This window comes from Rhodoferax sp. (assembly GCF_044236835.1).
GTDB lineage: Bacteria > Pseudomonadota > Gammaproteobacteria > Burkholderiales > Burkholderiaceae_C > Allorhodoferax.
On record NZ_JBIIGC010000014.1, the window covers coordinates 1 to 57,461 of the forward strand.

A 57,461-nucleotide genomic window follows, 5' to 3' on the forward strand; every position below is an offset into this window, starting at 1 on the left:
GCCATCCCGGACAGTTGGGATACGATTGCCACCGTCACTCAGGACACCAGCGCAGGGTGTCCGCCATCGCTTGGAATGCCGTCCGCGATGAACGTGGAATCACTGTCCGCCATCAATGGAATGCGCAGGCATGGGCGCCGGCTCGCCGTACACCATGGCCGACGAGCTGAACACCAACTTGCGTACGCCCGCGTGCGCCATGGCCTGTAGCAGCACCAAGCTACCGTGGACGTTGTTGTCGAAGTAACGCAGCGGCTGCGCCATGCTTTCGCCCACCGCCTTGAGCCCCGCAAAGTGCAGCACTGCGTCGAGGTTGCGCTCTGCAAACACGCGGTCCAGCAGTGCACGGTCGCGAATGTCGCCCTCTACAAAAACAGGCTCTCGCCCCGCCAACGTTGCCACCCGTTGCAAGGACACAGCGTCGCTGTTGCACAGGTTGTCCAGCACCACAACGTCCACCCCCGATTGCAGCAAGGCCAGAGTGGTGTGAATCCCAATGAAGCCGGTCCCTCCAGTGACCAGCACCCTTTTCATCAGGCGGCCCGCTCCCGCAGTGTCTTCAAGTACGCACCTGCGCTACTTGAGCCCTCCTCTGGCGCCCAAGCGGCGAGGTCTTTGGGTTGGGCGGGGTCGAACGGTCCAGCCTTCACTTCCAGCAACACACTGCCCGGTCGCAGGGCAAGCACGGTGTGCCAGGTGCTGGCTGGTACTTCTATGCCGGCGGCGAAGGCGGGGCCGTACTTTTCGGAGGCAAATCGCTGCACATGGGTCACTGCGCCCGCGTCATCAAAAGTCAGCAAGGCCATCTCGCCACGCACCGCCAGCAAAAACTCATCGCGGGGGTCGGTGGCATGCCGGTGCGGGCGGATGTAGCTGTCGGGCTCGATCGCGTTGAAAAGGCGCTGGCAGGGCTCCTGGTAGCTTTGGTGGATGCTGAGGTGTTGGCGACGCCGGGGGCTGACTTGGGCCTGCTCGGTCAGAGCGTTTAACGACAGGGCGGTAAAGATCTTCATGTAATGGTCCTGCAGTTCAAGTACCCAGAGCGGCAACGATCTGGCGCACCGATTGGCTGACCGCGAAGTCGCGTGCAAACAGCTCGCGGCAACGTGCCGACACATCCGCCTGCGGTTCATTGGCGGACATCAAGGCCGTCGCGTGTTGCACCAACTCTGCTAACTGGTTGCTTTCGCACACCTGCCCCACCCGCTCTTCGCGAATGGTGCGAGCAAGGTCATTGCCTGGGTTGACGTTGGCCAGTACAGGCAAGCCACATTGCATATAGGTCAAAAACTTGCCGGGAATGTTGTGGGACTTGTGCCGGTGGTCCAGCGCCACGATGCCAGCAAAGCATTGGGCGTACAGGTCGGGAATCTCATCGGGGTCAATCTCGTCGAAAAACAGGACGTTGTCTAACGACCGGTCAACCGCCAGCTGCTTGAGGCGGGACACATCGCTACCGCGCCCCACCAGCAAAAAACCCACGTCGGCCCGGCTGCGCATCTCTTGCGCCAAGTTCAACACCATGTCCATGCCCTGCGCCACGCCCATGTTGCCGGCGTACACCAACACCTTGCGTCCGCCCAGCGCCGTTTGGCTGATCCGGATGGGGCAGCGCACCAAGGCAGGCACCGCCAGCCAGTTTTGCAACACCTCCAAGCGGCGACCGGGCTTGCGCTGCCAGTGCGCAAAGTACCCGGTGTTGCCCGGCGTTTGCACGCCTATGACATCGGCCACCGCGTACTGGTAGCGCGCAATCGCGGAAAAAAATCTATACGGAAGCCCGCGGCCCATCAACCCCATGTCCAACGCCCAGTCGGGAAAAATGTCCCGCAAAATCAGGTAGCCCTTGCAACCACTGGCGTCCTTGAGAGCCCGCGCCAGTGGCCCGTGGAAGATGGACGGCGCGTACCACACCACCCCGTCCCAGCGCGTAGCGGCCAAGGGGCTCTTTCGGAGCTGCCGCAACATGGCAAAAGGCATGGCGCACTCGGCCAGAGTTCGGCGCACATAACCGATGTCTTTGGTGCGGGGAGACTTCAGTCGCAACACTTGCACACCGTCAAGCTCATCCAACACCCAAGGAACGCGCTGGTTTGGCTCGGGCAGCAGCACCGTCACGCTGTGGCCCTGCTTTGCAAACTCCCGCGACAAATCGCGCAACTGCACCGCACCCGAGGTGCGAAGGGGCGGGAAGGTGTCGGCAATCAGCGCGATTCGCATCGGCTCAATACTTCTTCCAAACCACCCGGTTCACATAGTCGGTGTAGCTGTGGATGATGCGCACTACCTTGTCACTGACGTTGGGCATGCTGTAGTCGGCGACCGGACGCAAAAGTCTGGAATCACCACGCGCTTGGCTCTCAAGTATCTTCAAACCTTGCAGAACACGTTCAACATTCAAGCCGACCATCATCACCGATGCTTCCTCAAACGCCTCATGTCGCTCTTGTGTCTCGCGCAAATTAAGTGCTGGGAAGTTCAGTATGGAAGACTCTTCACTAATGGTGCCGCTGTCAGATAAAACAGCTTTCGCCGAGCACTGCAAACTGACATAGTCAGTAAAGCCCATAGGCTTCATGAGCTTGACATTCGCATGGAAACCCACACCCATAGCTTGAACACGCTTTTGGGTTCGTGGATGGGTTGAAACAACGACTGGGAGTTGAAATTGCTCTGCCAAAGAATTCAACAACATAACCAAAAGCGGAAAGTTAACATCTGAATCGATGTTTTCCTCACGATGGGAACTGACCAAAAAAAATTTTTCCGGTTCTAGTCCCAGCGCGTGTAAGGCACCAGAGTTCGCTATGCCATCCCGGTAATACGCAAGAACCTCAGCCATTGGGCTACCGGTCTTGATTATCAAGTCCGCGGGTAAACCCTCGCGAAGAAGTGCTTCGCGCGCTATGTCGCTGTAAGTCAAATTTACATCAGCAGTATGGTCAACTATGCGACGATTCGTTTCCTCGGGGACGCGCATGTCAAAGCAACGGTTACCTGCCTCCATATGAAAGATGGGTATCTTGCGCCGCTTAGCTGGAATCACAGAAAGACAACTATTGGTGTCTCCAAGCACTAGCAACGCATCAGGCTTTTCAGATACAAGAATCGAGTCAATCTTTCCTATAACGTTACCAATTGTTTCCGCAGCGCTTGGGCCTGCAGCATTTAGAAAGTGGTCCGGCTTTCTAATTGACAAATCATCGAAAAAAATCTGATTAAGTTCGTAGTCGTAATTTTGACCGGTATGCACAATCACGTGCTGACAAAACTGATCCAACTTTGCCATCACACGCGACAGTCGAATGATTTCCGGGCGCGTGCCCACGACTGTCATAACCTTTAGTTTCTTCATGATATAGAACCCAGAGTAATCAACAGATCTATTCTTCTGGCTCAACGTGTTCACCAGCAACCTGCGCCTGAACAAACCTTAGCTTCATTAACAAAGCACGCATCCCCTCGACGTCAAGGCGAGTAGTGTTATGGGAGTTATAGTCGACAGCTTCTGATATCTTCAATTCGCCGTACTCTACATATTTTCCGTAGTTCAAATCACGCAAATCAGGTGGTACACAAAAATAGTTACCCAGATCCTTCGCAGCAACCATTTCTTCGCGACTTAAAAGGGCTTCATACAACTTCTCCCCATGCCGAGTTCCAATTACATTGATCGGGTGACCAGGCACAGCCAGTAAATCACACAACGCCGAGGCCAACGTGAAAATCGTTGCAGCTGGGGCCTTCTGCACAAAAATATCGCCTGCATTGCCATGCTCAAACGCATACAACACCAGGTCCACCGCATCATCTAATGTCATCATGAATCGAGTCATGTTTGGGTCAGTAATTGTGATGGCTTGACCAGACCGAATTTGCTTGGTGAACAAGGGAATCACAGAACCGCGCGACGCCATCACATTCCCATACCTGGTCGCACATATAACAGTCTCAGCGGCAGAACGAGACTTTGCAACGATCACTTTTTCCATCATCGCCTTGCTTATTCCCATCGCGTTGATGGGGTAGACGGCCTTGTCAGTACTTAGACAGACCACGCGGCGTACTCCACAGTTGATGGCCGCCTCAAGCACATTTTCCGTTCCGATGACGTTGGTTTTCACAGCCTCCATGGGATGAAACTCGCATGAGGGTACTTGCTTCAAGGCGGCCGCATGGAAAATAAAGTCGACACCTCGCACCGCATTGATGACAGATTGATAATCTCTTACATCACCAATGTAAAACTTAAGCTTGGAATGATTAAACTTCTTCCGCATATCATCCTGCTTCTTCTCATCGCGACTTAGGATGCGAATCTCAGATAAATCCGAATCTAGGAAACGTCTTAAAACGGCGTTTCCAAAAGATCCAGTCCCGCCGGTGATTAGCAGTTTTTTGGTAGAAAACATATCTTTAAAAATTTTACTGACTATTTGAAGGCATGCATACGCTTAACCAACACTTCCCAGGTTTCAGGCTGAAATCCAGTAGCAGCCCTGAAACGCTGCGAGTCAAGTGATCGATCAATAATCAAACTCTCATCAGGAACAATTTCAATGTCCTTTTGATAAACACTTCGAATCAAGCAAAGGAGATCGAACTTACTAATTGGAGTGGCTGACAAGTGATATAGGCCTCGCAGATGAGGGTTAGGAATAACATGGTCGCAAATGATGCGAGCAATTTCAACAGTAGGAAGGCCTGAAAAAATGGCATTCTTGTACCCACTTACCTTTCGGTCTTGCGACAAAAACCAATCAACTAAACTTCGGGCGCCTGCCAGTTCGTGCCCGATAATTGATGTTCTCAACGTAATCGCATTTGGGTAATCTACTTCACCCAGCAGTTTGCTACGTCCGTACAGATCCTGCGCATCGGGTGATTCATCCTCAGTATAGCTCCCACGAGTACCAGAGAAAACACAATCAGTACTCATATGTACCAAACGTGCATTTGCCACCGCTGACAACTGAGCTAAACGATGAGGGAGCAACGCATTGATAGGGAGTGCATGAAGTGTGTCGTTTGCCGCAGCAAGCTGTTTAACCACACCAATGCAGTTTATAACTAATTCAGGCCTGGTCTGCGCGAGCATACGGATCAGGCTATCCATATCCTCGACATCTATTCCGGCAAAGAGTTGCGCTGTCGGAGCCATGCGTTGAACCAAATCAGCACTCTTCCGATCACGCACTGTACCAAATACTTCATGCAAGGTCTCTCTGGCGAAGAAACGAAGTACTGCGTTGCCAAGCATACCGCTAGCGCCGAGAATAACTATTCGCTTGCTTTTCGTCATATGCATTTCCAATAGATCTTAAACTGGCAGCAGACCAGTCAACAGAACTCCTGACTGAAAAAGAATAACGTCATGAATTAGAACTGAGCAAAGTGCTCAAAAACAAAGACGCACTAACTGGCTCCACGACCGACTCCCGATGGCCCAAGAAGCGTCTGACGGCACGAGCAATAGACACTGGCGCATATGGATCAAAGGTTTCAATAGGCTCACACACATCACGTACGAAGTCTAACTCGGACGCGACAATTCTCAAACCTAGCTCGCGAGCTTCCAAAAGTGGCAAACCAAAAGATTCGCTGACAGATGGAAAGATCAGGGCATTAGAGTGAACGTACTCTGCAACAAGAGCTTCATGTGGCAACTGTCCCAGATTTGAAACACGTAAATCGTACCTCTCAATCATCGAATGAATCCAAGCCAGCAATGACGAGTCGCGCCGTGAAAGCGTCAGAGCCAAAGTAGGAAAAACATTCTGCTTGGCGAGGATCACCCAAGCTTCAATAAGTCGTCTGTGATTCTTGTGTCCTTCCCCATCCGCAACGTAAATGAAATCCCTCTGCGGCGCACCGGGTGCATTCGCAGACGCCACAGGCATTAAAAATGGCAAAACATGAACCTCTACTGACTCATCACCGTACCATTTTTTTAGAGACTGCGCCATAGACGGAGTCTGAACCCAGTAACTAGCACAACGACGCCGGAACACATAAGCAACAAACTGCTCAAACCTAATGCGCTGCCGTGTCTTCCACGAAAATGCGTCCAGTTGCACCATGCCAAAATGGTTTCTGTTTTGTTGGAAGACAAGAATCTCACCTTCGTTCGGAAACAGCGGCGGCAGGCCATGAAAGCAAAGAACCCTGTCACCATGTGCTGAAAACTGAGCCAATGTCATTTCCGCCACGAAACGGGAACCTACATTTGGTCTAACCCACCTTACAGAAGCCCCGGGCGGCAGATTTAAGCGGTCGCGCGCACGCGAGTCAAGCCATGCTACCAATTGCAAATCCGCAGGCCAAGCTTCGAGCAGAAAGTCCAACAGGACAGCACCACCACCGGTGTGTACATTGGGTGCATACAACAACAGTCTTCCTCTCGGAGCGTTCATAGATCCTCTCCCCGATAAACATCCTTCTTTCCGAACCCAGCCGGAACAAACCTACGTATCAATTGGCGTACGCGCCTGTCAGCCCCGGCAAGCAACCTATGGAAAGGTTGATCAGGCCACGAGCTGAACGAAGTTACATTGAAGTAGTCCTCACCAGTCGGAGAATCAGTAGCGAAATAATAATTCGAAACACATCTCCGAATATCTGCCGTTATAACCCGACTGACAGAATGCCATGATGTCGGAGTGGTTTCCATAACGACAAGCCGATTAAATTGGCTGATGATCGTTGCACTGTGACGAACGCTCTTATCCCAAAGTTCTAGATTTCCTCCATTTTCCAGACTCCAATCCGGCGAGACATAATATAAAACATTCAGAGTTCTATAAAGTGTACGCGAACTGTCGTGAGAGTTGTCAATGTGGGGGCCAAGAAAATGCCCACGAGTCATGGCACTCAATCCTCCTGCATAGAGGCTTGGATCGGCAATTTGCCCTTTAATACCCGTAATATTCTCAATCATCTTCAAGACCGGAGAGGCCTGAATTGCATAAGTGATATCTCTCATAAGAGGGTGAAAGTCATCAAAGCTTTTCGAAGTAAATTTTCTTTCGCGAAAACTGCTCATCAGACGCATCGACCCAGTATCAGGGAATACTTCGGATATTCTCTTTGCAACATCATTTGGCAACAAGTCGTCAACAACAAAATACCGCACGCCAATCTCCTCAAATGACTGAAGAAATTGCCGACTTAAGGCCTTCGCTGATGCACCCAATCGGGTAGCAATCAAGTTTGCGAAATCATCGCCATCACTAGTTTGCATAATTCGAACCAAGTATCCATCTTTTCCGGAGTAAAATGAACCTTACAATGAAAATACAAGCAACAAATACATTCAAATAGTACAAAAACATTATTTGTCCTAGGAACAAGAAAAGTACCGAAAGAAATAAGTACAACCCTGAAAAGCCATGCCAACCAGCAACGACAACCAAACGGTCATAGAAAAATTGGGCAAGCAAAAGCAATGACGCAACCCACACGGCGGGCAAATAATAATCAAGCAATGAGCTCCCGGAGATAATAATGCTTGGAATCAAGCTCAAACCAATTCCATAGGAAGTACCCGAGAGATCCAGCCCATAAACCACACCGGCAGTGTTGCTACAAACCTCACCAAAGCCAAGTACGTATCTCAGAATATTCGAGCACTCCTCGTTACCACGAAGCTGACCGACCAGGACGATCTGCTGCGCACCCGATAGGCGTCCGCTCATTAGATCCAACGAACTCACGATCTCCACAAACGAAATATTGGTTAATGAATACTGCAGCACTGCAAGCAAGTTATGTGTACCGCCATCAAAAGTCAGATCCCTTGATGTAGTCACAACAAACCACACAAAAAGCATAGAAAAACATGATGAAAAAACGTAAAATAATCTTCCAGCCCTAAAATAATGAAATGCCAACAATACTAATGGCAATAAGCCAACGAACCTACTTGCGGCGGCTACGCCTGCAATAATCGAGTATATAAGTACAGCGACAAAAACTTTCCCACTGGCCTTGGATCGATTCAGCAGCAGGACTAGTAAAATGGGGACAATGTATGCACGGAAGTAATGAAAGGCGCCTGAGAGGCGATAAGGCAGTTCGCCGGGGAGACCTGTAACGCCGACTTTGCTATTGTATAGAGGATAATATATCAAAATCATTAAGAAAACAAAAAAAACCAAGCCCGCGTCCCGATCTTTGGAGTTTGATCTTGATTTATTGGCAATGCGCAACTTAAAATCGCTTTCATTTGCAGCGAACGAGTGCCTCCAGTTTTTTCGCAATGCAATACGAACTGTAAATGTAACTAAAAATATAACGATACAAATAAAGTAGCTATTCGAATAGTACATGATCAGAGCATCTAGACTGAAATCATATGAACGTACCGCGCTCCATCCAAAGGTGGAGTACATATCCCGGTTTGCCATAAAGATGATTGGATTCACGATGTCCGAGACAACAAGTAAGCATGCAAACAGAAAAATAGCGGTACTCCCATGCGATCTGTATCTAAGTGCGATACTGATGAAAAAAAGTGACGCAATTCCCGAAAGAACACTTACGTAAAACAATTTCAAATTCCTGAAAATTTACATTCGATCATCGTATAACATATCTGACTAGCTTATACCAGCATCGTATCCAAAAATCGATACGCGTTGTTGCCAAACGCCATGTCCTTGCACGTATAAACTTTTCAACCACTGCATATCGTTTGCCGACACGTTTATTCAACGGAAGCTGCTCTAACCAGCGCCTCCAATACGTAAAGCGATAGTCCATCAGGATGTCAGCGCGTCTGCTCAGACCTATGTTGGACTGAACGTATCGCATCAAGCTCAGCCGATTCGCCACATGCTCGTAACCGCTATCGTTGGATTCGTGAATGCGATAGTAGAAGTTGCAAGCAGCCGTCCACAGTATTGGTCCACGTTTTAGCAACTCACATAGAAAGGACACATCGCAGTGTTTCCCCCCCTTTGCATATTCCATCGCCATACCTTTCAGATAACTTGCTTGGTACATATAGCCTGAAAATGGCGCTGGATTTCGTGGGCCAATAGAGAAGTATGGTTCAATTAGCTCCAAAGCACTATTCAGGCGTATCTGCCCGGTGAAGCCTCCCATAACTTTGCCATGCGTTAGGAATGATCCACGCATGATGTGAGCGTTGCAAGCAACAGCCACGACGTCGCAGTTTTGTGCAGCTAACTGCACCATATCAGAAACGTAGTTTGGCGCAAAAACATCGTCGTCATGAAACATCACCAAAAACTCCTCATCGGCATTCTCGATGATCGCATTGAAGTGATCAATTGCCGGCAGGTTGGGACGTCTTCTAAGTACTTTCACTTGAGGAAAGTCTTTGTACATCATGTCAACCACATCTTCTGTTGAAGAATTGTCAGACAAAACAACAGTGAGATTTTTATATGTCTGCGCCAACGCGGATGTGACTGCTTCGCGACATAAGCTTACCCTGTCTCTTGATAGAATATACAATTCCACCCTGGGTTCCATGTTGGATGCCATTCGACTCTGATCCATACTAAAGTTCATTGAGGATGATGTTCTCAATTGAATTTGTGTACTTTTTGAAACTCTCTGAATTCATAAAATTTTTCGCGGCATGTCTGTATGCCTCGCGTGCGTCGACCGATAAACTTGATGCGTATCTCCAAGCTTCGCACCAAGTGCGATATTCGCGGGCGTTAATCATGCATTCCTTGGGTATGTATTCATGTATATCAGGCGCTCCATAGTAAATTGGTATGGCACCAGAATAAAAACAATCGAATATCTTCTCCGTAACATAACCATTCATCTGCATGTTCTCTAAACAAAGAACAAAATCATAACCCGCCATCACCTGATACTTCGATTCACATGCTCCTTTATATATCTTCATAATATTTCTGTAGTTCTTGTAGTATGGTGGCCACATGGAACTTCGACTCCACCACTGGCTCCAACCCACACCATAAAGATCAATACAGTTAAAACGAGTTAACTCCGCCATAGCATTAATTCGCTCGCTATACAACTCGGACTTTTTCCCCCACGCCTTGTGATTTCCATTCACAACTACTATCTTGTTGCGTCGATCACGACATGACCAGTATTTTTCAATCACACCATGGTCCGGCATCGGCCAGTAGAGCTTTCTTAACTTTTTTGCATCTACGTCGATCAATGAATATCCATCGCCCTCAACATTGTGAACATAAACCCAGTCAAAATATTCTGTGATGCGGGGCAGTTGCGCGTAAATATGTGGGGCAATCATCGGCGACTCCATCACAACAAATGCCTTGCGGTTTACATTCTTGCTCTCACTTAACAATTCATAGCGAGACGTGATTCCCAAAGAGAAATAGTCAGCCTCATCGTTTTCTCCCATTTTTTCTAAAAAATCAGCGGTGTTCATGCTGATGTTTTTACGCGCCGCGGATTTTTTGGCACGCCAAAACGGAAGCAGTTGGTTGTCTCTGTTCAACTTTGCATCGTCTAGTTGAAACAACTTATCATTTAAGAAAACTTGATAAGACGGGTCAATGAAGATATGTTTAGTCATTTGGTGTTCTCGTCGTTTTTTTGTTTTCTAGATTGGCATACATCACATCAAATCCATCTCATGATCGCTCTACACCGCGCTTGCCATAGTCAGACTCCATGCTGTCTATCCGTTTTTTCCATTCTGCGATCTTCCCAACAGATCGTGCCGCATAAAAAACGCGAAAGCCATCCAGACCATAAATACCAACAGGCTTGCCAGCAGTGCCTCCAATGTGGTCTTAACTGGGAGCTTTGCTAGTAATTGCAGAACCACTACTGCAGCCGCAAATAAACCAAGTGCTTGCGCTGTCAGCCTGCCCCCATCCAGGTGGGTATGCTTATCGAGACGTAGCCCGGTCCACCACAGCATCAGTGCCACCAATATGCAGCCACACGCTGCAAATACTGGGGCCGCTGCAATGCCAGCATCAAAAAAGACAATCGCACAAGTCAAACCAAATGCGGCCGCTACAGCCCCTAGCGCATTCGGCAAGATTAGACTGCGTGTAGACATGTGCTGATGTGAGTGCAAAACATAGATGCCAATCACCATTCGGCCGAATTCGGCAAAGCAACCCAGCAGGACATAGTTGCCGACTTCGTGGTACTGCGGGCCCAACATTACCCTAGGAAGCAAGCTGGATGTTGCAATCAGCGCGCTACATCCGAGCAGTGCAGCTGGAATCATGCGCGCAGCGTAGGCGGCCCACGCGGCGTTGCGTTCAGAGGGGTTTTCGCTATTGACCGAGCGATAAAACCGAGGCTGAAACCAGGTGGTCAGTATCGTTTCACCAGCCGATAAAAACGCGGCAGCCACACTGTAGCCTGCAGCAAACAGGCCAAACTCCTCCAGGCCAAAGCGGTCTGCCAAAACAAAACGGTAGCCCTGCATATGAGCCCACTGCAACCCCACAGCAATCGATATAGGCCAACAGAAATGCAGCAACCGATACCGCTGCGATGCAGATGGATAGGGTATCCACTGAGCGGCGCGATAGTTCTTAAAAAAGACCCAGTACGCCAGCCCCGCCAACAACGCTTGGCCCGCTACTGTGCCAGCCACCCATTGCTCGGCAGACGCCCCGATCCATGTGCAAAAAACATACGAGAGTAGCAACGAGGTGGCCAGTGTGCTGACGTTTAGAACCGTAAATGACAGGCCCCTGCCCAACATGTTAAGTGAGGGAACCAGCGTCTGAATGGCGATGCCAAAAACCAAAGAACCACCAACCAGCGCCAAGCTCCAAGCCCATGACAAACCCATCAGGTCAAGCCCTGCCATCGACAAGCCCACCAAAGAGAGTGTGGCCAAACAGGCAACCAGCAGGATATACAAGCTATACCAATGCAGGTAAGTGCGGCAGCGACCGTCAGCAAACCAGGCGTGCAGCCTGCGGTTGACAAACATTCCAACTGGATTGACCAGAAACATGGCAAAGAATGCCACGCTGGTGGTTATGAGGGCAACTCGCCCCAACTGCGTCGGCACCAGCATGCTGGTCATGAGCTTAACGCTCAAAAACATGATTGCAAACTGAGCCAGTCGCCCCAGCAGGGTTACTAACATCTGGCCCCTTGGGCATCAGAGAGGGCACTCAACACTCCATATTGGCGGTACCAGCGAGCAGTGCGTCGTAGCGCTTCGTCGAGTGACATAGGGACTGGCAGTTCGAGTTCAGTCTGAATACGCTGGCTAGCTGGCACGTAGTGTTGCGGGATCTGGCCGGGTTGAGGCATGCGCAGCGCGCGAACTTGCGCAGCGCCAGATGTAAGCAAGTTTGATACCCGATTGGCCAGCTCCAGCAAAGAAACAGACTCTTCTGCACCGACGTTATAGGCCCGAGCTGACTGCCCGCGCAGCAACACAGCCCAGAGCCAGGCAGCCATATCTGACGCGTACAAGTAGCTGCGGTGGGCGGTACCGTCCCCTTGCAAAACGATGTCCTCACCCTGCAGCGCAGAGCGCAGAAAATTGCCAATTGCAAAGTGCTTATCAAGTGGAAGATGGGGGCCGACCACAGCAAAAATCCGTGCGATTTTTACCGCTAGCCCAGCATGCGCTGATTGCGTCGCCCACCACTCGGACACGCGTTTTCCTTCTGCATATGCTGAGTCTGCACTCAAGGGATCTGGTCCCCCCAAGTGGGTCTCGGGCACATGGGTCATACTTGGTGGAATGGGGCCATACACCGCGCCTGAGCTTACCAATAGCAGCTCTCGGGCGCCGCTTTTGCGCGCTAGTTCCAGAACCCGACGCGTACCTTCCAGACAAACGGAAAACAACTCTCGGGGTGAAGACTGTGCAACCACATCGGTGGCTGCGTGCAAGATCACATCATAAGAAGCGTTGCCTGCATCGAAATCTCTCACATCACCAGTGATCCAGGCCACTTGGTCCGCCATTTGAGGCCAGGCATGAACAAAGGCTTCGGGATGGCGGCTCAAGACAGTAACTTCGCAGTTCAGACCCAAGGCTTCATTGGCGTGCAGCAGGGTAGCCAGCAACCATTTGCCGACAAAACCGGTTCCGCCAGTAACAAACACGCGGCGGTTGGTAAGCAATCGCCATGAGGCTACGCCGACCAGGCCATGACAACGCTCCAAGTCCTCTGTCGGAATGTTTAGGGGGCCGACACCGTCAGCACGAGCTGGCATCATGGCGGACGGGTCGTCCCTTGAGGAGCGGCAAGCGATCTACAAAAATCAGATACCTTGGCCAACACCGTCCCCGGATCAAGTCCATGCTCTTTCAGCAGGTACTCGTAGCTGCCGCAATACGTGGAAAATCGATCAGGAACACCAACACGCAAGACTCGCTGCGGTAGGTGCTCGCTCAATATCTCTGTCACTGCAGCACCGAGCCCACCCAAAACCGAATGTTCCTCCAGCGTAACCACACCGGAAGAAGCATGAGCAGCAGCACACACCTCTGAAGCCAGCAAGGGCTTAAGTACCGGCACGCTCCAAACCGTCAGGCCAAGTGTCTTGCCGATCGACAGCGCGGTGCTGACCATAGCACCCGTGGCAATCAGGCAAGGCCCGCATATATCTCCGGAATGAACCTTCAACATGATCCCAGGTTGCAATTCGCTCATCGGACCAATGTGTACATCGCCACGATCTGACTTACCCATGCGCAAGTAAATCGGGCCTTTGGCGGCATAGGCGTAATCCATGCACGCCGCCATTTCGAACCGATCGGCCGGTGAAAGCACACAAAGACCAGGTATTGACCTAGTGCAGGCGATGTCTTCGGTGGACTGGTGACTGGTGCCGAGGTGGCTGTAGACAAAACCAGCGCCATCGCCAAGCAGCACCACTGGCAAATCGTCGTGTGCAATATCGAGCTTGATTTGCTCCACTGTTCGCACTGGAATGAAGGCAGCAAGCCCATAAACAAAGGGGCGAAACCCGACTCGCGCCAACCCGGCGGCCATGCCAACCATGTTTTGCTCTGCGATTCCGGCATTCACATATTGGTCAGGACACTGCTTGCGGAACTCGTCAAATAGTGCGTACCCATGGTCTCCGGTCAGCAGCAGCACTTTGGAGTCTGCCAATGCCAATCGCACAAGAGAGTTGGAAAATGCTTCTCTCATTTGGAACCTCTAAAGGGCGCCAAGGCTGCAACTGCCTGCACAAAGGTGTCTGCATTTAGCCGGGTGTAATGCCAGCGATTGTCCGACTCCATAAACGGCACACCCTTTCCTTTGACGGTGCGGGCAATCAGGGCCTTGGGTTTGCCGGGCGATGTCGCCCAGAGGTGTCGGATTGCGGCATCTATTGCCGCCTCGTTGTGCCCTTCGACCTCAAGTGTTTCAAATCCAAAACTGGCGAACTTTGCAGACAGGTCACCCAGCGCCAGTACATCATCTGTCGTGCCCATGGCTTGGAAACCATTCTTGTCAACAATGACCATCAACTGATCCAGCTTGTGATGCGCCGCAATTAGAGCGCCTTCCCAGATGGGGCCTTCGTTGAGCTCACCGTCCCCAACCACTGCGTACACCTTTTGGTCGGTGCCTTGGCGCTGCAGACCCAAGGCAATGCCAACGCCCACCGAGAAACCATGGCCCAATGAACCCGACGTGACCTCAAGGCCTGGTACACGAGAGTCTGAAAGGCCTTTAAGGTCGCTCCCGTCTTTGAAGTAGCCCTGTATATCAATGTCGTTGAGCCAGCCCAACTCCCGCATGCACGCATACTGCGCCATAACTCCGTGGCCTTTGCTCAGTACTAAGTAGTCGCGTCCGTCCGCACGGGGGTCGTTATCGGGGTACCGCAAGTGGCAGCGGTACAGCACTGTCAGCAACTCAATGATCGAAAAGGCGCAGGCGATGTGCACGGTAGAACCGGCATACGCCATTTCGAGCACTGTCCGGCGCATCCGCGCGGGATCAAAACGTCGGTTGCTTTCGTTGTCCATTAAAAACTCACACCAAAAAAATCTTCCAAGCGCGCCACAACATAGTCCAGTTGCGCCTCCCCCAACCCCGGATAAGTCCCCAACCAAAAGGTCTGGTTCATCACCACATCGGTGTGGGTCAGCGCGCCACTCACACGGAAGTTACGCCCCGCCATATACGGCTGCTTGGTCAGGTTGCCCGCAAACAGCAGGCGGGTGCCTATCTTGTTTTGGTCTAGGTAATTGATCAGGTCGGTGCGCAGAATACCGCTGCTTTCTTTGAGCACCAGCGGAAAGCCAAACCACGATGGCTCGGTGTTGGGTGTGGGCTCTGGCAGGTGCAGAAACTCGGCGCAACTTTGCAAGCGGTCTTTGAGGTAGCTGAAGTTGGCGCGCCGCTTGGCGATGAATTCCTCCAGTCGGTCCATCTGCGCCAGCGCGCAGGCGGCTTGCATGTCGGTGATCTTGAGGTTGTAGCCCAGGTGGCTATAGGTGTACTTGTGGTCGTAGCCGTCTGGCAGGTCACCGCCCAATTCCTTTTTGGTCCAGCAAAAGCGCTTGTCGCAGGTGTTGTCTTTGCCCGGTGGGCAGTAGCAGTCACGGCCCCAGTCGCGAAAGGACTCTGCAATTTGCTTGAGCTCGCTGTGGTTGGTAAACACCACGCCGCCCTCGCCCATGGTGATGTGGTGCGCCGGGTAAAAGCTCAGGGTGGCAATGTCGCCAAACGTGCCCACCATTTGCCCTTTGTAGGTGGCGCCCAGTGCGTCGCAGCAGTCTTCCACTAACCACAAATTGTGTTTCTTGCACAGCGCGGTTACAACGTCCAAGTTGAACGGGTTGCCCAGGCTGTGGGCCAGCATGATGGCTTTGGTCTTGGGACCGATGGCGGCTTCAATCAAGCTGGCGTTGATGTTGTGGGTGGCCAAGTCCACATCCACAAACACCGGAACTGCACCAAACTGCAAGATGGGGTTGACCGTGGTGGGAAAGCCAGCCGCCACGCCAATGACTTCGTCGCCGGGTTGGATGGCGCGGTCGCCCAGCTTGGGGCTGGTCAACGCCGAAAACGCAACCAGGTTGGCCGACGACCCCGAGTTGACGGTCAGCACATGCTTGACACCCAGGAACTTGGCCATACGCTCTTCAAACAGGGCGTTGAAGCGGCCCGTGGTGAGCCAGCCATCCAAGGATGCCTCTACCATCAGCTGAAGTTCTTTGGTGCCTATGACCTTGCCCGAAACGGGCACTGCAGACTGACCGGGTACAAACGGGACTGGCGCATAAGCAATCTCAGCGTATTGCTGCACCAGCTCGCTGATTTGGATGCGCAGCTTGTCTAGCTTGGGGTTGAAAGCAACGGTTGAAGTGGTCATGGTTGGGGCTGGTGTTGGTATTGGCTGATTTGATTCAAGCACAGTGCATGCATGTCTTGACCGCGGAGCCAGGCTCGGTGCCACTCGGTGATGTGGGCGAGTGCTGTGCCAAGCGACCAACGCGGCGCCCAGTGCAGGCGCTGCTTGGCTTTGGAGATGTCGAGCTTCAGGTAGTTCGCCTCATGCGGGTGCTTGCCTGGCTGCTGCTGCCAACTTGCGCCCTGCCCCCAGGCTTGGCACAGTTGCTCAACGATCCATTGCACAGGGCGGGCGTCTTCGTCTTTGGGGCCAAAGTTCCAACCTTCAGCAAAGGCTTGGCCTTGCTCGTGCAGCTTTTCTGCCAATAGCAAGTAGCCAGATAAAGGCTCCAGCACGTGCTGCCACGGGCGCGTGGCGTGTGGGTTGCGGATTTGCACCGGCTGGCCTTTTTCCAGGGCAAGCAGGGTGTCGGGCACCAGGCGATCCAGAGCCCAATCTCCTCCGCCAATTACATTGCCCGCTCTCGCCGTGGCCATGGCAATGCCGGCGTCTGCTAGAAATGACTTGCGGTAGGCGCTGCTGACGAGCTCTGCACAGCCTTTGCTGCTGGAGTAGGGGTCGTGGCCGCCCATGGCTTCGTCTTCGCGGTAGCCCCACACCCATTCACGGTTGTCGTAGCACTTGTCGGTGGTGACGTTGACGATGGCACGCACCGAGCCCGCATGGCGAGCCGCTTCGAGCACATGCACCGTGCCCATGACGTTGGTGACGTAAGTCTCTACGGGTTGCTGGTACGACAAGCGCACCAAGGGCTGGGCGGCCATATGGATGACGATCTCGGGCTGAAAGTCTTTGACCAAGTGGGCAATGGCGCCTGAGTCGCGAACGTCGGCTATGCAGCTATCCATGCCTTTGGCTACTTGGACCACGTCAAACAAGGCGGGCGTGGTGGGTGGTGCCAGCGCAATGCCGCGCAACTCTGCTCCCATAGCCTGCAGCCACAAGCTGAGCCAACTGCCTTTGAAGCCAGTGTGCCCCGTCACAAGCACTCTACGGCCCTGCCAAAACTCGGGGCGGGTTTGCATAATCAGTCCCACTTCTTCCAGGGTGCTGTGTCGGTGGCCCACATTTTTTCCAGAGTGGTTTTATCGTGCAGGGTGTCCATGGGCTGCCAAAACCCATGGTGTTGAAACGCCATCAGCTCGCCCTGCTCGGCCAACCGGATCAGCGGCTCTTGCTCCCAGATCGTGTGATCTCCTTCCAAAAGCGACAACACTTTGGGCGCCAGCACAAAAAATCCGCCATTAATCAGCGCGCCGTCGCCCCGCGGCTTTTCTTTGAAGCTGCGCACTTGCCCGGCATGAATATCAAGCGCACCAAACCGGCCTGGCGGATACGTGGCAGTTAGGGTAGCGGCCTTGCCGTGGCTGGCATGGAAGGCGATGCTGGCGGCAATATCGTTGTCACCAACACCGTCGCCGTACGTGAAGCAAAACGCCTCTTCGTCTTTGACGTAATCCGCCACGCGGCGCAAGCGCCCGCCAGTCATCGAGTGGTCGCCGGTATCCACCAAAGTAACTTTCCATGGCTCGGCCCGCTTCTCATGAACATGCATGGCGTTGGCTTGCATATCAAAGGTGACATCCGACATGTGCAGAAAGTAATTCGCAAAGTACTCTTTAATGAGATAGCCCTTGTAGCCACAGCACACGATGAAATCGTTGATGCCGTGGTGCGAATACATCTTCATGATGTGCCACAAAATGGGTTTACCCCCAATCTCCACCATGGGCTTGGGGCGGGTGGCGGTTTCTTCGCTGAGCCGGGTGCCGAGACCACCGGCCAGAATGACAGCTTTCAAGGGAGTGCTCCTTGTTGAATCAGTGGGTGCCCGACCGCACGAACGCGTCGGAGTAAAAGCGGGTAGCGGGCAAGCCCGCCTCGACCAGTCGCGCCTCGGCGCTATGAATCATGGCGTCGGACCCGCACGCATAGACCGCAGCGCTAGAAAGGTCTGGAGCGCGAGCCAGCAAGATATCTTGCACATACCCAGTCGCACTAGTCCAAGAGGCCGGTGCCCGTGACAGAACAGGAATGTACGTGAAGCTGCCTGCAATACTTGAGATGTCGAGGTACAAATCTGCTTGCTGGCGCCCACCCCAGACGACGGTAACTGACTTGGGCTGCTGGTCTGCAGGTTGGCCTGCGATGGACTCCAAGATGGCCTTCACCGGCGCAATGCCTGTGCCAGTCGCCAAAAAAGTAAGCTCTACACCTACCGCATCGCGCAGGAAAAAAGTACCTAATGGCCCGTTCAAGCGCAACAGATCATTGGGCCGGGCACGTTCAAACCAGTACGCACTCATAACACCGCCCCCCACCGCCCTGACATGCAGCTCCAACATCTTGTTGGCTGGCGTGGCGCTAGCAAGCGAATAGCTGCGGCGCACGCCTTGGGGCCCAATGACGTCGATGTATTGGCCGGGCAAGTAATCGAACTCTGCGGTGGGTGGCAAGCGAAGCTTGACCTCCATGACGTCGTTGGCCAAGCGCCGGAGCGAATCGATGCGACAGGGCAGTGTTTTGGCGGGGGGTAAGCTCCATGCTCCTAGGTCGTCCACCTCAAGCGTGACATCAGATTGCGCGGAGCGCACACAACCTAGCACCCATCCCTGCGCTTTTTCTTCGTTGGTCAAGCCGAGTTCCGGTTGCAGGGCAATAGTGCTTCCGGCCAGTACTTTGCACTTGCAACTGCTGCAACGACCAGTCTTGCAGCTGTAAGGTAAAGTAACCTTCGCCTTGCTGGCCGCATCAAGAATCGACACCCCGGCTTCGGAGGAGAACTCGATACCACTAGTGAGTCGGATCGCGACCATTAGAGGCTGAGTTCGCCAAGCGCATCGAACGCTTCCGGGAGGGGGAAATGGTGGTTGCCGATGAAGAGCCCATTTTTGTCGACATGCTCTGCGTTCTTCAAAACACCATGTATCTGGTAGTCAAAAAACTTAACCACCTCATTTTTTGCGAAGTTGCCTGTAACGATCGGTCGGCATTCGAAGCCCAGTGCATCCAGCTTATCTAGAAGGTCCTTCCTGGTGAAAGCACTTCCTGGCTTAACAACCAGACTGAACCCAAACCAGCTGCTTTCGCCTATCTCCTTCTGAATAAGAAGGTCGGGATGCTGCGCCAAGACCTCCTGTAGCAATCGACCATTCTTGCGCCGCTCTGCAATAAGGTGCGGTAAGCGCTTTACCTGCTCAACGCCAAGCGCACCCTCAAGCTCCAAGGGGCGCACGTTGTAACCTGGCAAAACAAATCTGAAGGATTCCTCAAATGGGTCATCACTTTTAGTGCCACAAACATGGTTGTGCTTCGGAAGGTTGCGGGTCCAACCATGCGCTCTCAAAGACAGCAAGATGTGATACAACTCCTCATCATCAGTAACAATAAGTCCACCCTCCATGGTGGAAATATGGTGACTAAAAAATGAACTAAAGCCGCCCATTACGCCAAAAGTACCTGCATGCTTACCTTCGAACTTAGCCCCCATGGATTCGCAGTTATCTTCTAACAAGACGATATCGCGACCATTCAGAATGCTCTGTATGCGGTGAAAATCGTTGGGGTTTCCAAGCAAGTTGACCGCCATAATAGCCCGAGTTCTATCTGATACCGCGTCTGCAAGTTGGTCGAGGTCGTAATTGAGGGTATAAAGGTCAATATCGACAAACTTAATTTTAAGACCGTACTGGTATAGCGGATAGTAGGTGGTACTCCAAGAAACCGCTGGAACAATCACTTCGTCGCCACGCTGGAGTTTTAGCCTGCTGTTCTTGGTGTAAAAAAGTGCTGCGACCATTAACAAGATGGCAGACGAGCCGGAGTTTACCATGACGCAGTACTTGGAACCAACATAATGTGCGAAATCGTGTTCAAAATGTTGAACATTAGCACCCATTGTAAACATACCAGACGAGATTACTCTCTGCATAGCGTCTTGCTCTTCCTGCCCCCAAGTAGCAGTCGCCAAAGGGAATCTAACACCCATACTCAATCTCCAGTTATATACTTAACAAGCCCAGCATCAACAAACAATTCACCACAAAGCAGAATCACAATACAAAAAAAATCAGTCCTTAGGACCAGTGTAGTCAACATTGATTCCTCTAATCAAGTTATCCGGGTTAAGCAAATAACGATAGGTTTCCTGTATTCCTTCATACAATGTCTTACAACGAAAATTGGGCATTACAGCCTGCAGTCGCTCAATTGAAACATCTTTTCGATACTGACCATCCACTTTGGATTCATCAAAAACAATCCTCAAATGAGGCTTTCCGCAGGCGCGAACTGCAATTTCAGCCATCTCCCTGATAGTATAAACCTCCGGTGTAGCGACATTTACTGATTCAGCTATCTGGTTATCGAGGTAATGCACAATAACCTTAACAAGATCCGCTGCGTCCATGAACTGCCTTATTGGCCGACCAGTCCCAAATAGAATGATTTCATCGTCGGAGTTGCGTATCTTGCGCATTAAATCAGAAAGGAAATGACTGTGGCCTTCATCAAACTTGTCATACTTTCCGTAAAGATTGCAAGGAACTAAATAGTTATAGCTTGTCCCATACTGCCTGTTATATGCATCAATTTGTACAGCAAGGGCTCTCTTTGAATATGCATAGGAAAAAACTGTTTGCGTCGGCGGCCCCTTATGCAGATCATTTTCAGAAAGCGGATAGCGATCTAGACTGTCCGGATAAATACAGGTACTTAGCATCCCTATAAACTTTTCTACGCCGTGAATCCTTGCATGCTTGAGCACGAACGTATTCATCAGCAGATTCTCTTCAAAATATTGAACTGGGTATCGCAAGTGATCATAGATGCCGGCGACTCGCCCTGCAAGATGCACGACCGCATCAGGTTTATGATCACTGTACATGCGAATTACGTCCTCTTCCCTTCTTAGATCGTAGTCGGATGACCGAGGGTAAATAGCATTTGGAAGGATTTCTCGCAATGTCTGTCCAACGAGCCCAGAACCACCAGTGACGAGAATCTTAGCCATACATCGCCTCCATCTTCCGAAATGTTTCCGTGAGTCCCCTTTCGAGTTCATATACAGGAGCCCAACCCGTAACTTCTTTCAACAGCGTAATGTCAGCCTCAAAAACCGGGTGTCCAGTAGAAGCCAAGTTTAACCTGTCGATTGAAATTCCAGATAGGCGCTCCAAAAGCTCCACAATCTCAAGTATCGAATGCTTCTTTCCGGATGCGAGATTCACTGTGCCTTCGAACGTCGAATCGAGAAGACGCACCACTGCCTCAGCAACATCCACAGTGTAAATGAAGTCTCGTACTGCCTCTGTGTTCTGGACTGCTGCCTTTTTGTTGAGTATCAAGCCTTCAACCAACTGATTGACCACATCAGGTCGCCCAAGCGCAGTTGTTGGCCCGTATATATTGGTTAATCTCGCAACAATATTAGGAACATCTTGATGGAACCTCGCCACTTCCTCGGCAAGATACTTACTAAAGATATAGTCGTTTTGATAGGGACTGATTTGCTGATCTTCGGATACTGGAAGAGTCATTGTGTCACGATCGTAAAGAAGGATGCTTGTGAAAGAAATCAACTTCTTGATCTTGTACTTTCGCAAAGTATTGAAGACAATCTTCAAAGGCAAAACATTCTTTTCAATTGCAAGTAAGTTTCCACAATTAAGCTGATGATGGTTGGAGCTTCCAATCATCATGATAACTTTGTCAAACTCAAGCCCCCCAAGTGCATGGTCCAGGTCATTGACGGTTGGGCAGCAAATGTGCTCGCACGCAACATTAGGCCGGGTTCGCCCCACGGACACAATGTCGGGATACTTAGAAAGAATCTCCGGGCCGAGGAAGCCGCTCCCACCTAAAAGCACTGTTTTCATTGCGATCTCTCAGATTTATTATCTATATTGAAATTCAGTTCAGAGAAATAGAATCAACGACTGAATGGCCATACTTTTTAAGTAAAACATTCCGACGGGCCTGATCAAGATCGTGCGTCACCATCTCCTTGCACATTTCCTGTGCCGTGATTTCAGGCACCCAACCCAGCTTTTCCTTCGCCTTAGAGGGGTCACCCAGCAGGGTTTCAACCTCTGTTGGGCGAAAATAGCGGGGATCGATCTGGACGATTAGCTTATCATTCCAATATGCCCGCTCTTCAATACCCCGGCCTTCCCAACGAAGCACCATGCCCAGTGCTTCCGCTGTCCAGTTAATGAACTGGCGAACAGAATACTGCAATCCGGTGGCGATCACGAAGTCTTCAGGCTGGTCTTGCTGCAACATCAGCCATTGCATCCGAACATAATCCTTTGCATGCCCCCAGTCGCGCATCGCGTCGATGTTGCCCATGTACAGACAATCATCTAGTCCTTGATTTATATTGGACAAGCCACGTGTGATTTTTCGTGTAACAAACGTTTCACCACGTCGAGGGCTTTCGTGATTAAACAAAATTCCGTTGCACGCATAAATTCCGTAAGCTTCACGATAATTGACGCATATCCAATACGCATACAATTTAGCTACCGCATACGGGCTGCGTGGATAAAATGGCGTGGTTTCTTTCTGTGGTGTTTCTTGCACCAGCCCATAAAGCTCCGACGTACTAGCTTGGTAGAAGCGAGTCTTTTTCTCTAGCCCCAAAATACGAATTGCCTCCAAGAGTCGAAGAGTGCCCATGGCATCTACGTCGGCGGTGTACTCAGGGCTTTCGAAACTCACTGCAACGTGGCTTTGTGCGCCCAAGTTATAGATCTCATCTGGCTGAGTTTCCTGAACGATACGAATTAGATTCGATGAGTCACTAAGATCGCCATAATGAAGCTTTATGCGAGCATTACTTACATGCGGATCCTGAAAAATGTGATCGATACGATTTGTGTTGAAGCTAGACGCACGGCGCTTGATTCCGTGCACTAGGTACCCTTTTTCCAAAAGGAATTCTGCTAGGTAGGATCCGTCCTGACCAGTAATGCCTGTGATTAGTGCAACTTTATCGTTTTTCATAGTCAAATTTTATTCAGTTTTAACGTTTGCTCTGCCGTATGTATCTTTATATCTAAAAATATCATCTTCACCCAAATAGGATCCTGACTGCACTTCGATGATTTCCAGAGGAATGGTGCCAGGGTTTGCCAGTCGGTGGATTTGACCGAGTGGAATGTAAGTGGACTGGTTCTCCGTCAATGTCAATACTTGATCACCATTGGTGATTTCAGCCGTACCCGTGACAACGATCCAATGTTCGGCACGGTGATGGTGCTTTTGCAAACTCAGGCTAGCTTTTGGCTTAACTTGGATGCGCTTAACTTTAAAACGGCCACCCTCATCGAGAATGTCGTACCAGCCCCAAGGCCGATGCACCTTGCGGTGTAGACACCGCTCGTCGCGTTTGCTAGAACTCAGCGCGTCAACAATATGTTTAACGTCTTGGCTGCATTTTCTGTCAGAAACCAAGACCGCGTCCGGGGTCTCAATAACTACCAAATCACTCACTCCCACTAGACTAACGAGACGACTCGTCGCATGCACCAGTGTGTTGTAGCTGTCTGTGGTAATCACGTCACCCAAGTGGGCATTGCCCTGTGCATCTTTGGGCAGTACGCCCCAAACCGCGTCCCATGCGCCTAGGTCGCTCCAGCCCGCGTCCAAGGGCACCATCTTGATAGGAAATGCACTGCCGGGACAATGCTCCATCACCGCATAGTCAACTGATTTGCTCGGAATAGCAGCAAATTCTGATTTACCAGGGCGAACGAACAGAGCGTCGGCGGTGCGCGTGTCCCACGCCATCTGCGTTGCTTGGTAAATTTCCGGCGCAAAAACCTGAAGCGCCTTCAGCCATACCGAGGCCTTGAGCACAAACATCCCCGCGTTCCAAAAATAGCCTCCGGTTTCCAAATAACACTGGGCAGTGGCAGCATCTGGCTTTTCGACAAAGGCATGGACCGTGGATAGCTCTGCCAGACCGCACTTTGCATACGCACTTCCTGATACCAATGTTTGAATGTAGCCATATCCAGTTTCAGGACGGTCAGGTTGTATGCCCAAAATCACCACGCTCCCGGTGGACGCTTCCACAATCGCCTGCCGCAAGGCCTTGGTGAACTCCACTTGATTAGCTATGGTCTGGTCTGCGGGCGTCACCGCGAGCACGGGATCTTCGCCAGCCTCCATGGCGGCAAGTGCTGCAATGGTCAATGCAGGCCCGGTATTGCGGCCTACCGGCTCAAGCAGGGCGCGGCCAAGCGGCAGACCAATCTCTCGCAGCTGCTCCGTCGCCAGAAAACGGTGCTCTTCGCCCGTCACAATGAGCGGCGCGGAAACCTCCATATCGCTACTGCTCAACAGTGAAAGCCTTTTCGTAGCTTGCTGAAACAGGCTCTCCACGCCGGTCAGACATAAAAACTGCTTAGGGAACCCAGTACGCGACAACGGCCACAAACGAGTACCTGACCCACCACACAAGATAACAGGGGTAACGTGGATCATGCTTTTGTCACCCGAGCTTTGCCTGACCCATCGGCCTCCACCCTCAACAACTCAATCTCCGCCTTCAATGCTTCATACTCATCCAACTTGCGTTTGAGAAAATGGCTGGTCAGTGCCACTTTTTCTGCAATACCTTTAGGTGTAAGCAGATAAACGTACTTAAATTTGTTTTTGCTCTTCTGAAAATTCCCCATCTTGACAAAACCCTTGTCGATCAAAGCCTTCAAACAGTAATTCAACCCGCCCACACTCATACCCAATTTATCCGCCAGCTCACGCTGGGTAATGTCCGGGTTGTCTTGCAGGATGCGCATGATCCGAAAGTGCGTGTCTTCTTGGATCTTGGCTTGGCGGCTGGTCATGTGGGGTGTCGGGGTGCTTAGGTTTTGTTTGAGTTCGAACTGTACCGCAGCCCAGCAGTCTGTTCGAAGCTTGAACAAAAAAATTTGCCCCGCCCTACCCCTGGCGCAAATGCCCCACCACCCCCCTTCCCGCCCGGTGCCCGCTGGCCAGCACTGCTTGCAGCAGGTAGCCGCCGGTGGGGGCTTCCCAGTCGAGCATTTCGCCGGCACAGAACACGCCGGGGAGCTGTTCCAGCATCAGTTCGGGGCTGAGCACTTCGAACAGCACGCCGCCCGCGGTGCTGATGGCTTCGTCCAGTGGGCGGGTGGCGCACAGCGTGATGGGCAGCGCCTTGATGGCGCACGCCAGTGCTGCGGGCTCGGCGAGCACCGCTTTGGGCAGCAGTTCGTGCAGCAGAGCGAACTTGATGCCGTCCAGGCGCAGCCGGCTCTTGAGGTGGCCGGAGAGCGAGCGTGAGCCCCGGGGGTGCGACACCTCGGCCAGCACGCGCGCGGCGTCCAGGTCGGGCAGTAGGTCCAGGGTGAAGCGGGCGCTGCCGTGGTGGCTGACTTCGTCGCGCAGCAAGGCCGAGGCGGCGTAGATCAGGCTGCCCTCCACGCCGGTGGCCGTGGCCACGAATTCGCCCTTGCGCGCGAACTGGCGTCCGTGGTACGAGGTGAACCCAATCGCCACCGACTTGAGCGGCTTGCCCGCGTAGTTCTCCCTAAAGTAGTCGCTCCAGCCGTGCTCCACATCGAAGCCACAGTTGGCGGGCAGCAGCGGGGCCACCGCCACGCCACGCTGCGCCAGCAGCTCCACCCAGGCACCGTTGGAGCCCAGGCGCGACCAGCTTGCGCCGCCCAAAGCCAGCACCACGGCGCGGGCGCGAACCGAGAGCGTGCCATCCGGGTTGTCAAAGGTGAGCGCACCGCTGGCGTCCCAACCGGTCCAGCGGTGGCGCATATGGAACTGCACTGGCGTGCCCGATGGCGGGTGGCGCAAGCGTTGCAGCCAGCTGCGCAGCAGGGGCGCGGATTTCATGTCCGTGGGGAACACGCGGCCCGACGATCCTACAAAGGTATTCACGCCCAGATCGGCCGCCCAGGCGCACAGGCGGGCGGCGTCAAAACCATCCAGCAAAGCCGCGATGGCGTCGCGCCGCTCACCGTAGCGGCCGGCAAACACCTCCGGCGGGTCGGTGTGCGTGAGGTTGAGGCCGCCCTTGCCCGCGAGCAAAAACTTGCGTCCCACCGAGGGCATGGAGTCGAACACATGCACCGCCACGCCCGCTTCGCACAGCACCTGCGCCGCCATCAAACCCGCCGGACCGCCGCCCACCACGGCGACATCAACGGTGTCGAAACTTGCTTGCATCTGGGTCGTGCTCATGGTGCGTTCAAGCCGATCAGCCGTCCTTGCGGTGTAACAAACGCGGCGCACACGATGCTTGCGTCGGCCATGCTTTCTGCCACCGCCTGGCGGTAGGTAGCAAGCTGGGCGCGCAGCTCGGGGTCGCGCTCGGGCTGGGCTTGCGACTTGTAGTCCAGCACCCACCAAACGCCCTGGGGCGCGCGGCGCACCAGCCGGTCGATGCGCAGTGCGCGGCCCCGGTGGACGATGGGTACTTCGTTGCCGGCCCAGTCAATCTGCGCGCTGTCCCAAGCCCATGCCGCCTCGCCCGCCAGAATGCCGCAGGCCATGGCGTGCACGCTGGCGATGTGCTCTGCGTTCAAATCAAACTGGCTTGCCAGTTGCGCCATTTGTACCGACGTCCAAGGCGGCGGCAACTCCACCCCGCCAGGCCGGGGCTGCACCCACTCCAACAGCCGGTGCATGGCCTCGCCCATGCGCGAGGCTTCGGTGTCTACCTGCGGCTCGGCAAGTTGCAGTACCGGGGTTGGCGGCCTGGCGCTGCGCTGCGGCAGCACCCAAAGCTGTACAGGCGCGCTTGTGCTGCCGGGCGCGGTGCTAACTTCTTCACCAGCCGCCAGATCCTGCACCTCGGGCAGCGCAACAGGCTGGGCATGCACCTGCAGCCGCTGCCACGGACTGCGGGGCTGCGCCCTGTGCGGGGCGCGGCTGGAGATGACCACAGTGTGTTTGGCGCGCGTGATGGCCACATACAGCGCATTGACCTCTTCGCGGCTGCGCGCTGCGAGCTCGTTGGCCAAGACCGGCAGCACGCAATCGGGCGGATCGGACTCGCTCGCCAAAAACACAAAACGCTGTGGGTGCGGCGACTCGCCGGGCCAGTTCACCAGCACGCCCATGGTTTCGGGATGGGGTTTCTCGCCGTCGGTGTCTAGCAGCAGCACCAGCGGTGCCTCCAAGCCCTTGGCACCGTGGATGGTCAGCAAACGCACCGCCCCCGGCCGCGCCTGCACCGGCGCGGCGATGCCGCCAGCACGCAGGGCGCGCACCAAGGCAAACGGCGTGGTGTAACGCCCGCCGTCGAGCGCCAGCACCGCGCCCAGCAGCGCCCGCAGATTGGCCAGCACCGCCTCGTGACAACCAGCAGGGGCCGCCGCCGCATAGCGGGCCAGCACATCGCCGTGTTCGTAAATGGTGTGCAGCGCATCGTGCACCGGCACCGTGGATAGCAGGCGCTGCCAAGCGGCCAATGTGGCGCCCACACTGGCGAGGATGCTGGGCAAGTCGGTGGCGGTGCGTAGCAGGTCAAACCAGCTGCGCGCGGCAGCGCGGGCGCTGCGGTGGCGCAGTGCCAGTTGCACCAAGTCAGCGTCGCTGACTCCAAACAGGGGCGACTTGAGAACCCGCGCCAGCGAGAGGTCGTGGCGTGGCGAGCACAGCACGTCCAGCAGGGCCACCAGGTCTTGCACCTCGGGCATGTCGCACAGGTCGGTGCTTTCAGGCTGCTGGGCCGCAATGCCCAGGGCCGCCAGCTCGGCCTGCATCAGGCTCAGGTTCTCGCGCTTGCGCGCCAGCACCATGACATCGCCGGGCGACAGCGCGGCTTCGGACGAGCCCGCCGCGCCCTGCAAGTGCTGCGCCAGCCAACGCGCAGCTTGGCGGCACTCCAAGGTCTTGACGGTGTCTTCCAATACAAAACGCGGGCTGGTCAGAGAATCCCGCCAGCTCGCAGGCTCGGCCGCCGCAGTTGACGCCTCTGCCGAAGACGCCACTTTGCGCGCCGACGCGGGCCGAGGTATCTGATGCAACTGCAGGAAGCGGCCCCTCTCCTGGGAGTCGGTGCTGTGCGGGCGAAAGCCGTCGAACTCGCCCGCATTTTGGGCCTCTTGCATCACGGTGTTGAGCACCGCCACCACCGCCTGTGCATTGCGCCGCGTGTGGTCGCAGCTGAGCAGCTCGCCGCCCAAGCCGTGCTGCACAAACACTTTGGCCGCGCGAAACACCTGCGGCTCGGCGCGGCGAAAGCGGTAAATGCTTTGCTTGGGGTCGCCCACGATGAACACGCCCGGCGCCTTGCCGGCACCGGCGTAGCCCGAGATCCACGCGTTGAGGGCCTGCCACTGCAGAGGATTGGTGTCCTGGAATTCGTCGATCAACAAATGGCGCACTTGCGCATCCAGCCGCTCTTGCACCCAGCCACTGAGCACCGGGTCGGACATCAGGGCCAGCGCGGCCAGCTCCAGATCGCCCATATCGATCCAGCCGCGCTCGCGCTTGAGGTCGGCGTAGTCAGCCACCAAGAGGCGCAGCAGCCGGGCCATGCGCCCTTGGTGCAGCCAGGCTTCGTGCTGAACTTGGGCACGGCGCAACCGCAGCAGGCTGTCTTGCGCTTGGGTGACCACCTCGGCCCCGTTGCCTTTGACGGGCAGCGCGCGCGGTTCAAGTTTTTGGGTGAACAGCGCCGCCACGGCGGCATCGGCGTCGCGCGCGTCCAGCGCTTGCTCCAGCCCACTGGCCGCCTCGCGGCTTTTTTTGCCTGTTTGCTCGCCCAGCACCTTGGCGGCCTGCCACAGCAACTCGTTCAGCGCGCCGCTGTGCAGCGCGTCATACGGCTGGGCAAAGCTTGCAAACTCCGCAAACTGCTGGCCATGCGGGGCCACCGACTGCGCCACCACGCCCTGGGCGTCAGCAAGCACAAATTCGGTGCGTTTGTGCAGCGCCTGCTCCAGCGCCTTGTGCGCGTTGTGGCGGCCGTGCGCCGCGACCAGGGCGCGGTAGTCGGCATCGGCCTCGGGGTTGCCCGCCACGCGCCGCAAGAAGCGTCGCCACACCTGGGCAATGGCCGGCTTGTCTTCTTGCAGCAGCTCGTAGGCAGTGGGCAGGCCCAGGCCCTGCAGCACGCCCAGTGGCGCACCGCCCACCAACGCGGCAAACCAGCTGTGGAAGGTGCGGATCTGCACTGGCCGACCGCCTTGCAGCAGCGACAGATGCAGGCAGCGCAATGTCTGCAATTGGGGCGATCCGAGCTCCACCTCCAAGCCGCGCGCGCGCAACTCGCGCACCAGCTCTGCGTCGCTGGTGGTGGCGAACTCGGCCAGCAAGGCCTGCAGGCGCTGCCGCATCTCGGCGGCAGCTTTTTTGGTGAAGGTGATGGCCAAAATCTCGTGCGGCGCACAGCCGTCGAGCAACGCACGCACGATGCGCGACACCAGCACCCAGGTCTTGCCCGCCCCGGCGCAAGCCTCCACCACCACGCTGCGGCGCGGGTCGCAGGCGATGGCGTAAAAGCGCGCGGCATCGACGGGCGCGCCGTTGTGCTCGTACGCAGCCACTGGTGGCAGTGGTCCGGTGGGGTCTTCCACAGGTTCGTGTGGCGTACTCATGGCGTGCCCCAAAAGTCTTTGCGGCATAGGCCGCGCGCGTCGCAGTAAGTGCACGCCGCTGCCTCCCCCAGGGCGGGCAACGGTGCGCCTTGGGCGATGCGCGCCCAGTCTTGTTGCAGGCCTTCGATCAATGCGTCACGCGCAGCCACCAGTTCGGTTTGCTCTACCAGCTTGGTGCCTTCTTCGCGATCAGACAGGTTGAGGTAGCCACCGCGCAAGGTGTCGTCGGGCAGCAGCGCCGCATAGAACGCAATTTGGGTGTCCTCCAGCGGTTCTTTGGTGCGCTTTTTGGACACGTCGAGGGACTCGGTTTTGTAGTCCAACAGCAGGCGGCTGCCGTCTGGCGCGCTGTCGATGCGGTCCACCCGGCCATACAACACCAAGTCGCCCAGCGGCAAACGGTGTTCGGTTTCGCCGCTTTGGAAGCGCAGGCCCTGCGCGGTGTGCGCGCGCAGCCAGCGCAGGTAGCCTTCGCGCAACTTCGGCCAGGCGGCGTCAAAGGGCAAAAACTCGTCGGCAGGCAGTGCCAACGCTTCGGTGCTGGCCTGCGCCGCTTGGTCCAGCGCCAGCCGCAGCGCGACGTCGTCGTGGCCTGCGGTGTCGCCCACGCGGGTGTGAAAGCGCTGCAGCACATCGTGCAGCCATAGCCCGAAGTCCCGCTTGTCCACCTCGACCTCCAGCTCGGGCACCGCGCGCAGACCCAATTGGCGAAGCGCAAAAAAACGGTAGGGGCAGTGGCGCAGATCGGCGTAGGCGCCCTGCGTCCATTCGCGCAGCGGCAAGGCATCGCCTTGCGGCATCGGGCGCGGCACCGGTTGATGCGCCAGGGTACGCAGCATGCGGGGATCCTCTTGCGACAGCTGTACCTGCTCTACCTGCTGCACCTGTAACAAGCGCACGAGGGTGCTGGGCAACAAGGTCTCGCCGGCCTCGTCGGCAGTGCGCCACAGCACATCCACCGCTGGGGTGCGCAGCGCTTGGGCCCAGGCGGCGCTGGTGGCGTGCTCGGTCGCCTCGCGTGTCGGCAGGCCCAGGGCTGCGCGCTGCGCGGGGGTCCACAGGCCAACAGGTTCGGGCGAGGGGTTGAGGCGCTGCTCGTCGCACCCCGCCAACACCAGCGCAGCAAAGGGGCGCGCCAGCATTTGGCTCAGGGGCAAAAACACCACCTCTTCGCGCAGCGGGTGGCTGGGCTGGAAATTGCTGGCCTCCAGCACCTCGTTGACCCATTGGGTGAACTCCGACAGGTCCATGCGGCGCGCACCCCACAGCGCATCGGCAGCCAGTGCGTCAAAGGCTGCGCCGTCGGCTTCGGTCAGGCGCAGCGCCGACAGCATTTGCGCACCAGCAGCGTCGGCCTGCAGGGGTGCGAGCAGCCCCGCGTCGTCCAGCAGCTGGCGCAGGCGCAGCAGCCATTGCGACACGCTCACGCGCCCGGCCATCCGATCGCGCAGCGCGTTGACCTGCGAGCACAGCGCGGGCAAGCCGGAATCCGCCTGCACCGCTTGGCTGTGGGCTGCACCGGCCCAGTCGCGCACTGCGTCGGTGCGCAGTGCGGCTTCCAACACGTCGGTGGTGGCCTGCCAGCGCGGGGCCAACTTGAGCCACGCCAAGACCGTGTCGCTAGATGCGCTCCAATGGCAGGCGCGCAGGGCCGCCATGAGTTGGCCCGCCGCCAGCGTGGTCGAGAGCTTCCAGCCGGTTTCGTCGCGGATGGCCACGCCCGCACCGTCGAGCAGGGCGCGCAGCCGGCGGGTGAGCGCGCGGTCGCTAGAGACCAATGCCAGCGGGTAACGCCCGGCTTCGATGTGCGCAATGGCGCAGGCCGCGGCGTACTGGGCTTCGTCCTCGGCGTCGCTGCAGGCGCGCAGCACTGCGGGCGGCGGTGCGGGCATGGGAGCGTCGGCCAGCGGCAGTGGCCGTTCCACCAAGGGCAGCGCCAGCAGGGCCTCGCCCCAAACCGCGCGCAAGCCCTCGGCCAGCGGGTCGGGCAGCAGCCCATGGGCCAGCACCAGTGCGTCCGTCCCTGCCAGCAAACCTGGGTCAAACAGGGCGTCGCTGGCGTAGCCCGAAGCGGCCACCCACTCGATGGCGATACGGGCAGACGCGGCTTCCAGGTGCATGGCGCCGCCGGCTAAGGCGTCCAGTGCCAGCCGGTGGCGGGCCTGCGCCGCCCAGACCGTGCGGCCAGCGGGTGGCTGGGCGGCGGCCATCGGTGCCAAAGTCTGGGCTGCGGCCACCAGGGTGCCGCGCAGCGCATTGGCGTACTCTGCCAGACCGGCACGAGCCAAAAGTGCCTGCGCCGTGAGCCCATCCAGGCCAAGGTCAAACCGGATGTCCAGTGGCCCCGGCCTGGCCGCGCCCAGCACGGCGGCCCAGCTTTGGGTGGTTTCGAACCGGGGGGCAAAGCCTTGCGGGTACAACTGCGCCCACAAGCGCGCTGCCAAGGGGCGCAGCTGTGCATAAGGCAACAGCACCACGGTGCGCCCAGGGTGTGCACCGCGCTGCGCCAAGTGCGCACGCAAGCGCTGGAAAAAGCCGTGCACCGGGTCGCACCAGACGGCCACTGCCGGGTGGTCGGACGGAAAATCGAAGGCCGCAATCGGGCCCGAAACAGGGCCTGCGCCGGGATTGGTCATTGCCTCGGGGCGGACAAGAGATAGCGGCGTTTCTGTCACAATGCCGCGACTTTAGCTGCAACAGCATCCAACCCAAGGAGCCCCCCATGGCCAGCGACCTGATCAAACACGTGACCGACGCCACCTTCGAGGCCGAAGTGCTGAAAAGCCAACAACCCATCCTGGTGGACTATTGGGCCGAGTGGTGCGGTCCCTGCAAGATGATTGCGCCCATTCTCGACGAGCTCTCGACCACCTACGCTGGCAAGCTGCAAATCGCCAAGATGAACGTGGACGACAACCGGGACATTCCCGGCAAGTTTGGTATCCGCGGCATTCCCACACTCATGCTGTTCAAAAACGGGCAGCTTGCTGCCACCAAGGTAGGCGCCATGAGCAAGGCCCAGCTCACCGCCTTCATTGACCAGCAACTGACCGAGGCATAAGCCAGACCGCACCGGCAGCCAAGACCCCAGGCCGTGACACCGCAGCACGGCCTTTTTTTGCTGTCATAATCCGCCCAGTTGCCAGCCTGCACCCAGGCGCGGCACCGGGCACGGGCCACAGACCCCAGCCCAGCCAGCGGGCCCTACCGCCCAAGTCCTTTCCCCAGAGTTTTCGGTCCCATTGCGATCTTCGGCACAACGCCACAACGGAAAACCTCCATGCATTTAAACGAACTCAAAGCACTGCACGTATCCGAAGTGCTGAAGCAGGCCGAAGAGCTTGAAATTGAAAACACGGGACGCATGCGCAAGCAAGAGTTGATGTTTGCCATCATCAAAAAGCGCGCTCGCACCGGGGAGCAAATCATTGCGGACGGCGTACTCGAAATCTTGCCCGATGGATTTGGCTTTCTGCGCAGCCCCGACACCAGCTACACCGCCAGCACCGACGACATCTACATCAGCCCCAGCCAGGTACGCCGCTTCAACCTGCACACCGGCGACATGATCGAAGGCGAGGTGCGCACCCCCAAAGACGGCGAGCGCTACTTCGCACTCAACAAGCTCGACAAGGTCAACGGCGGTCTGCCCGAGACCAACAAGCACAAGGTGATGTTCGAAAACCTCACGCCGCTGTTCCCCAAAGCGCAAATGCGGCTGGAACAGGACATCAAGGGCGAAGAGAACATCACCGGCCGGGTGATCGACATCATTGCGCCCATCGGCAAGGGGCAGCGCGCGCTGATCGTGGCACAACCCAAGAGCGGCAAGACGGTGATGATGCAGCACATCGCCCACGCCATTTCGGCCAACTACCCCGAGAGCTACCTGATGGTGCTGCTGATTGACGAGCGCCCTGAAGAAGTAACCGAGATGCAGCGCACCGTCAAAGGCGAGGTGATTGCCTCCACCTTCGACGAGCCCGCCGCCCGCCACGTGCATGTGGCCGAAATGGTGATTGAGCGTGCCAAGCGCCTGGTCGAACTTAAAAAAGACGTGGTGATTTTGCTGGACTCCATCACCCGCCTGGCCCGTGCGTACAACAACGTGGTGCCCTCCTCCGGCAAGGTGTTGACCGGTGGTGTCGACGCCAATGCGCTGCAGCGTCCCAAGCGCTTTTTAGGGGCCGCCCGCAACGTGGAGGAAGGCGGCTCGCTGACCATCATCGCCACAGCGCTAGTGGACACTGGCAGCCGCATGGACGAAGTGATCTTTGAAGAGTTCAAGGGCACTGGCAACTCCGAAATCCACTTGGACCGCCGCCTGTACGAGAAGCGCGTGTTCCCCTCCATCCAGCTCAACCGCAGCGGCACCCGGCGCGAAGAGCTGCTGCTGCAGCCCGAGATCTTGCAGAAGACGCGCATCCTGCGCCAGTTCCTCTACAACATGGACGAGGTCGAGGCGATGGAAATGGTGCTCAAGCAAATGCGCGCCACCAAGAACAACAGCGAGTTCTTCGACATGATGCGTCGGGGCGGCTAGGCTACAATCGCGGGTTTCGCGACAAGTGCGCGGGTTGGAAGTCAGGTACGGTACCTGACGGCCTGCAGCGGCTAACGCAATCGATGGAGCACCCAATGAAAGATGGCATTCACCCCAACTACCGCGAGGTCTGTTTCCTGGACCTGTCCAACAACTTCAAGTTCGTGACCCGGTCTTGCGTCAACGCCAAAGAAATGATCAAGATGGAAGACGGCCGCGAACTGCCGCTCTACAAGCTCGATACCTCCAGTGAATCGCACCCCTTCTACACTGGCACCCAAAAGTCGGTGGACAACATGGGCGGACGCGTCGAGAAGTTCCGCAACCGCTTCGGCAAAGCCGCAGCGAAATAAATTGCCCCGGGCTTTGGCCTGGACGGCAAACATACAGGCAGCCCGGTTTTCCGTGCTGCCTTTTTTACGCCCCACCCCCGGCGCCCCTAGCCGCTGAGCTTGTGAACCAACCCACCCCCGCCATCGTCACCCGCGAGGCCGCCCGCAGGCTGCCGCGCTGGGCGCTGCTGATGTTTTGCGCGGCCTACCTGCTGCCGGGTTTCATCGGGCGCGAGGCCTGGAAAAGCGCAGACATGGGCGCACTGGGCTTCATGGCAGAGCTGGCCGAAGGCAGTGCCCGCTGGTTGGCACCGACCTTGGTGGGCAGCCCCAGCGAAAACCCGGCGCTGCTGCCCTACTGGCTGGGCGCGGTTGCGCTGCAATGGAGCCCCTCCTGGCTGGCACCCGACTTCGCAGTACGCCTACCCTTTATGGGTTTGCTGGCGCTTTGCTTGGCATGCACTTGGTATGCAACGTACCACTTGGCGAGCAGTCCTCGCGCGCAACCCGTCGCGTTTGCGTTTGGTGGTGAGGCGCCGCCCAAAGATTACGCGCGGGCCATCGCCGATGGTGGGCTGCTGGCCTTGATCGCCTGTTTGGGCTTGGCGCAGTTGGCACACGAGACCACGCCGGCCCTGGCCCAGACCAGCTTTTGCGCACTGGCGTTTTCTGGCTTGTCCGTGCTGCGCCGCAAACGCAGCACCGGCCTGTGGGCCAGCGCGGTAGGCCTGCTGGGCTTGGCCCTGTGCGGTGCCCCCGCCATGGCGCTCGCGTTTGGACTAGGCGGCTTGTGGATCCACGTTGCTGACGCCGCATCGGCGCGCGAGCCTGGAGCCCCGGCGCCAAGCACCGAGACGGGCGGCACTGTCGCAATGCTGCTGTGCGCCTTGGCACTGACCGCCACGGTGGCCTGGTGGGCCGACCTGTGGCGTTGGAAGCTGGAGTTTCCACCGGCGACCTGGAGCCACTGGAAGGGCTTTGCCGAACTGCTGATTTGGTTCACCTGGCCTGCCTGGCCGTTGGCGGTGTGGACGCTGTGGCGTTGGCGGCGGCAGTGGTTGGGCGGCGCATTTGGTCGCCACATTGCCCTGCCCTTGTGGTTCGTGTGCGTCACGCTGGTGGCCACACTGGCCTCGGCCGCGTCCGACCGAACCCTGATGCTGGGCCTTCCCGCCCTGGCCACGCTGGCAGCCTTTGCCCTGCCCACACTGCAGCGCCAAGTGGGCGCGCTGATCGACTGGTTCACCCTGCTGTTTTTCTCGGGCTGCGGTCTGACGATTTGGGTGGTGTGGATTGCCATGCAAACCGGGTTCCCGGCCCAACCCGCGGCCAATGTGGCGCGTTTGGCACCGGGCTTTGTGCCCACGTTTTCGGTGCTAACTTGCGCGCTTGCGCTGGTGGCCACAGCGGTTTGGGCATGGCTGGTGCGCTGGCGGGTGGGCCGCCACCGCACCGCGCTGTGGAAGAGCCTGGTGCTGCCAGCGGGCGGTGCGGCTTGGTGCTGGCTGCTGCTGATGACCTTGTGGCTGCCGCTGCTGAACTACACCCAAAGCTACTCCGCACTGGTGCGCCACACCCTGTTGCAGATGCAGCCGCAAGGCTGCGCCCATGTGTTGGGCCTGGGCCACGGGACGCTGGCGGCTTACCAGTTCTACGGTCGACTCAGCTTGCAGCCCTTGGACGCCGCGCCCCAGTGCCCTTGGCTGCTGGCCGAGCCGCGGGAGGGGATGCAAGTGCCCTACGGGGTGAGCGCGTCGGACTGGGTGCTACAAACGGCAGTGCGCCACCCGACCGACGGCAACCAGACAGTGCTGGTGTTCAGGCGTCGATAAGCTCGGCGCTAGCCCGCACCGTAGCCATCGGACGCACCCGGCGCGCCGGAAAGTGGATCGAAAAGGTCGAGCCCTTGCCCGGCGTGCTCTCGATCAACAACTCTGCACCATGGCGCTGTGACACATGCTTGACGATGGCCAAGCCCAAGCCGGTGCCGCCGGTTTCACGCGAGCGGCTGCGGTCCACCCGGTAAAAGCGCTCAGTCAGGCGCGGCACGTGCTCGGCCGCGATGCCTGCACCGTGGTCGCGCACGCTGAACACCGCCGAACCATCGTCTTGCACAGTCCACGCGATTTCCACACGCTGGTCCGCCGGCGAATATCGCACGGCGTTGCCAATCAAATTGGACATGGCGCTTTGCAACTCCGAGGCCGAGCCCGCGATTTCGCTGGCCTCGGTCGCGCTGAAATCCAGTACATGCGGCTCCATCCACAGGGCGCAGGACAGGTGCATGGCGTCTTGCTCGCACTGCGCCATCAAGGCCGGCACTGAAACCCAATCGAAGGCCGAAGGAAGCGGGCTACCCTCCAAGCGGGAGAGTGTCAGCAAGTCGCTAACCAGCGTCTGCATGCGGTGGGCCTGCTGGGACATCAAATCAAGGTAACGCTCGCGCTCGGCCTCTTGCAAATTGAGGGTTTGCAGGGTTTCGACAAAGCCAGCCAGCACGGTCAGCGGGGTGCGAATTTCATGGGAGACGTTGGCCACAAAGTCACGGCGCATCGCCTCTGCCTGCTCTTTGGCGGTGATGTCGCGCGAGAGCAGCAGGCTGCGGCCCTCGCCATAGGGGTGCAGGTGCACCGACAAGTTGACTGGCCGTGATGTGGTGCTGTTGCGCCCGGGCATCTGCACGTCGTGGCGGAAATCACCGGCGGTGAAATAGCCAGCAAAACCTGGGTCGCGCACGAGGTTGCCAAAGTGCTGTAACAGATCGCGCTGGCTGTCCAAACCGAAGTGGTCGGACGCGGTTTGGTTGAACCACTCGATACGCTTGTCGGCATCGAGCAACACTACGCCGTTGGGCGAGGCTTGCAATGCAGCCAAAAAATCCTGCAGTCGGGTATCGTTTTCACGCACTGCGCGCTCTCGCAGAAGCAGCAGCCGGCGAATGCGCTCTTGCATCTCGCCCCAGCTGCCGCCGATCGAGGGCAGCTCGGTTGGGTTCTCTGCGCGCAGCCAGCGCATCAGGCGGGCGCCCTGCAGCCCGTCAATGACGACCCAAGCGCCACCGCCTGCCAGTGCAGCCAACAAAACCAAGGACAAAGACGTGTCGGCACCGCCAAACAGACGCACCGCAACAGCAGGTGCGAGCTGGAACGCCAACATGGGGAGCAGGCGCCAGACCATGCCGCGGTCCTGAACGCTAGACGCTAGGTTGGGTGGTAGGAACCTGGGGACGTTCTGCAAGCACCGATGAAAGTGTTACCGCCGGCTTGGCAGTAAGTCGGTAACCTGCGCCACGCACGGTCTCCACCATGGGTCCGGCTGGACCCAGAGCCTCGCGCAAACGCTTGACATGCACGTCAACGGTGCGCTCCTCAATATACACATGGTCGCCCCAGACCTTGTCGAGCAGCTGGGCCCGACTATGGACGCGTTCTGGGCTGCCCATGAAGAACTGCAGCAACTTGAACTCGGTAGGGCCGAGCTTGAGTGCTTGGTCGCCAAAGGCCACACGGTAGGTAGCAGGGTCGAGTGTCAGGGCGTTGACCTGAAGCAGCGCTCCCTCGGGTTCCGGCGCTTTGCGGCGCAACACCGCGCGCACACGGGCCAGCAACTCTTTGGTGGAGAAGGGCTTGGCGATGTAGTCGTCGGCGCCAGCGTCCAGCCCAGCCACCCGGTCGGCCTCGTCGCCACGGGCGGTCAGCATGATGATGGGCACGGCCTTGCAGCGAGCGCTAGCACGCCAGCGGCGCGCCAGCATCAAACCGGTTTCGCCGGGGAGCATCCAGTCCAGCAAGATGAGGTCAGGAACCGAAGCCTCGATCTCACGCTCAGCCGAGGCGCTGTCCATGGCCCACGTGGTGCGAAAGCCGTTGTGCCGCAGGTTGACTGCGATCAGCTCGGCAATCGCCGGCTCGTCTTCCACCACCAACACGGCGGGCATGTGTCTCATCGGATGACCGACTCCACCTGCTGGATGCTGGTGTGGCGCACATCTTCGCCCTTGACCACGTAGATGATGAACTCGGCTATGTTCTTTGCATGGTCGCCGATGCGCTCAATCGCCTTGGCCAAGAACAGCAAGTCCAGGCTGGGCGAGATCATGCGGGGGTCTTCCATCATGTAGGTCACCAGCTTGCGCACAAAGCCGTCGAACTCGGAGTCGATGAGGTCGTCTTCCTTCAGGATGGCCAGCGCGGCGTTGACATCCAGGCGGGCAAACGCGTCCAGTGCTTTGTTGAGGAGCCCGGAGGCCAGGTCAGCGGCGACGCGCAACTCCAGCGACGGTAGCGAGCGCGGTGCCCCGCTGTGGATGATGGAACGCACCATGCGAGCGATCTTTTCGGCTTCGTCGCCCACGCGCTCCAGGTTGGCGGTGGTTTTGGAAATGGCAATCAGCAAGCGCAGATCGCGCGCAGTGGGCTGGCGCCGCGCGATGATCGAGGAGAGATCGTGATCAATCTCGATCTCCATGGCGTTCACCCTCGCCTCGTTGGCGCTGACCTGCTCGGAGGCTTCCAGGCTGAATTGTGAAAGCGCGTAAATGGCCTGGCGGATCTGCGATTCGACCAGCCCGCCCATCTCCAGCACCTGGGTGGAGACACCGGTCAGCTCGGAGTCGAACTGGGTGGATAAGTGTTTGTCTGCCATGGTGGTTCCTAGTGAAAAGGGGGCGGGCGCTTAGCCGAAGCGGCCAGTGATGTAGTCCTCAGTCTCTTTGCGCTGCGGCTTGAAGAACATCTGCTCGGTGGAGCCAAACTCCATCAAGTCGCCTAGGTACATGTAGGCGGTGTAATCGCTGCAGCGCGCGGCCTGCTGCATATTGTGGGTGACGATCAGCACCGTGTAGTCGGCCTTCAGTTCCACAATCAGTTCTTCGATTTTTGCGGTGGAGATCGGGTCCAGCGCAGAGCACGGCTCGTCAAGCAGCAGTACCTCAGGCTTAATCGCAACGCCGCGGGCAATGCACAGGCGCTGCTGTTGGCCGCCCGAGAGGCTGTTGCCGCTTTGGTGCAGCTTGTCTTTGACCTCGCCCCACAACGCAGCCTTGCGCAGGGCCCATTCGACACGCTCTTCCATGTCCGTGGGGTTGAGGTTCTCGAACAGCTTCACACCGAAGGCGATGTTCTCGAAGATCGACATCGGAAACGGCGTGGGCTTTTGGAACACCATGCCGACCTTGGCACGCAGCAGGGCCACGTCTTCTTTGCTCTTGAGCAAGTCTTCGCCGTCCAGCAGGATCTGGCCTTCGGCGCGCTGCTCGGGATACAGCTCAAACATGCGGTTGAAGATGCGCAGCAGCGTGGACTTGCCGCAGCCCGAAGGACCGATGAAGGCGGTCACTTTGTTCTGCGGGATCTCCAGGTTGATTCCCTTGAGCGCATGGAACTTGCCGTAGTAGAAGTTCAGGTCCTTAACGGCAATCTTGATCTTTTCGACGGTAGGCGTGGAATTGGGCATGGTCTTCTCTTTTCAGGGCTTAGTTTTTGGTGCGGGTCAACACCCGGGCCAAGATGTTGAGGAACAGGACCGCCAGGGTGATCAAGAACACACCTGCCCAGGCCAGCTTTTGCCAGTTTTCGTAGGGGCTCATGGCGAACTTGAAGATGGTGACAGGCAAGCTGGCCATGGGTTCGGTCACGTTGGACGACCAGAACTGGTTATTGAGCGCGGTGAACAGCAGCGGCGCGGTTTCACCTGCGATGCGTGCGATGGCCAGCAGAATGCCAGTGATCACACCTGCACGGGCGGCCTTGAGGGTGATGCTCAAAATGACCTTCCACTTGGGAGCGCCCAGCGCATAAGCAGCCTCGCGCAGCCCGGGAGGCACCAGTTGCAGCATGTTCTCGGTGGTGCGGATAACCACTGGAATGACGATCAGGGCCAGCGCCATCACACCCGCCAAGGCCGAGAAGGAGTTGAAGGGATTCACGGCCACCGCGTACACAAACAAGCCAATCACGATGGAAGGCGCGGACAACAAAATGTCATTCACAAAGCGCGTCAGGTTGGCAAGCCAGCCCTTGGTGTCGAACTCGGCCAGGTAGATGCCCGCCATCACACCAATCGGAGTGCCCACGCAGGTGGCCAGCATCACGATGATGAAGGATCCGAACAGGGCGTTGGCCAAGCCGCCTTCTTCATTGGGGCCAGGGGTCATCTGGGTCAGGGTGGACCAGGTAAGGCCGCCGATGCCCAGGGTGATGGTTTCAAACAGAATCCAGAACAACCAGAACAGGCCAAAAGCCATAGCGACCAAGGCCAGGCCGGTGGCCAGGTAGTTGATCCGGTTACGCCGCGCGAAGATGGCCGCGCGGGATTGCTTTTCGACTGCGGACATCATGTTTTGGTTCCTTCGCCTTTGCGCAGTTGCGCCAGCAAAATTTTGGACAAAGACAGAATGACGAAGGTGATGAAAAACAGCACCAGGCCCAGGTACATGAGCGCAGCTTGGTGCAAGCCCTCACCAGCCTCCGCGAACTCGTTGGCCAAAGCAGATGTGATGCTGTTGGCCGCCTGGAACAGGCTCAAGGAGTCCAGCTGGTTGAAGTTGCCAATCACAAAAGTGACCGCCATGGTCTCGCCAATGGCACGGCCCAGACCTAGCATGATGCCGCCGACCACACCGGCCTTGGTGTAAGGCAACACCACCCTGGTGACCACCTCCCAGGTGGTAGCACCCAGGCCGTAGGCGGACTCTTTGAGCAGGGGCGGGGTGACTTCAAACACATCGCGCATCACCGCCGAAATGAACGGAATGATCATGATGGCCAAGATGATGCCGGCCGACAGAATGCCTATGCCCACGGGTGGGCCAGAGACCAGCGCGCCCAGGTAGGGCACGCCATCAAAAGCTGCTTGCAAGGGTTGCTGCACGTAGGTGGCCAGCACGGGGCCAAAAATGAGCAGGCCCCACATGCCGTACACGATGGAGGGAATGGCAGCGAGCAACTCAATGGCCGTTCCCAGCGGCCGCTTAAGCCATGCAGGGGAGAGTTCAGTCAAGAACAGCGCGATGCCAAAACTCACCGGCACCGCAATCACCAACGCAATGAGCGAAGTGGCAATCGTGCCGTAAATCATGACCAAGCCACCAAACTCTTCCTGGACCGGGTCCCAGGCAGTGCTGGTCAAAAAGCCCAGGCCATACTTTTCTATGGCAGGCCAGGCGCTGATGGTCAGAGAGGTCAAAATCGCCAGCAGCAAACCCAAGGTAAGCACCGCAGCCGACTTGGAAAGGACTCCGAAAATGCGGTCGGCCAAAGGCCCGGAGCGGGCACGCTTGGGAGCAGGGGGCTGGTTCATGGCGTGCGTCTTCTTATCGTTGAGAGGACCAGGGGAAGCGTCCCCATGCGCAAGTACAGTGGACATGGGGACCTTGCTGTTTACTTGAACGCGATGGGCTTGCCAGAGGCGTCCTTGATTTCACCCCAGGACTTTTGGATGGTGGCAATCACGTCCGCAGGCATAGGCACGTAGTCCAGCTCGGTTGCTGCTTTGCCGCCGTTGGCAAAAGCCCAGTTGAAAAACTTGAGCGTTTCGCTGGCGTTGGCCGGCTTGTCTTGCTTGGTATGCATCAGGATGAAGGTCGCCGTCGAAATGGGCCAGGCGTTCTTGCCGGGTTGGTCGGTGATGAGTTGGTAGAAGGACTTGTTCCAATCGGCACCAGCGGCAGCGGCTTTGAAAGCCTCGTCATCGGGTGCAACGAACACGCCGTCGCGGTTCTTGAGCAAGGTGAAGGTCATCTTGTTTTGCTTGACGTACGAGTACTCAACGTAACCGATGGAGTTGGGCAGGCGGCCCACAAATGCGGCAACACCTTCATTGCCCTTGCCGCCAGCACCGACTGGCCAGTTGACCGCGGTGCCCTCACCCACTTTGGCCTTCCACTCGGGGTGGACGCGGCTGAGGTAGTTGGTGAAATTGAAGGTGGTGCCCGAGCCGTCAGCGCGGCGCACCGGGGCAATTGCGGCATCAGGCAGTGGCAATGTGGGGTTCAGTGCCTTGAGTGCTGGGTCGTTCCAGCGGGTGATCTTGCCAAGGAAAATGTCGCCCAGGGTTTGGCTGTCAAGCTTCATCTGGCCAGGTGCGATGCCCTTCACATTGATCACAGGAACGGTGCCACCGATCACGGTGGGAAACTGCACTTGGCCTTTGGACTTGAGCACATCGTCGGTCAAAGGCATGTCGGATGCGCCAAAGTCAACCGTCTTGGAGTCGATCTGGCGGATGCCGCCACCGGAACCGATGGACTGGTAGTTGACCTTCACGCCGGTGGCCTTGTTGTAATCAGAGGCCCACTTGGAGTAGATCGGTGCGGGGAAGCTGGCGCCGGCGCCGGTGATTTCTTGTGCGCCCACCGCGCCTGTAAACAAGGAAGCAGAAGCAATTGCCAGTGGCAAAAGCGTGCTGGAAAACGAAATCTTCATGGTGAATCCTCAGGTTGTGGAAAAGACGACCCACTCAATGTAAGAACCTTTTATGTCAACCATGTGACAAGTACCCTTACGGCTACGCGGGCTGAGTCCCAGCCATTTGCTGCACGTGGATACGGACCGCCTAAGCCAAAACACCGCTTTTGACACATTTCTGTCATATTAACCGAGCAGGCTATTGGGCTACAGCCCGCGCCCCACGGGGTACGCGGCCCACAAAGTCCGGGTGCTATGCTCCGGGCGCCCTCACTGAACCACCCCACTCCCACCGCCCTCTCCCATGCACACCGGAACCCGTCTTGCCGCCGTCGACCTCGGATCTAACAGCTTTCGCTTGGAAATTGGACGGGTGGACCACGGGCAGTTTCTGCGCACCGAGTACCTCAAGGAAACGGTGCGCCAAGGTGGGGGGCTCGACGAAAGCCGCAACCTGACCTCCGCCGCCATGCAGGCTGGCTGGGACTGTCTGGCGCGCTTTGGCGAACGGCTGGCGGGTTTCAAGCCGGGCGAAGTCAAGGCAGTGGCGACCCAGACGCTGCGCGAAGCGCGCAACCGCGATGCGTTTCTGGCGCGCGGCCAGGAAATGTTGGGCTTTCCTATTGATGTGATTTCGGGCCGCGAAGAGGCGCGCCTGATTTACCAGGGCGTGGCCCAGATGCTGGCGCCGTCCCTGGAACGGCGGCTGGTGATCGACATCGGTGGCCGCTCCACCGAGATGATTCTGGGCACCGGGCGGGTACCCCAGGTGATGGAGTCGTTCCGGGTGGGCAGCATCGGCTGGTCGCTGCGGCACTTTGCCGACGGACAGTTCACCCAACGCGCGTTCGAGGTGGCTGAGGTGGCGGCGATCGCGGTGCTAGACGAGGCGTTTGACGCCTACCACCCCGACCACTGGGATGCCGCCTACGGCTCCGCGGGCACAGTCGGCGCGATCGGCGATGTGCTGGTAGCCGCAGGCTGGCCCGAGGGCGTCATCACCCAGGAGGGGCTGGACTGGCTGCTAGAGCGGCTACTGGCAGCGCAGTCGGTTGACCGGCTGCGGGTGGCGGGCATGCGCGAAGACCGCAAGGCCATCATCGGCGGCGGCGTGAGCGTGATGCGTGCCGTCTTTAGGCTGCTGGGCATCCAGACCATGCACATGGCCGCAGGGGGCCTGCGCCACGGACTGATTTGCGACCTGCTCGGCAACACCGACGACGTGGGGGATTTGCGGGTAAACAGCGTGCGCCGGCTGGCGCAGAAGTTTGGCGTAGACACGGTGCACGGCGAACGCGTGGGGCGGGTCGCAGTTCAGCTCTTCAACCAACTCTCCAAAACCGCGCTGCAAGGTGCCGATGTCGATTTAGAGCGCCTGCGCCGCAAGCTGCAATGGGCGGCGCAATTGCATGAGATCGGTGGGCACATCTCGCACGCCGATTACCACAAGCACGGCGCCTACATCTTGGACAACGCCGATGCCATGGGCTTCTCGCTCTCGGAGCTTCACCGCTTGAGCTTGCTGGTGTTGGGGCACCGCGGCAAGCTACGCAAGCTGGAAGGGGTGCTATCCGACGGAACCATCATTTGCCAATTGCTTTCGCTGCGGCTCGCAGTCATTTTGTGCCACGCAAGGCGGGAACCCGATTTGAGCGGCATGGTCTTAGAGCGCTCCAGCAGCGACCCCCAACGTATGCGCCTGAGCTGCCGCAGCGGATGGGCTGAGGCCTACCCACAATCAGCGCACCTGTTGCGCGAGGAGACACTGGCCTGGGACAAAACCGCTTGGTCGCTCGAGGTGCGGGGGCTGTAGGCCGCACCACCAAGCGACCCTATTGCGGACGCTTTAAAACGGTATAAACTATATGTACTGTTTTTAACTTAGGAGCATCCGATGGCAACCGTTGAAACCCCAAGCGCAGCAACCAAGGCCGCCGCAAGCTCGCAGAGCGCCGCCAAACCGGCGGTGACCGCCGCGGCCAAGCCAAGCACCAAAAAGGCGCCCGCCAAGGCGGCCAAAGCCACCCCAGCAGCTAAGCCGGCGACAGCCGGCCCCACGGCAAGCGCAGCGGCCAAGCCGGTGACTACACCAGCGAAGAAAAATGTTGCCTCCAAACCGGCGGCCAAGCCCGCTGCCAAGGCACCGACCAAGCCTTCGTCCACCGCCGCCAAACCTGCGGTAAAGGCCGCAGCAAAATCGCCCATAGCCAAACCGGCCAAGGAAAAAAAGGTCAAGTTGGTGCGTGACAGTTTCACCATGCCCAAGACAGAGTTCGTGGTGCTGGAGGCGCTGAAGCTGCGTGCGGGCAAGCTGTCCACGACGGTGAAGAAAACCGAGCTGCTGCGCGCTGGCATCAAGGCATTGGCCGCCATGGGCGATGCCGCATTTCTGGCGGCGGTGCGCGCGGTGCCCAGTCTAAAGACCGGACGTCCCGTCAAGGCCAAGTAACGCTAAGGACCACCGTGGGTGGGCCTTTCCAAGCCGCGCTAAGGCGGGTTCGCCCCGCAGTGCAGTCGCTCTACAAGGTCTCGGGCGACTGCACTGTGACGACCACGGCGTGGCTTTGGTCCTCACGCTCCCGGTAGCGCAGCCACCAGATCGCCCCCTTCTTCACAGCGCATTCTCCCGCCGAGAGCCCTACCAAGCGGGCAACGGTTTGACCCAAGGTCGGCTGGTGGCCCACCACCAGCACACACGATCTCGCGTGGGGCCACTGAACCAGTTGCAGCAAATCCTCGGGGCCCGACAAGGGCGCCAGTGCGGGACTGAGGCGAAACTTTCGCTGTAAGGCGCGGGCCGTGTGTTCCGCGCGAAGGGCCGGGCTAGACCAGATTTTTGCGCCATCGGGCAATTGACGGTCCAGCCATGCGGCCATGCGTGCAGCTTGCTTTTCGCCGCGCGGGGTCAGGGTGCGCGCCATGTCATCCCCGACCAGTTCCAGATCAATCGCCTCGGCGTGGCGCCACAAAATCAAATCCATTTCAGGCCCCCGGTTCAGTCAACCTTTTTGGCCGTAACGGCCCATCAACGCCTGCTGCGCACTGTGCGCCGATTTGCCGGTGGCCACGGCTCGGGTGTAGGTACCGTCTGGCCCCAAGTTCCAGGCGTCCACACCATCGTGCAGGTAAGCCACCAGGCATTCGTCCACCACGCGCTGGCGCAGCACCGGATCGGTCACCGGCCAGGCCAGTTCCACGCGCCGCACCATGTTGCGGTTCATCCAGTCGGCACTAGAGAGGTACAAATCCTCCACCTCGCCCTCACGGAAGTAAAACACCCGCGAGTGCTCCAAAAAGCGGCCAATGACCGAGCGCACGCGGATGTTGTCCGTCATGCCGCGCAGCTGCGCCGGCAGCATGCAGGCGCCGCGCACGATCAGGTCAATCTGTACGCCCTGCTGGCCAGCGCGCATCAGGCAGTAGATCAAGGCCTCGTCGGTGAGGGCATTCATCTTCACCACGATGCGGCAGCTGGCTCCCGATGCCGCCGCGCGGGCCAGCTCGTCGATCTTGGCCATCAATTTGCGGTGCAGAAAAAACGGTGCCATCCACATTTTGCGCAACCGAGGCAGACGGCTTTGGCTGGCCAGGTGCACAAACACATGCTCCATGTCACCCGTGATGGCGGGGTCAGCCGTGACGTGGCTGATGTCGGTATACAGCCGGGCGGTGCGGGGGTTGTAGTTGCCGGTGGACAGGTGTCCATAGCGCCGGAGTTGCTTGCCCTCGCGGCGGGTGATTAACATCATCTTGGCATGGGTCTTGAGGCCGACCACACCGTACACCACCTGGGCACCAATGGATTCGAGCATCTCCGCCCAGTTGATATTGGCCTCTTCATCAAAGCGGGCCTTGAGCTCCACCACCACGGTCACTTCCTTGCCACGGCGCACTGCTTCGCGCAACAAATCCATCAACTCGGAGTCGGCCCCGGTGCGGTAAATCGTTTGTTTGATGGCCAAGACGCCAGGGTCATTGACCGCCTCGCGCAGAAAGGCCAGCACACCATCGAAGCTCTCAAAGGGCTGGTGGATCAGGATGTCGGATTGCTTGAGCTGCTCAAAAATCGATTGCGACGGCTGAATTTGGCGTGGATACGCCCCGCGGTAGGGCGAAAAACACAGGTCGGGCCGGTTCACCAGATCGATCACCTGGGTCAGGCGCACGAGATTCACAGGCCCGGGCACCCGAAACAGCGAGCGCGCGGTCAGGGAAAACTGCGCCAGCAAAAAATCCGCCAGATAGTCTGAGCAACCGGCAGACACTTCCAAGCGCACGGCCTGCCCATAGTGCCGATGGACCAATCCTTGGCGCAGGGCGGTACGCAGATTTTTGACATCTTCCTCGTCCACCGCCAAGTCGGAGTGCCTGGTCACCCGGAACTGCGAAAACTGGCCCACGGAGCGGCCCAAAAACAACTCATCCAGGTGGGCGCGGATGACGCTGGACAGCGATACCAGCACCAGCTTGCCGCCGGCGACCTTGTCGGGCAGACGGATCAGGCGCGGCAGCACCCGCGGAACCTTGACGATGGCAATTTCGTTCTCGCGGCCAAATGCGTCTTTGCCACCCAGTCGCACGATGAAATTGAGGGACTTGTTGGCCACCTGCGGAAACGGGTGCGAGGGATCCAGCCCCACCGGAATCAACAGAGGTTTGACCTCGCGGTCAAAGTACTGCTTGACCCAAGCGCGCTGGCTGGCATTGCGCTCACCGTGGGCCAGGATGTGTATGCCCTTGCGCTCAAAAGCAGGAAGGATTTTTTCGTTGTACAGGGCGTATTGGCGAGCCACCAAGGTCTGCAGCGTTGCAGACAACTTCTCAAAACTCTGGACGGAGAACGTGCCCTTTTGGTCATCGGACCGGCTCGCAGTGAGGTGGGGCTCGGCGCGCACCTCAAAGAACTCATCGAGGTTGGACGAAACGATGCAGAGGTAGCGCAACCGCTCCAGTAGAGGCACATCTTCGCGTTCGGCCCAGTTCAGAACCCGCTCATTGAACGCCAGGATGCTGTGGTCGCGGTCAAGCAACGCAGGCATCTGCTCAGCGCTGGCTTGGATCGCACCAGGATGCGGATTTGGAGGTGTTGCGGTCATAAAAACAATCTAATCACGCGCCATTGTGTCGCGCTGGCATGGTCCATTCAACTGGCCCAAAGCAGCCACATAATCCAAAGCAATTGTGCGCGCCATGGATGACAAAAAAATTTCAATAGGATGACGGTGGTTGACCCCGAACACGGAGGTGCTCTGCGGGTTGGCCCACCACTGCGTCATGCGCTTCGGTGCGATCCACCGTGGGTTGGCTCGGCGTTAGCGTTGATTTAGCCGGGAGAGGGTCGCACGCCAGCGGCTTTTGCATGAACCGGGCCTGTCCCATGGCCGGGTCCAGCACATACGCCTCAAAGCCGCAACGGGCGTACAGCGCCATCGCGCCGGTGTTGCCAGACAGCACCTCCAAGGTCAGCTTGCAGGCGCCGCGGGCAATGGAGAGCGCCTCAACCAACGCAAGCATGCGCTGGCCTACACCATGGCCACGGTGGGTCGCAAGCACCGCCAAATCGTGCACATTGACCAAGGGTCGGCATGCAAACGTAGAAAAACCTTCGATGCAGTTGACCAGGCCTACCGGGCGGCTGTCGTCTTCACCATCAAAGGCCAGCACACTGAACGCTTGCGGTCGGGCCGCCAAGGACGCGACCACATTGGATTTGGCAAACACACTCAGCCCTTGCCCGCCGCCCATCGGGTCAAGCGCATATGCATCGAGCAGGGTTACCAAGGCGGCGGCGTGGGTCTCCTTGGAATAGTCTGCTTGGCAGACGCGGATGGTGTCCTGGCTCATGCAGCGGCTAGGGTGTCCGCAATACGCTGTGCACAGGATTGGGCCATCGTGGCATCGCGGGCTTCTACCATGACCCGCAGCACCGGCTCAGTGCCGCTGGCACGTATCAGCACCCGGCCAGAGTCGCCCAGCTCGGCCTCAACCTCTGCCGTGACCTCTTGCAGCTGCCGGTTAGCTTTCCAGTCGCGGCCGGACTGGAGGCGCACATTGATCAAGACTTGCGGAAACAAGGTGATGGCGTTGAGCAACTCGGCAACCGTCTTGCCCGAACGCACGCAGGCCTGCAGCACCAGCAAGGCCGACACCAGGCCATCGCCGGTGGTGTGCTTGTCCAGAGCGAGCAAGTGCCCGGAGCCCTCACCGCCCAGCACCCAGCGGTGTGCGTGCAAGGCCTCCAGAACATGGCGGTCGCCCACCTTGGCACGCACCAGCGACACGCCGCGCGCGCCAAGCGCCAGTTCCACCGCCATGTTGGTCATCAAGGTACCCACCACACCTGGTACCGATTCGCCCCGCCCCAGCCGGTCGTCGGCCATCAGATAGAGCAGCTCGTCGCCGTTGTACAAACGGCCTTGCGCATCGACCCACTGCAGGCGGTCCGCATCGCCATCGAGTGCGATGCCCATATCGGCGCCGTGGGCCAGAACCGCAGCGACGAGGGCCTCGGGGTGGGTGGCGCCCACGTCCCTGTTGATGTTGAGGCCGTCGGGCGCGCAGCCAATAGAGATGACGTCGGCGCCGAGTTCGTGGAACACCTTGGGTGCGATCTGGTAGGCCGCACCGTGCGCCGCATCAACCACGATCTTCAAGCCTTTGAGAGTCAGGTCACCAGCGAACGTGCTCTTGCAAAACTCGATGTAGCGGCCCGCCGCATCAGTGAGTCGGCGCGACTTACCGAGGTGTGCGGAGTCAACCCACACCGGCGCCTGCTCCAGCGCGGCCTCCACCTCGAGCTCCCAGGCATCTGGGAGCTTCGTGCCTTGAGCGCTGAAAAACTTGATTCCGTTGTCAGCGAACGGGTTGTGGCTGGCGCTGATCACGACGCCCAGCGATGCCCGTTGTGCGCGTGTCAGGTAGGCTACACCCGGAGTTGGCAAAGGCCCCAACAGCACGACTTCCACGCCAGCGGAGTTGAAGCCACTTTCCAGCGCACTCTCGATCATGTAGCCTGAGATTCGCGTGTCTTTACCGATCAACACCGTCGGATGGGCCTCGCCGCGTTTGAGTACACGGCCCACCGCATGCGCCAATCGAAGCATGAAGTCTGGCGTGATGGGCGCTTGGCCCACCGTGCCGCGGATACCATCAGTTCCAAAGTAGCGTCTTGTCATATCCCTGTTTCCTTGTAGCGCAAAAGTTATCAGCCGTCGTGGGGCGCTTCGGTAACTGCAGTTCCAGCTTGGGCCTGCACCGCTTGCCACACTTGGAGTGCCTGCACCGTTTCTTTGACATCGTGCACCCGCAACACACGGGCACCGTTGTGGGCTGCGATCAAGGCAGCGGCCACGCTGGGCACCACGCGATGCGCAGGCTCGCTAGGCGCAGGCACTTCGGCGTGGGCTTGCGTCACAGCCGCCAAAGAAGACTTGCGTGACCAACCAGCCAGAACGGGGTAGCCCAGCGCGAGCAGTTGGACTTGGTGCGCCAGTAGCGAAAAGTTTTGTTGTACCGTTTTGCCAAAACCGATGCCCGGGTCGATACAAATACGCGATGCATGTACGCCGCGCTCGCGTAGTGCCGTCGCAACCGACTCCAGGAACGCGAGTACCTGCGCAGGGGCGTCACCCTCCATCGGGCGCAACTGCATGGTGGTGGGCTCGCGGTGCATGTGCATCAGGCACACGCCGCAGCGTGGGTGGGCCGCGACGACATCGGTGGCAGACACGGGCTGCAGCGGATCGCGCCAGCGCAGGGCCCAAACGTCGTTGATGATGTCCGCGCCCAGGTCCAGCACTGCCTGCATCACCTCAGGCTTGTAGGTGTCAACCGACACTGGCACCCCCAGCCCTACCGCGTACCGCACCACCGGCAGCACCCGCGCGAGTTCATCGCGCGCAGACAGCGGACTGGCTCCGGGCCGGGTTGACTCACCGCCAATGTCCAGCATGTGTGCGCCTTGCACTAGCAGCGCATCACAGTGCGCCATGGCGGCCCGGCTCGATGCGTACTGGCCACCATCAGAAAACGAATCGGGCGTCACATTAACGATGCCCATCACCTTGGGCAGCGCCAAGTCAATCGAAAAGCGTGTGGTCTGCCAGTGCACTGGGGTGTCCGTTGGAAGCGCGTTGAGTTGGGTTGGTCCATGAAAAACGGGGCACAAAGCCCCGCTTTCGCGTGCGCCCCGAGCGTAACTCAGGCCGCGGTAGGTGCCGGATCCGCTGGCACCGCTGGCGCCCCACCGCCGTCACCACCGCCCGAACTGGGAGTCCGGGGTGTCCAGTCCTTGGGCGGGCGCGGCGACTTGCCAGCCATGATGTCATCAAGCTGGTCGCTGTCGATGGTTTCCCACTCCAGCAAGGCCGAGGCCATGGCATGCATCTTGTCGCGGTTGTCTTCGATGAGCTTGCGAGCCAGTGCGTACTGTTGGTCAATGATGCGGCGAACCTCACCATCGACCTTTTGCATGGTCTGCTCGCTCATGTTGGTGGTTTTGGTAACAGAGCGTCCCAAAAACACCTCGCCCTCGTTCTCGGCGTACACCATGGGGCCCAAGGCATCGGTCATGCCGTAGCGGGTCACCATGTCACGTGCAATCTGAGTGGCACGCTCAAAGTCGTTGCTGGCACCAGTGGTCATTTGGTTCATGAACACCTCTTCGGCAATGCGTCCACCAAATAGCATGCTGATTTGGTTAAGCATGAACTCGCTGTCGTACGAATACCTGTCTTGCGCCGGGAGGCTCATGGTCACCCCCAAGGCGCGACCACGGGGAATGATGGTGACCTTATGCACCGGGTCGCACTTAGGCAGCAGCTTGCCGATCAGCGCATGTCCAGCTTCGTGGTACGCGGTGTTCTTGCGCTCACCTTCGGGCATGACCATGCTCTTGCGCTCGGGGCCCATCAAGATCTTGTCTTTGGCCTTCTCGAAGTCTTGCATCTCCACTAGGCGCGCGTTGCGCCGGGCCGCCATCAGCGCTGCTTCATTGCAGAGGTTCGCCAAGTCGGCACCGCTCATGCCTGGTGTACCACGGGCGATTACGCTTGCGCTCACATCCTGGCCCAAAGGCACCTTGCGCATGTGCACATTGAGGATTTGCTCACGGCCACGTATGTCGGGCAAGGTCACATAAACTTGGCGATCAAAGCGGCCCGGGCGCAACAAGGCTGCATCGAGAATGTCGGGGCGGTTGGTGGCAGCGACCACAATCACACCCACATTTGTCTCGAACCCGTCCATTTCCACCAGCATCTGATTGAGGGTTTGCTCGCGCTCGTCGTTGCCACCGCCCAAGCCAGCGCCGCGTTGGCGACCCACCGCGTCAATTTCATCAATAAAGATGATGCAAGGCGCGTTTTTCTTCGCGTTGTCGAACATGTCTCGCACACGGGAAGCACCCACGCCCACGAACATCTCCACAAAGTCCGAACCCGATATGCTGAAGAATGGCACCTTGGCCTCGCCTGCGATCGATTTGGCCAGCAAGGTTTTGCCAGTGCCGGGTGGGCCTACCAAGAGCAGTCCGCGAGGAATACGGCCGCCGAGCTTTTGAAATTTTGAAGGGTCTTTGAGGAAGTCCACCACCTCTTTGACTTCTTCCTTGGCCTCGTCGCAACCAGCCACATCGGCGAAGGTAACCGTGTTGGTGTTCTCGTCGAGCAAGCGTGCCTTGCTCTTTCCAAAGCTGAACGCCCCACCCTTGCCGCCACCCTGCATCTGGCGCATGAAGTAAATCCAGACGCCAATGAGCAAGAGCATGGGGCCCCAGCTAACCAAAAGCGTCATCAGCAGTGAGGTTTCTTCACGGGGCTTGACGTCGAACTTCACGCCATTGTTAATGAGGTCGCCTACCAAGCCCCGATCGAGGAAGGTTGCTGTGGTTCTAACGCGCCGATTGTCCATGGTCTCTGCGACGATCTCGGTGCCACCGGGGCCTTCCTGGATCACCGCCGACTTGATCTGCTTTCTGCGCACTTCCTCCAAAAAGTCAGAGTACCCAATGGAGCTGGTTCCTGCGGGACCACGCGCCTCGAACTGCTTGAACACAGTGAAAAGCACCAATCCGATGACCAGCCACACCGCGATCTTCGAAAACCATTGATTATTCAAGCGGAACTCCAGGTGATACACACAATGACCAAGGACACAACCCAAGCCACACAGGTGAAGACCATTTTAGGCCTTTCAAGCGAGGCGCCTGGATATTTTCAAAGTGACAGCCACAGCCCCCTCAGGGGCATGACGACGCGGCGGGTGGCCTTGACCCAAGCCTAACGCAGGCCTCTTCCTACCAAATAGGTTTCTGCAGACCGGTCACGCGAGGCCTTGGGCTTGAAAGGCTTGACCGTGTGGAATGCCCCCCTGAAGCGTTTGACGAGGAAGTCGTAACTGGCGCCATGGAACACCTTGGCCACCAACACACCGTGTGCAACCAGGTGGTTTTGCGCAAACTCGATGGCCAATTCCACCAAATGCTCGCTGCCAGCAGCGTCCACCGACGCAATGCCCGTGAGGTTGGGTGCCATGTCCGACACCACCACATCGGCCTGCCGCTGATCCAAGGCGGCCTCAATGTGCGACAGCGTTGCAGCTTCCCGAAAGTCTCCCAAAATGAAGTGGACGCCTTCAATAGGCTCCATGGGCAGCAAGTCCACCGCAACGATGGCGCCCTTGGCGTACCCGCCCGCGGTGCCGTCGCCCGACATTCGGCGGCGCAGGTACTGGCTCCAGGCACCAGGTGTGCTTCCCAGGTCGACTACGAGATCGCCGGGCTTGAACAGCCGCAAGGCCTCGTCTATCTCCTTGAGTTTGTAGGCAGCGCGCGCGCGGTAGCCCTCGCGGGTGGCGAGCTTCACGTAGGGGTCGTTGAGATGGTCATGCAACCACGCTTTATTCAGCTTCTTGCCAGGTGGCTTGCTGGTTTTTTTGGGCGCATCCATTCGGTCGATAATACCCACATGCCCCAAATCGAAATGAGTCCCGCACAGCGCAAGGCGCACCGGGCACAAGCGCACCACCTTGACCCCGTGGTTCTGGTCGGCAACGACGGCCTGACTCCCAACGTGCGCAAAGAAATTGACGCCGCACTCAACGCCCATGGACTGATCAAGGTCCGCATTTTTTCGGACGACCGGGTTGCGCGCGAAACCATGTTCCAGTCCTTGGCCGACGAACTCAACGCTGCTGCCATCCAGCACATCGGCAAACTGCTGGTGCTGTGGCGCCCGGTGCCGCCCAAAGAACGCTCTGCGGCCGACGAAGACCGCATGCCGGGTCCGCGCGATTTCAAGGTCTTGAAGTACAGCAAACGTGCCGGCCAGCGCCCCGAGGTGAAAACCCTGCGCGTGCTGGGCAACCAGCGACTCACCGCGGGCGGCAACGTCAAACGCGCCAAGCCCAAGCCACAGCGCAGCCTCAAAAAACGCAGCCAGACCTGAAGGCCACTGCACACGCGGTAGGCGCTGTCAAAGTACTGAGATCAGCCGCTGGTACTGTGCTCACCCAAGAGCTTGCCAAACACCACGCAAGCGCAGAGCCACTGGGCTAAGTACATCGCGCTGCCCACCGCATGCCACAGGGCCAGGTTATCGCGGGCCACAATACGCGGCGCGACACCGAGCTCCACCAACAAAGCAAGCAAGGCACCGGCCAGCACGTACACCGTGGAACTTTGCGCCACTGTGACGCCCACGTCACGTTTGTCAGAGCGCAGCAGCAAGAGCAGCACCACAGCACAGGTAACCGAGACCATCGTCTGCACTGAGAACAGCTTGGCTGCCATGTTGCCAGCCAAGGCCGGGGTGGGTAGGTGGGCAAACAACATGGGCACCACGAACAAGCCCAAAGTGCCCAAGCTGACTGCCCAGATGGCGGCAATCCACAGATGCAAGTTGCGCATCGGTCGTAGCGCTAGGCGCTCAGACGTAGTGAACCGCCATGATTTCGTAGACTTTCTCGCCGCCAGGAGCCTGCACCACCGCCGTGTCACCCTCTTCTTTTCCTATGAGTGCGCGGGCGATGGGTGAACTGATATTGATCAGGCCCTGTTTGAGATCCGCCTCGTCTTCACCGACGATCTGGTACTTGACGCGATCGCCACTGTCTTCGTCTTGTAGCTCAACAGTGCAACCAAACACCACCCGGCCACCCGCATCCAACCTCGATGGATCAATCACCTGCGCGGCAGAAAGCTTGCCCTCCACTTCCTGGATGCGTCCCTCCACGAAGCCCTGGCGGTCCTTGGCGGACTCGTACTCGGCGTTCTCACTGAGGTCGCCCTGGGCACGCGCCTCTGCGATTGCGTTGATCACCGCGGGACGGTCGACCGTCTTGAGCCTGTGCAGCTCGGCCTTGAGCATTTCTGCGCCGCGCTTGGTTATCGGTATGGTCGCCATGGGGTGTGCCAAGTGAAAGTGAGAAATTATGCCAACTCAAGCTGCCAGCATGGCATGCATGTCCTGCACCGAGATGACCTGCAGCCGGTCAAGATACTTCATGCCCTCCACCGCCGCTTCAGCGCCCGCAATGGTGGTGTAGGTGGTGACCCGCGCCAGCAGCGCCGAGGTACGGATGTGACGCGAATCGACGATGGCGTTGCGGCGCTCTTCGACCGTGTTGATGACCATCGCGATTTCGTTGTTCTTGATCATGTCCACCACATGGGGTCTGCCCTCGGTGACCTTGTTGACCACACGGCAGGCCACGCCAGCGGCTTGGATGGTGGCTGCAGTGCCCTTGGTGGCGATGATCTCGAAGCCTAGGGCCACCAAGCCGCGTGCCACCGCCACCGCGCGGGGTTTGTCCCCTTGCTTGACCGAAATGAAGGCCGTACCGCCGCGGGGCAGTTTGGCGCCCGCACCGAGCTGCGACTTCACGAACGCTTCGCCGAAACTGGCGCCTACCCCCATCACCTCGCCGGTGGACTTCATCTCCGGCCCGAGGATGGTGTCCACCCCGGGGAACTTCACGAAGGGAAACACCGCCTCCTTCACGCTGAAGTAGGGCGGCGTGACCTCGGTCACCAGGCCTTGGTTAGCGAGCGTTTGCCCGGCCATGCAGCGCGCCGCCACTTTGGCCAACTGGATACCGGTCGCCTTGGATACAAAGGGCACCGTGCGGCTGGCGCGCGGATTGACTTCTAGCACGTAGATCACGTCCTTGCCATCGACGTTTTGGATGGCGAACTGGACGTTCATCAAGCCCACCACGTTGAGGGCACCGGCCATCGCCGAGGACTGGCGCTTGATTTCTTCGACCGTCTCTTTGGAGAGTGAATACGGCGGCAAAGAACAGGCCGAGTCGCCGCTGTGCACGCCGGCTTGCTCAATGTGTTCCATCACACCGCCAATAAAGGTTGCACCAGAAGCGTCACGGATGCAGTCCACGTCGCACTCAATCGCGTCACTCAAGAAACGGTCCAGCAGCACCGGCGAATCGTGGCTGACCTTGACCGCTTCGCGCATGTAGCGCTCTAGGTCGCGCTGTTCGTGGACGATCTCCATGGCGCGCCCACCCAGCACATAGCTGGGGCGCACCACCAAGGGGTAGCCCAGCGCGGCCGCCTTCTCCAGGGCCTCGGCCTCGGTACGGGCGGTGGCATTGGGTGGCTGGCGCAGCTTGAGTTGGTGCAACAGCTTTTGGAAGCGCTCGCGGTCTTCGGCTGCATCGATCATGTCGGGCGAGGTGCCGATGATGGGCACGCCATTGGCCTCCAGGTCGAGCGCGAGCTTGAGCGGCGTTTGCCCGCCGTACTGCACGATCACGCCGATTGGCTTTTCTTTGTCCACGATCTCCAGAACGTCTTCCAGCGTAAGGGGCTCAAAGTACAAACGGTCCGAGGTGTCGTAGTCGGTGGACACGGTCTCGGGATTGCAATTGACCATGATGGTCTCGAAGCCGTCTTCGCGCAAAGCCAGCGCGGCATGGACGCAGCAGTAATCGAACTCGATGCCCTGCCCGATCCGGTTAGGACCACCACCCAGCACCATGATTTTTTGACGATCGGTGGGAGCTGCCTCGCACTCGGCGCCCTCGGCTTCGTACGTGGAGTACAGGTAGGCGGTGTGGGTGCCGAACTCGGCAGCACAGGTGTCGACCCGCTTGTAGACCGGGCGCACGCCCAAGGCTCGGCGCTTCTCACGTACCGCCTTGTCGGTGGTCTTGAACTGGCGCGCCAAGCGGCGGTCCGAGAAGCCTTTTTGCTTGAGGCCGCGCAAGGTGGCCGCGTCGATCCGGTCCA

At 57.9% G+C, this 57,461-nt stretch carries 52 protein-coding genes (1 of these 52 running past the window's edge); 7 read left to right on the plus strand and 45 right to left on the minus strand.

Annotated elements, in window-relative coordinates:
* Positions 1-99: 99 nt before the first annotated feature.
* The 28 genes from ACILRC_RS10705 to ACILRC_RS10840 all read right to left on the minus strand — a co-directional run bounded on the left by ACILRC_RS10705 (position 100) and on the right by ACILRC_RS10840 (position 32,572).
* A complete protein-coding gene (locus ACILRC_RS10705; protein ID WP_395669359.1) occupies positions 100-534 on the minus strand; it encodes an SDR family NAD(P)-dependent oxidoreductase in 435 nt (144 codons plus the stop codon).
* Positions 534-1,013, minus strand: coding sequence for a WbuC family cupin fold metalloprotein (locus tag ACILRC_RS10710; protein ID WP_395669360.1), 480 nt, complete (start codon positions 1,011-1,013; stop codon positions 534-536). Before ACILRC_RS10710 ends, ACILRC_RS10705 begins: the two co-directional genes overlap by 1 nt.
* A 16-nt stretch (positions 1,014-1,029) precedes the next feature.
* Positions 1,030-2,220, minus strand: coding sequence for a glycosyltransferase family 4 protein (locus tag ACILRC_RS10715; protein ID WP_395669361.1), 1,191 nt, complete (start codon positions 2,218-2,220; stop codon positions 1,030-1,032).
* 4 nt (positions 2,221-2,224) lie between these two features.
* Complete coding sequence (gene wecB, locus ACILRC_RS10720) at positions 2,225-3,355, minus strand: non-hydrolyzing UDP-N-acetylglucosamine 2-epimerase (protein ID WP_395669362.1); 1,131 nt, start codon at positions 3,353-3,355, stop codon at positions 2,225-2,227.
* Positions 3,356-3,383: 28 nt separating this feature from the next.
* Complete coding sequence (locus ACILRC_RS10725) at positions 3,384-4,412, minus strand: polysaccharide biosynthesis protein (protein ID WP_395669363.1); 1,029 nt, start codon at positions 4,410-4,412, stop codon at positions 3,384-3,386.
* A 20-nt stretch (positions 4,413-4,432) separates the two neighbouring features.
* A complete protein-coding gene (locus ACILRC_RS10730) occupies positions 4,433-5,302 on the minus strand; it encodes a dTDP-4-dehydrorhamnose reductase family protein (RefSeq protein WP_395669364.1) in 870 nt (289 codons plus the stop codon).
* Positions 5,303-5,372: 70 nt separating this feature from the next.
* Entirely contained in the window at positions 5,373-6,413 is a 1,041-nt protein-coding gene (locus ACILRC_RS10735; RefSeq protein WP_395669365.1) for a glycosyltransferase, read from the minus strand.
* Complete coding sequence (locus ACILRC_RS10740) at positions 6,410-7,132, minus strand: 2OG-Fe(II) oxygenase (protein ID WP_395669366.1); 723 nt, start codon at positions 7,130-7,132, stop codon at positions 6,410-6,412. Before ACILRC_RS10740 ends, ACILRC_RS10735 begins: the two co-directional genes overlap by 4 nt.
* A gap of 97 nt (positions 7,133-7,229) precedes the next feature.
* Complete coding sequence (locus ACILRC_RS10745) at positions 7,230-8,390, minus strand: hypothetical protein (protein WP_395669367.1); 1,161 nt, start codon at positions 8,388-8,390, stop codon at positions 7,230-7,232.
* 187 nt (positions 8,391-8,577) lie between these two features.
* Positions 8,578-9,537, minus strand: coding sequence for a glycosyltransferase family A protein (locus tag ACILRC_RS10750; protein WP_395669368.1), 960 nt, complete (start codon positions 9,535-9,537; stop codon positions 8,578-8,580).
* Positions 9,527-10,552, minus strand: a complete 1,026-nt coding sequence (locus ACILRC_RS10755) for a glycosyltransferase family 10 domain-containing protein (protein WP_395669369.1) — start codon at positions 10,550-10,552, stop codon at positions 9,527-9,529. The genes ACILRC_RS10750 and ACILRC_RS10755 overlap by 11 nt, the downstream gene beginning before the upstream one ends.
* 105 nt (positions 10,553-10,657) lie before the next feature.
* A complete protein-coding gene (locus ACILRC_RS10760) occupies positions 10,658-12,100 on the minus strand; it encodes a lipopolysaccharide biosynthesis protein (RefSeq protein ID WP_395669370.1) in 1,443 nt (480 codons plus the stop codon).
* Complete coding sequence (locus tag ACILRC_RS10765; RefSeq protein ID WP_395669371.1) at positions 12,094-13,191, minus strand: NAD-dependent epimerase/dehydratase family protein; 1,098 nt, start codon at positions 13,189-13,191, stop codon at positions 12,094-12,096. Before ACILRC_RS10765 ends, ACILRC_RS10760 begins: the two co-directional genes overlap by 7 nt.
* Positions 13,188-14,132 carry a transketolase family protein gene (locus tag ACILRC_RS10770; RefSeq protein ID WP_395669372.1) on the minus strand — a complete coding sequence of 315 codons (945 nt, stop codon included), beginning with the start codon at positions 14,130-14,132 and terminating at the stop codon, positions 13,188-13,190. Before ACILRC_RS10770 ends, ACILRC_RS10765 begins: the two co-directional genes overlap by 4 nt.
* A complete protein-coding gene (locus ACILRC_RS10775; RefSeq protein ID WP_395669373.1) occupies positions 14,129-14,959 on the minus strand; it encodes a transketolase in 831 nt (276 codons plus the stop codon). Before ACILRC_RS10775 ends, ACILRC_RS10770 begins: the two co-directional genes overlap by 4 nt.
* Positions 14,959-16,311, minus strand: coding sequence for a lipopolysaccharide biosynthesis protein RfbH (gene rfbH / locus ACILRC_RS10780; RefSeq protein WP_395669374.1), 1,353 nt, complete (start codon positions 16,309-16,311; stop codon positions 14,959-14,961). The genes ACILRC_RS10775 and rfbH overlap by 1 nt, the downstream gene beginning before the upstream one ends.
* The gene (gene rfbG / locus ACILRC_RS10785; RefSeq protein ID WP_395669375.1) at positions 16,308-17,375 is read right to left on the minus strand and encodes a CDP-glucose 4,6-dehydratase; all 1,068 of its coding nucleotides are present in this window, start codon (positions 17,373-17,375) and stop codon (positions 16,308-16,310) included. Before rfbG ends, rfbH begins: the two co-directional genes overlap by 4 nt.
* A gap of 2 nt (positions 17,376-17,377) precedes the next feature.
* Positions 17,378-18,151 (minus strand): glucose-1-phosphate cytidylyltransferase, encoded by a 774-nt coding sequence (rfbF, locus tag ACILRC_RS10790; RefSeq protein ID WP_395669376.1) that lies wholly within the window; start codon positions 18,149-18,151, stop codon positions 17,378-17,380.
* A gap of 19 nt (positions 18,152-18,170) precedes the next feature.
* Positions 18,171-19,166 (minus strand): FAD-binding oxidoreductase, encoded by a 996-nt coding sequence (locus ACILRC_RS10795; protein ID WP_395669377.1) that lies wholly within the window; start codon positions 19,164-19,166, stop codon positions 18,171-18,173.
* Positions 19,166-20,338 carry a DegT/DnrJ/EryC1/StrS family aminotransferase gene (locus ACILRC_RS10800; RefSeq protein WP_395669378.1) on the minus strand — a complete coding sequence of 391 codons (1,173 nt, stop codon included), beginning with the start codon at positions 20,336-20,338 and terminating at the stop codon, positions 19,166-19,168. The genes ACILRC_RS10795 and ACILRC_RS10800 overlap by 1 nt, the downstream gene beginning before the upstream one ends.
* Before the next feature lie 81 nt (positions 20,339-20,419).
* Positions 20,420-21,361: an NAD-dependent epimerase/dehydratase family protein gene (locus tag ACILRC_RS10805; RefSeq protein ID WP_395669379.1), complete on the minus strand. Its 942-nt coding sequence runs from the start codon at positions 21,359-21,361 to the stop codon at positions 20,420-20,422.
* Complete coding sequence (locus ACILRC_RS10810; protein ID WP_395669380.1) at positions 21,354-22,226, minus strand: NAD-dependent epimerase/dehydratase family protein; 873 nt, start codon at positions 22,224-22,226, stop codon at positions 21,354-21,356. The genes ACILRC_RS10805 and ACILRC_RS10810 overlap by 8 nt, the downstream gene beginning before the upstream one ends.
* Positions 22,227-22,260: 34 nt before the next feature.
* The gene (gmd, locus tag ACILRC_RS10815; RefSeq protein ID WP_395669381.1) at positions 22,261-23,355 is read right to left on the minus strand and encodes a GDP-mannose 4,6-dehydratase; all 1,095 of its coding nucleotides are present in this window, start codon (positions 23,353-23,355) and stop codon (positions 22,261-22,263) included.
* 9 nt (positions 23,356-23,364) lie between these two features.
* The gene (locus ACILRC_RS10820) at positions 23,365-24,840 is read right to left on the minus strand and encodes a mannose-1-phosphate guanylyltransferase/mannose-6-phosphate isomerase (RefSeq protein ID WP_395669382.1); all 1,476 of its coding nucleotides are present in this window, start codon (positions 24,838-24,840) and stop codon (positions 23,365-23,367) included.
* Positions 24,837-25,202 (minus strand): MarR family EPS-associated transcriptional regulator, encoded by a 366-nt coding sequence (locus ACILRC_RS10825; RefSeq protein ID WP_395669383.1) that lies wholly within the window; start codon positions 25,200-25,202, stop codon positions 24,837-24,839. The genes ACILRC_RS10820 and ACILRC_RS10825 overlap by 4 nt, the downstream gene beginning before the upstream one ends.
* Positions 25,203-25,296: 94 nt before the next feature.
* Positions 25,297-26,571: a TIGR03862 family flavoprotein gene (locus tag ACILRC_RS10830; RefSeq protein WP_395669384.1), complete on the minus strand. Its 1,275-nt coding sequence runs from the start codon at positions 26,569-26,571 to the stop codon at positions 25,297-25,299.
* A complete protein-coding gene (locus ACILRC_RS10835) occupies positions 26,568-29,936 on the minus strand; it encodes a UvrD-helicase domain-containing protein (protein WP_395669385.1) in 3,369 nt (1,122 codons plus the stop codon). The genes ACILRC_RS10830 and ACILRC_RS10835 overlap by 4 nt, the downstream gene beginning before the upstream one ends.
* Positions 29,933-32,572, minus strand: coding sequence for a PD-(D/E)XK nuclease family protein (locus tag ACILRC_RS10840; RefSeq protein ID WP_395669386.1), 2,640 nt, complete (start codon positions 32,570-32,572; stop codon positions 29,933-29,935). Before ACILRC_RS10840 ends, ACILRC_RS10835 begins: the two co-directional genes overlap by 4 nt.
* 86 nt (positions 32,573-32,658) lie before the next feature.
* On the opposite strand from ACILRC_RS10840, the gene trxA reads away from it, so the two are divergent.
* The 4 genes from trxA (at position 32,659) to ACILRC_RS10860 (ending at position 36,643) form a co-directional block, all read left to right on the plus strand.
* Positions 32,659-32,997 (plus strand): thioredoxin TrxA, encoded by a 339-nt coding sequence (gene trxA / locus ACILRC_RS10845; protein WP_395669387.1) that lies wholly within the window; start codon positions 32,659-32,661, stop codon positions 32,995-32,997.
* A 219-nt stretch (positions 32,998-33,216) separates the two neighbouring features.
* Positions 33,217-34,479, plus strand: coding sequence for a transcription termination factor Rho (rho, locus tag ACILRC_RS10850; protein WP_395669388.1), 1,263 nt, complete (start codon positions 33,217-33,219; stop codon positions 34,477-34,479).
* Between the two features lie 95 nt (positions 34,480-34,574).
* Entirely contained in the window at positions 34,575-34,832 is a 258-nt protein-coding gene (locus ACILRC_RS10855; RefSeq protein WP_395669389.1) for a type B 50S ribosomal protein L31, read from the plus strand.
* Between the two features lie 101 nt (positions 34,833-34,933).
* Positions 34,934-36,643 (plus strand): hypothetical protein, encoded by a 1,710-nt coding sequence (locus tag ACILRC_RS10860; RefSeq protein ID WP_395669390.1) that lies wholly within the window; start codon positions 34,934-34,936, stop codon positions 36,641-36,643.
* Here ACILRC_RS10860 and phoR read toward each other — a convergent pair.
* From phoR to pstS, 7 genes are all read right to left on the minus strand, one after another.
* On the minus strand, positions 36,630-37,988 hold the full coding sequence (gene phoR, locus ACILRC_RS10865; protein WP_395669391.1) for a phosphate regulon sensor histidine kinase PhoR: 1,359 nt from the start codon (positions 37,986-37,988) through the stop codon (positions 36,630-36,632). The two genes, ACILRC_RS10860 and phoR, sit on opposite strands and share 14 nt — an antisense overlap.
* Positions 37,989-38,004: 16 nt before the next feature.
* Positions 38,005-38,757: a phosphate regulon transcriptional regulator PhoB gene (gene phoB, locus ACILRC_RS10870; protein ID WP_395669392.1), complete on the minus strand. Its 753-nt coding sequence runs from the start codon at positions 38,755-38,757 to the stop codon at positions 38,005-38,007.
* Positions 38,754-39,455 carry a phosphate signaling complex protein PhoU gene (phoU, locus tag ACILRC_RS10875; RefSeq protein WP_395669393.1) on the minus strand — a complete coding sequence of 234 codons (702 nt, stop codon included), beginning with the start codon at positions 39,453-39,455 and terminating at the stop codon, positions 38,754-38,756. The genes phoB and phoU overlap by 4 nt, the downstream gene beginning before the upstream one ends.
* Before the next feature lie 30 nt (positions 39,456-39,485).
* A complete protein-coding gene (gene pstB / locus ACILRC_RS10880; RefSeq protein ID WP_395669394.1) occupies positions 39,486-40,265 on the minus strand; it encodes a phosphate ABC transporter ATP-binding protein PstB in 780 nt (259 codons plus the stop codon).
* 19 nt (positions 40,266-40,284) lie between these two features.
* Positions 40,285-41,145 carry a phosphate ABC transporter permease PstA gene (gene pstA / locus ACILRC_RS10885; protein ID WP_395669454.1) on the minus strand — a complete coding sequence of 287 codons (861 nt, stop codon included), beginning with the start codon at positions 41,143-41,145 and terminating at the stop codon, positions 40,285-40,287.
* Complete coding sequence (gene pstC, locus ACILRC_RS10890) at positions 41,145-42,110, minus strand: phosphate ABC transporter permease subunit PstC (RefSeq protein WP_395669395.1); 966 nt, start codon at positions 42,108-42,110, stop codon at positions 41,145-41,147. Before pstC ends, pstA begins: the two co-directional genes overlap by 1 nt.
* Before the next feature lie 80 nt (positions 42,111-42,190).
* A complete protein-coding gene (gene pstS / locus ACILRC_RS10895) occupies positions 42,191-43,234 on the minus strand; it encodes a phosphate ABC transporter substrate-binding protein PstS (protein ID WP_395669396.1) in 1,044 nt (347 codons plus the stop codon).
* Between the two features lie 286 nt (positions 43,235-43,520).
* Between pstS and ACILRC_RS10900 the strand changes: the two genes are divergently transcribed.
* Both ACILRC_RS10900 and ACILRC_RS10905 read left to right on the plus strand, forming a co-directional pair.
* On the plus strand, positions 43,521-45,029 hold the full coding sequence (locus ACILRC_RS10900) for an exopolyphosphatase (RefSeq protein WP_395669397.1): 1,509 nt from the start codon (positions 43,521-43,523) through the stop codon (positions 45,027-45,029).
* A gap of 81 nt (positions 45,030-45,110) precedes the next feature.
* Entirely contained in the window at positions 45,111-45,665 is a 555-nt protein-coding gene (locus ACILRC_RS10905; protein ID WP_395669398.1) for a hypothetical protein, read from the plus strand.
* A 70-nt stretch (positions 45,666-45,735) separates the two neighbouring features.
* On the opposite strand, the gene ACILRC_RS10910 is transcribed toward ACILRC_RS10905, so the two are convergent.
* The 7 genes from ACILRC_RS10910 to ACILRC_RS10940 form a co-directional block, all read right to left on the minus strand.
* On the minus strand, positions 45,736-46,197 hold the full coding sequence (locus tag ACILRC_RS10910; RefSeq protein WP_395669399.1) for a SixA phosphatase family protein: 462 nt from the start codon (positions 46,195-46,197) through the stop codon (positions 45,736-45,738).
* An 18-nt stretch (positions 46,198-46,215) separates the two neighbouring features.
* Positions 46,216-48,312: a polyphosphate kinase 1 gene (ppk1, locus tag ACILRC_RS10915; RefSeq protein WP_395669400.1), complete on the minus strand. Its 2,097-nt coding sequence runs from the start codon at positions 48,310-48,312 to the stop codon at positions 46,216-46,218.
* 112 nt (positions 48,313-48,424) lie between these two features.
* The gene (locus tag ACILRC_RS10920; protein ID WP_395669401.1) at positions 48,425-49,060 is read right to left on the minus strand and encodes a GNAT family N-acetyltransferase; all 636 of its coding nucleotides are present in this window, start codon (positions 49,058-49,060) and stop codon (positions 48,425-48,427) included.
* Positions 49,057-50,391, minus strand: coding sequence for a phosphoglucosamine mutase (glmM, locus tag ACILRC_RS10925; RefSeq protein WP_395669402.1), 1,335 nt, complete (start codon positions 50,389-50,391; stop codon positions 49,057-49,059). Before glmM ends, ACILRC_RS10920 begins: the two co-directional genes overlap by 4 nt.
* 29 nt (positions 50,392-50,420) lie before the next feature.
* Positions 50,421-51,326, minus strand: coding sequence for a dihydropteroate synthase (gene folP, locus ACILRC_RS10930; protein WP_395669403.1), 906 nt, complete (start codon positions 51,324-51,326; stop codon positions 50,421-50,423).
* Positions 51,327-51,415: 89 nt separating this feature from the next.
* Positions 51,416-53,332 (minus strand): ATP-dependent zinc metalloprotease FtsH, encoded by a 1,917-nt coding sequence (gene ftsH, locus ACILRC_RS10935; protein ID WP_395669404.1) that lies wholly within the window; start codon positions 53,330-53,332, stop codon positions 51,416-51,418.
* Positions 53,333-53,493: 161 nt separating this feature from the next.
* The gene (locus ACILRC_RS10940; RefSeq protein WP_395669405.1) at positions 53,494-54,162 is read right to left on the minus strand and encodes an RlmE family RNA methyltransferase; all 669 of its coding nucleotides are present in this window, start codon (positions 54,160-54,162) and stop codon (positions 53,494-53,496) included.
* Between the two features lie 18 nt (positions 54,163-54,180).
* Here ACILRC_RS10940 and ACILRC_RS10945 point away from each other — a divergent pair, with 18 nt between their 5' ends.
* Positions 54,181-54,660: a YhbY family RNA-binding protein gene (locus ACILRC_RS10945; protein WP_395669406.1), complete on the plus strand. Its 480-nt coding sequence runs from the start codon at positions 54,181-54,183 to the stop codon at positions 54,658-54,660.
* Between the two features lie 41 nt (positions 54,661-54,701).
* Here the strand turns inward: ACILRC_RS10945 and ACILRC_RS10950 are convergent, their stop codons facing one another.
* The 3 genes in view from ACILRC_RS10950 to carB are tightly spaced (at most 36 nt apart) and all read right to left on the minus strand, a layout consistent with a single transcriptional unit that may run on beyond the window.
* Complete coding sequence (locus ACILRC_RS10950; protein WP_395669407.1) at positions 54,702-55,121, minus strand: DUF4149 domain-containing protein; 420 nt, start codon at positions 55,119-55,121, stop codon at positions 54,702-54,704.
* 19 nt (positions 55,122-55,140) lie between these two features.
* The gene (greA, locus tag ACILRC_RS10955) at positions 55,141-55,617 is read right to left on the minus strand and encodes a transcription elongation factor GreA (protein WP_395669408.1); all 477 of its coding nucleotides are present in this window, start codon (positions 55,615-55,617) and stop codon (positions 55,141-55,143) included.
* 36 nt (positions 55,618-55,653) lie between these two features.
* Positions 55,654-57,461, minus strand: partial view of a carbamoyl-phosphate synthase large subunit gene (carB, locus tag ACILRC_RS10960; protein ID WP_395669409.1) — the 3' portion only. Its footprint extends 1,468 nt past the window's final position; the window shows 1,808 of its 3,276 coding nt (coding positions 1,469-3,276); its start codon lies beyond the right edge, outside the window; its stop codon occupies positions 55,654-55,656.

Excerpts from the sequence above, each read along its gene's own strand:
- ACILRC_RS10705 (WP_395669359.1), bottom strand. The coding sequence starts at position 534 with ATGAAAAGGGTGCTGGTCACTGGAGGGACCGGCTTCATTGGGATTCAC.
- ACILRC_RS10710 (WP_395669360.1), bottom strand. The coding sequence starts at position 1,013 with ATGAAGATCTTTACCGCCCTGTCGTTAAACGCTCTGACCGAGCAGGCC.
- ACILRC_RS10715 (WP_395669361.1), bottom strand. The coding sequence starts at position 2,220 with ATGCGAATCGCGCTGATTGCCGACACCTTCCCGCCCCTTCGCACCTCG.
- wecB (WP_395669362.1), bottom strand. The coding sequence starts at position 3,355 with ATGAAGAAACTAAAGGTTATGACAGTCGTGGGCACGCGCCCGGAAATC.
- ACILRC_RS10725 (WP_395669363.1), bottom strand. The coding sequence starts at position 4,412 with ATGTTTTCTACCAAAAAACTGCTAATCACCGGCGGGACTGGATCTTTT.
- ACILRC_RS10730 (WP_395669364.1), bottom strand. The coding sequence starts at position 5,302 with ATGACGAAAAGCAAGCGAATAGTTATTCTCGGCGCTAGCGGTATGCTT.
- ACILRC_RS10735 (WP_395669365.1), bottom strand. The coding sequence starts at position 6,413 with ATGAACGCTCCGAGAGGAAGACTGTTGTTGTATGCACCCAATGTACAC.
- ACILRC_RS10745 (WP_395669367.1), bottom strand. The coding sequence starts at position 8,390 with ATGTACTCCACCTTTGGATGGAGCGCGGTACGTTCATATGATTTCAGT.
- ACILRC_RS10750 (WP_395669368.1), bottom strand. The coding sequence starts at position 9,537 with ATGAACTTTAGTATGGATCAGAGTCGAATGGCATCCAACATGGAACCC.
- ACILRC_RS10755 (WP_395669369.1), bottom strand. The coding sequence starts at position 10,552 with ATGACTAAACATATCTTCATTGACCCGTCTTATCAAGTTTTCTTAAAT.
- ACILRC_RS10760 (WP_395669370.1), bottom strand. The coding sequence starts at position 12,100 with ATGTTAGTAACCCTGCTGGGGCGACTGGCTCAGTTTGCAATCATGTTT.
- ACILRC_RS10765 (WP_395669371.1), bottom strand. The coding sequence starts at position 13,191 with ATGATGCCAGCTCGTGCTGACGGTGTCGGCCCCCTAAACATTCCGACA.
- ACILRC_RS10770 (WP_395669372.1), bottom strand. The coding sequence starts at position 14,132 with ATGAGAGAAGCATTTTCCAACTCTCTTGTGCGATTGGCATTGGCAGAC.
- ACILRC_RS10775 (WP_395669373.1), bottom strand. The coding sequence starts at position 14,959 with ATGGACAACGAAAGCAACCGACGTTTTGATCCCGCGCGGATGCGCCGG.
- rfbH (WP_395669374.1), bottom strand. The coding sequence starts at position 16,311 with ATGACCACTTCAACCGTTGCTTTCAACCCCAAGCTAGACAAGCTGCGC.
- rfbG (WP_395669375.1), bottom strand. The coding sequence starts at position 17,375 with ATGCAAACCCGCCCCGAGTTTTGGCAGGGCCGTAGAGTGCTTGTGACG.
- ACILRC_RS10795 (WP_395669377.1), bottom strand. The coding sequence starts at position 19,166 with ATGGTCGCGATCCGACTCACTAGTGGTATCGAGTTCTCCTCCGAAGCC.
- ACILRC_RS10800 (WP_395669378.1), bottom strand. The coding sequence starts at position 20,338 with ATGGGTGTTAGATTCCCTTTGGCGACTGCTACTTGGGGGCAGGAAGAG.
- ACILRC_RS10805 (WP_395669379.1), bottom strand. The coding sequence starts at position 21,361 with ATGGCTAAGATTCTCGTCACTGGTGGTTCTGGGCTCGTTGGACAGACA.
- ACILRC_RS10810 (WP_395669380.1), bottom strand. The coding sequence starts at position 22,226 with ATGAAAACAGTGCTTTTAGGTGGGAGCGGCTTCCTCGGCCCGGAGATT.
- gmd (WP_395669381.1), bottom strand. The coding sequence starts at position 23,355 with ATGAAAAACGATAAAGTTGCACTAATCACAGGCATTACTGGTCAGGAC.
- ACILRC_RS10820 (WP_395669382.1), bottom strand. The coding sequence starts at position 24,840 with ATGATCCACGTTACCCCTGTTATCTTGTGTGGTGGGTCAGGTACTCGT.
- ACILRC_RS10825 (WP_395669383.1), bottom strand. The coding sequence starts at position 25,202 with ATGACCAGCCGCCAAGCCAAGATCCAAGAAGACACGCACTTTCGGATC.
- ACILRC_RS10830 (WP_395669384.1), bottom strand. The coding sequence starts at position 26,571 with ATGAGCACGACCCAGATGCAAGCAAGTTTCGACACCGTTGATGTCGCC.
- ACILRC_RS10835 (WP_395669385.1), bottom strand. The coding sequence starts at position 29,936 with ATGAGTACGCCACACGAACCTGTGGAAGACCCCACCGGACCACTGCCA.
- ACILRC_RS10840 (WP_395669386.1), bottom strand. The coding sequence starts at position 32,572 with ATGACCAATCCCGGCGCAGGCCCTGTTTCGGGCCCGATTGCGGCCTTC.
- trxA (WP_395669387.1), top strand. The coding sequence starts at position 32,659 with ATGGCCAGCGACCTGATCAAACACGTGACCGACGCCACCTTCGAGGCC.
- rho (WP_395669388.1), top strand. The coding sequence starts at position 33,217 with ATGCATTTAAACGAACTCAAAGCACTGCACGTATCCGAAGTGCTGAAG.
- ACILRC_RS10855 (WP_395669389.1), top strand. The coding sequence starts at position 34,575 with ATGAAAGATGGCATTCACCCCAACTACCGCGAGGTCTGTTTCCTGGAC.
- phoR (WP_395669391.1), bottom strand. The coding sequence starts at position 37,988 with ATGGTCTGGCGCCTGCTCCCCATGTTGGCGTTCCAGCTCGCACCTGCT.
- phoB (WP_395669392.1), bottom strand. The coding sequence starts at position 38,757 with ATGAGACACATGCCCGCCGTGTTGGTGGTGGAAGACGAGCCGGCGATT.
- phoU (WP_395669393.1), bottom strand. The coding sequence starts at position 39,455 with ATGGCAGACAAACACTTATCCACCCAGTTCGACTCCGAGCTGACCGGT.
- pstB (WP_395669394.1), bottom strand. The coding sequence starts at position 40,265 with ATGCCCAATTCCACGCCTACCGTCGAAAAGATCAAGATTGCCGTTAAG.
- pstA (WP_395669454.1), bottom strand. The coding sequence starts at position 41,145 with ATGTCCGCAGTCGAAAAGCAATCCCGCGCGGCCATCTTCGCGCGGCGT.
- pstC (WP_395669395.1), bottom strand. The coding sequence starts at position 42,110 with ATGAACCAGCCCCCTGCTCCCAAGCGTGCCCGCTCCGGGCCTTTGGCC.
- pstS (WP_395669396.1), bottom strand. The coding sequence starts at position 43,234 with ATGAAGATTTCGTTTTCCAGCACGCTTTTGCCACTGGCAATTGCTTCT.
- ACILRC_RS10900 (WP_395669397.1), top strand. The coding sequence starts at position 43,521 with ATGCACACCGGAACCCGTCTTGCCGCCGTCGACCTCGGATCTAACAGC.
- ACILRC_RS10905 (WP_395669398.1), top strand. The coding sequence starts at position 45,111 with ATGGCAACCGTTGAAACCCCAAGCGCAGCAACCAAGGCCGCCGCAAGC.
- ACILRC_RS10910 (WP_395669399.1), bottom strand. The coding sequence starts at position 46,197 with ATGGATTTGATTTTGTGGCGCCACGCCGAGGCGATTGATCTGGAACTG.
- ppk1 (WP_395669400.1), bottom strand. The coding sequence starts at position 48,312 with ATGACCGCAACACCTCCAAATCCGCATCCTGGTGCGATCCAAGCCAGC.
- ACILRC_RS10920 (WP_395669401.1), bottom strand. The coding sequence starts at position 49,060 with ATGAGCCAGGACACCATCCGCGTCTGCCAAGCAGACTATTCCAAGGAG.
- glmM (WP_395669402.1), bottom strand. The coding sequence starts at position 50,391 with ATGACAAGACGCTACTTTGGAACTGATGGTATCCGCGGCACGGTGGGC.
- ACILRC_RS10940 (WP_395669405.1), bottom strand. The coding sequence starts at position 54,162 with ATGGATGCGCCCAAAAAAACCAGCAAGCCACCTGGCAAGAAGCTGAAT.
- ACILRC_RS10945 (WP_395669406.1), top strand. The coding sequence starts at position 54,181 with ATGCCCCAAATCGAAATGAGTCCCGCACAGCGCAAGGCGCACCGGGCA.
- ACILRC_RS10950 (WP_395669407.1), bottom strand. The coding sequence starts at position 55,121 with ATGCGCAACTTGCATCTGTGGATTGCCGCCATCTGGGCAGTCAGCTTG.
- greA (WP_395669408.1), bottom strand. The coding sequence starts at position 55,617 with ATGGCGACCATACCGATAACCAAGCGCGGCGCAGAAATGCTCAAGGCC.